The organism is Pseudomonas sp. FSL R10-2964 (assembly GCF_009600035.1).
Lineage (GTDB): Bacteria > Pseudomonadota > Gammaproteobacteria > Pseudomonadales > Pseudomonadaceae > Aquipseudomonas > Aquipseudomonas bubulae.
Genome location: NZ_WIWH01000041.1, coordinates 1 through 50,952, shown reverse-complemented (window position 1 = coordinate 50,952; position 50,952 = coordinate 1). Strand labels below are relative to the sequence as shown.

The 50,952-nt window shown below is 58.9% G+C and carries 49 protein-coding genes; 25 read left to right on the top strand and 24 right to left on the bottom strand.

Annotated elements, in window-relative coordinates; genetic code table 11:
* Positions 1-725: 725 nt before the first annotated feature.
* The gene (locus GHN92_RS20180) at positions 726-1,019 is read right to left on the bottom strand and encodes a hypothetical protein (RefSeq protein WP_095001099.1); all 294 of its coding nucleotides are present in this window, start codon (positions 1,017-1,019) and stop codon (positions 726-728) included.
* 91 nt (positions 1,020-1,110) lie between these two features.
* Here GHN92_RS20180 and pbpC point away from each other — a divergent pair, with 91 nt between their 5' ends.
* From pbpC to GHN92_RS20165, 4 genes are all read left to right on the top strand, one after another.
* Complete coding sequence (gene pbpC / locus GHN92_RS20175; RefSeq protein ID WP_372239757.1) at positions 1,111-3,447, top strand: peptidoglycan glycosyltransferase PbpC; 2,337 nt, start codon at positions 1,111-1,113, stop codon at positions 3,445-3,447.
* A 434-nt stretch (positions 3,448-3,881) separates the two neighbouring features.
* Positions 3,882-4,283: a hypothetical protein gene (locus GHN92_RS24260; RefSeq protein WP_178102655.1), complete on the top strand. Its 402-nt coding sequence runs from the start codon at positions 3,882-3,884 to the stop codon at positions 4,281-4,283.
* On the top strand, positions 4,247-5,248 hold the full coding sequence (locus tag GHN92_RS20170) for a collagen-like triple helix repeat-containing protein (RefSeq protein WP_178102654.1): 1,002 nt from the start codon (positions 4,247-4,249) through the stop codon (positions 5,246-5,248). The genes GHN92_RS24260 and GHN92_RS20170 overlap by 37 nt, the downstream gene beginning before the upstream one ends.
* Before the next feature lie 193 nt (positions 5,249-5,441).
* Positions 5,442-7,124: a ShlB/FhaC/HecB family hemolysin secretion/activation protein gene (locus GHN92_RS20165; protein ID WP_133144714.1), complete on the top strand. Its 1,683-nt coding sequence runs from the start codon at positions 5,442-5,444 to the stop codon at positions 7,122-7,124.
* Positions 7,125-7,184: 60 nt separating this feature from the next.
* Here GHN92_RS20165 and GHN92_RS20160 read toward each other — a convergent pair whose 3' ends face one another.
* On the bottom strand, positions 7,185-7,598 hold the full coding sequence (locus GHN92_RS20160) for a response regulator (RefSeq protein WP_095001042.1): 414 nt from the start codon (positions 7,596-7,598) through the stop codon (positions 7,185-7,187).
* Positions 7,599-7,628: 30 nt separating this feature from the next.
* Positions 7,629-7,847: a Flp family type IVb pilin gene (locus tag GHN92_RS20155; RefSeq protein ID WP_095001043.1), complete on the bottom strand. Its 219-nt coding sequence runs from the start codon at positions 7,845-7,847 to the stop codon at positions 7,629-7,631.
* A 333-nt stretch (positions 7,848-8,180) separates the two neighbouring features.
* Here GHN92_RS20155 and cpaB point away from each other — a divergent pair, with 333 nt between their 5' ends.
* From cpaB to GHN92_RS20115, 8 genes are read left to right on the top strand one after another with little or no spacing between them, the layout of a single operon-like run.
* Positions 8,181-9,110 (top strand): Flp pilus assembly protein CpaB, encoded by a 930-nt coding sequence (cpaB, locus tag GHN92_RS20150; RefSeq protein ID WP_133144713.1) that lies wholly within the window; start codon positions 8,181-8,183, stop codon positions 9,108-9,110.
* A gap of 36 nt (positions 9,111-9,146) precedes the next feature.
* The gene (locus GHN92_RS20145) at positions 9,147-10,373 is read left to right on the top strand and encodes a type II and III secretion system protein family protein (protein ID WP_095001045.1); all 1,227 of its coding nucleotides are present in this window, start codon (positions 9,147-9,149) and stop codon (positions 10,371-10,373) included.
* A complete protein-coding gene (locus tag GHN92_RS20140; RefSeq protein ID WP_095020822.1) occupies positions 10,370-11,575 on the top strand; it encodes a pilus assembly protein in 1,206 nt (401 codons plus the stop codon). The genes GHN92_RS20145 and GHN92_RS20140 overlap by 4 nt, the downstream gene beginning before the upstream one ends.
* Positions 11,572-12,846, top strand: coding sequence for a CpaF family protein (locus GHN92_RS20135; protein ID WP_153380923.1), 1,275 nt, complete (start codon positions 11,572-11,574; stop codon positions 12,844-12,846). Before GHN92_RS20140 ends, GHN92_RS20135 begins: the two co-directional genes overlap by 4 nt.
* A 10-nt stretch (positions 12,847-12,856) precedes the next feature.
* Positions 12,857-13,741: a type II secretion system F family protein gene (locus GHN92_RS20130; RefSeq protein WP_095001048.1), complete on the top strand. Its 885-nt coding sequence runs from the start codon at positions 12,857-12,859 to the stop codon at positions 13,739-13,741.
* A 1-nt stretch (position 13,742) separates the two neighbouring features.
* The gene (locus tag GHN92_RS20125; RefSeq protein ID WP_095020823.1) at positions 13,743-14,627 is read left to right on the top strand and encodes a type II secretion system F family protein; all 885 of its coding nucleotides are present in this window, start codon (positions 13,743-13,745) and stop codon (positions 14,625-14,627) included.
* A gap of 14 nt (positions 14,628-14,641) precedes the next feature.
* Entirely contained in the window at positions 14,642-15,331 is a 690-nt protein-coding gene (locus GHN92_RS20120) for a lipopolysaccharide assembly protein LapB (protein WP_095001050.1), read from the top strand.
* A gap of 17 nt (positions 15,332-15,348) precedes the next feature.
* Complete coding sequence (locus tag GHN92_RS20115) at positions 15,349-15,615, top strand: DUF3613 domain-containing protein (RefSeq protein ID WP_095001051.1); 267 nt, start codon at positions 15,349-15,351, stop codon at positions 15,613-15,615.
* 155 nt (positions 15,616-15,770) lie between these two features.
* Here GHN92_RS20115 and GHN92_RS20110 read toward each other — a convergent pair whose 3' ends face one another.
* Both GHN92_RS20110 and GHN92_RS20105 read right to left on the bottom strand, forming a co-directional pair.
* Positions 15,771-16,553: a response regulator transcription factor gene (locus tag GHN92_RS20110; RefSeq protein ID WP_095001052.1), complete on the bottom strand. Its 783-nt coding sequence runs from the start codon at positions 16,551-16,553 to the stop codon at positions 15,771-15,773.
* A 117-nt stretch (positions 16,554-16,670) separates the two neighbouring features.
* Positions 16,671-17,144 (bottom strand): prepilin peptidase, encoded by a 474-nt coding sequence (locus GHN92_RS20105; RefSeq protein WP_095001053.1) that lies wholly within the window; start codon positions 17,142-17,144, stop codon positions 16,671-16,673.
* A gap of 71 nt (positions 17,145-17,215) precedes the next feature.
* On the opposite strand from GHN92_RS20105, the gene GHN92_RS20100 reads away from it, so the two are divergent.
* On the top strand, positions 17,216-17,659 hold the full coding sequence (locus GHN92_RS20100; protein ID WP_133145178.1) for a TadE/TadG family type IV pilus assembly protein: 444 nt from the start codon (positions 17,216-17,218) through the stop codon (positions 17,657-17,659).
* Entirely contained in the window at positions 17,649-20,393 is a 2,745-nt protein-coding gene (locus GHN92_RS20095; protein WP_153380921.1) for a PAS domain-containing sensor histidine kinase, read from the top strand. Before GHN92_RS20100 ends, GHN92_RS20095 begins: the two co-directional genes overlap by 11 nt.
* A gap of 128 nt (positions 20,394-20,521) precedes the next feature.
* Here the strand turns inward: GHN92_RS20095 and GHN92_RS20090 are convergent, their stop codons facing one another.
* The 7 genes from GHN92_RS20090 to GHN92_RS20060 all read right to left on the bottom strand — a co-directional run bounded on the left by GHN92_RS20090 (position 20,522) and on the right by GHN92_RS20060 (position 27,481).
* Positions 20,522-22,528, bottom strand: a complete 2,007-nt coding sequence (locus tag GHN92_RS20090) for a pilus assembly protein TadG-related protein (protein WP_153380919.1) — start codon at positions 22,526-22,528, stop codon at positions 20,522-20,524.
* Between the two features lie 234 nt (positions 22,529-22,762).
* A complete protein-coding gene (locus tag GHN92_RS20085) occupies positions 22,763-23,350 on the bottom strand; it encodes a DUF4136 domain-containing protein (protein WP_133144708.1) in 588 nt (195 codons plus the stop codon).
* Between the two features lie 28 nt (positions 23,351-23,378).
* On the bottom strand, positions 23,379-23,993 hold the full coding sequence (locus GHN92_RS20080) for a DUF4136 domain-containing protein (RefSeq protein ID WP_095019795.1): 615 nt from the start codon (positions 23,991-23,993) through the stop codon (positions 23,379-23,381).
* A 23-nt stretch (positions 23,994-24,016) separates the two neighbouring features.
* Positions 24,017-24,766 (bottom strand): methyltransferase domain-containing protein, encoded by a 750-nt coding sequence (locus GHN92_RS20075; protein ID WP_130872250.1) that lies wholly within the window; start codon positions 24,764-24,766, stop codon positions 24,017-24,019.
* Positions 24,763-25,068 (bottom strand): nucleotide pyrophosphohydrolase, encoded by a 306-nt coding sequence (locus tag GHN92_RS20070; protein WP_153380917.1) that lies wholly within the window; start codon positions 25,066-25,068, stop codon positions 24,763-24,765. The genes GHN92_RS20075 and GHN92_RS20070 overlap by 4 nt, the downstream gene beginning before the upstream one ends.
* 202 nt (positions 25,069-25,270) lie before the next feature.
* A complete protein-coding gene (locus GHN92_RS20065; protein WP_095001061.1) occupies positions 25,271-26,125 on the bottom strand; it encodes a MaoC/PaaZ C-terminal domain-containing protein in 855 nt (284 codons plus the stop codon).
* Positions 26,126-26,128: 3 nt separating this feature from the next.
* Positions 26,129-27,481, bottom strand: coding sequence for a 3-oxoacyl-ACP reductase (locus tag GHN92_RS20060; RefSeq protein WP_133144707.1), 1,353 nt, complete (start codon positions 27,479-27,481; stop codon positions 26,129-26,131).
* Between the two features lie 122 nt (positions 27,482-27,603).
* Between GHN92_RS20060 and GHN92_RS20055 the strand changes: the two genes are divergently transcribed.
* Entirely contained in the window at positions 27,604-28,878 is a 1,275-nt protein-coding gene (locus tag GHN92_RS20055) for an acetyl-CoA C-acetyltransferase (RefSeq protein WP_133144706.1), read from the top strand.
* Positions 28,879-28,928: 50 nt separating this feature from the next.
* On the opposite strand, the gene GHN92_RS20050 is transcribed toward GHN92_RS20055, so the two are convergent.
* The gene (locus GHN92_RS20050) at positions 28,929-29,981 is read right to left on the bottom strand and encodes a bile acid:sodium symporter family protein (protein ID WP_095001064.1); all 1,053 of its coding nucleotides are present in this window, start codon (positions 29,979-29,981) and stop codon (positions 28,929-28,931) included.
* An 82-nt stretch (positions 29,982-30,063) separates the two neighbouring features.
* Between GHN92_RS20050 and GHN92_RS20045 the strand changes: the two genes are divergently transcribed.
* Together GHN92_RS20045 and GHN92_RS20040 are read left to right on the top strand one after the other, a co-directional pair.
* The gene (locus tag GHN92_RS20045; RefSeq protein WP_095020828.1) at positions 30,064-30,858 is read left to right on the top strand and encodes a helix-turn-helix domain-containing protein; all 795 of its coding nucleotides are present in this window, start codon (positions 30,064-30,066) and stop codon (positions 30,856-30,858) included.
* Between the two features lie 126 nt (positions 30,859-30,984).
* Positions 30,985-31,878, top strand: coding sequence for a PA4780 family RIO1-like protein kinase (locus tag GHN92_RS20040; RefSeq protein ID WP_016783575.1), 894 nt, complete (start codon positions 30,985-30,987; stop codon positions 31,876-31,878).
* Positions 31,879-32,086: 208 nt separating this feature from the next.
* Here the strand turns inward: GHN92_RS20040 and GHN92_RS20035 are convergent, their stop codons facing one another.
* On the bottom strand, positions 32,087-32,950 hold the full coding sequence (locus tag GHN92_RS20035; protein WP_133144705.1) for an MBL fold metallo-hydrolase: 864 nt from the start codon (positions 32,948-32,950) through the stop codon (positions 32,087-32,089).
* Between the two features lie 92 nt (positions 32,951-33,042).
* Between GHN92_RS20035 and GHN92_RS20030 the strand changes: the two genes are divergently transcribed.
* From GHN92_RS20030 to GHN92_RS20020, 3 genes are read left to right on the top strand one after another with little or no spacing between them, the layout of a single operon-like run.
* Positions 33,043-33,372 carry a metalloregulator ArsR/SmtB family transcription factor gene (locus GHN92_RS20030; protein ID WP_095001067.1) on the top strand — a complete coding sequence of 110 codons (330 nt, stop codon included), beginning with the start codon at positions 33,043-33,045 and terminating at the stop codon, positions 33,370-33,372.
* 43 nt (positions 33,373-33,415) lie between these two features.
* Complete coding sequence (locus GHN92_RS20025) at positions 33,416-34,981, top strand: bifunctional protein tyrosine phosphatase family protein/NAD(P)/FAD-dependent oxidoreductase (RefSeq protein ID WP_153380915.1); 1,566 nt, start codon at positions 33,416-33,418, stop codon at positions 34,979-34,981.
* Between the two features lie 8 nt (positions 34,982-34,989).
* Positions 34,990-35,796: a sulfite exporter TauE/SafE family protein gene (locus GHN92_RS20020; RefSeq protein ID WP_095001069.1), complete on the top strand. Its 807-nt coding sequence runs from the start codon at positions 34,990-34,992 to the stop codon at positions 35,794-35,796.
* Positions 35,797-35,920: 124 nt separating this feature from the next.
* Here the strand turns inward: GHN92_RS20020 and cueR are convergent, their stop codons facing one another.
* From cueR to GHN92_RS20005, 3 genes are all read right to left on the bottom strand, one after another.
* On the bottom strand, positions 35,921-36,331 hold the full coding sequence (gene cueR, locus GHN92_RS20015) for a Cu(I)-responsive transcriptional regulator (RefSeq protein WP_133144703.1): 411 nt from the start codon (positions 36,329-36,331) through the stop codon (positions 35,921-35,923).
* A 9-nt stretch (positions 36,332-36,340) separates the two neighbouring features.
* Positions 36,341-38,728, bottom strand: coding sequence for a heavy metal translocating P-type ATPase (locus tag GHN92_RS20010; protein WP_153380913.1), 2,388 nt, complete (start codon positions 38,726-38,728; stop codon positions 36,341-36,343).
* 84 nt (positions 38,729-38,812) lie between these two features.
* Positions 38,813-39,193: a hypothetical protein gene (locus GHN92_RS20005; RefSeq protein WP_016783583.1), complete on the bottom strand. Its 381-nt coding sequence runs from the start codon at positions 39,191-39,193 to the stop codon at positions 38,813-38,815.
* Between the two features lie 147 nt (positions 39,194-39,340).
* Here GHN92_RS20005 and GHN92_RS20000 point away from each other — a divergent pair, with 147 nt between their 5' ends.
* Positions 39,341-39,541 carry a heavy-metal-associated domain-containing protein gene (locus tag GHN92_RS20000; RefSeq protein ID WP_016783584.1) on the top strand — a complete coding sequence of 67 codons (201 nt, stop codon included), beginning with the start codon at positions 39,341-39,343 and terminating at the stop codon, positions 39,539-39,541.
* A 276-nt stretch (positions 39,542-39,817) separates the two neighbouring features.
* Positions 39,818-41,014, top strand: coding sequence for a multidrug effflux MFS transporter (locus GHN92_RS19995; protein WP_095019805.1), 1,197 nt, complete (start codon positions 39,818-39,820; stop codon positions 41,012-41,014).
* 1 nt (position 41,015) lies between these two features.
* On the opposite strand, the gene GHN92_RS23900 is transcribed toward GHN92_RS19995, so the two are convergent.
* Both GHN92_RS23900 and GHN92_RS19990 read right to left on the bottom strand, forming a co-directional pair.
* Positions 41,016-41,186 (bottom strand): sensor domain-containing protein, encoded by a 171-nt coding sequence (locus GHN92_RS23900; protein WP_130872246.1) that lies wholly within the window; start codon positions 41,184-41,186, stop codon positions 41,016-41,018.
* A gap of 124 nt (positions 41,187-41,310) precedes the next feature.
* Entirely contained in the window at positions 41,311-42,324 is a 1,014-nt protein-coding gene (locus GHN92_RS19990) for a zinc-binding alcohol dehydrogenase family protein (protein ID WP_133144701.1), read from the bottom strand.
* A gap of 124 nt (positions 42,325-42,448) precedes the next feature.
* Between GHN92_RS19990 and GHN92_RS19985 the strand changes: the two genes are divergently transcribed.
* Positions 42,449-43,366 (top strand): LysR family transcriptional regulator, encoded by a 918-nt coding sequence (locus tag GHN92_RS19985; protein ID WP_153380910.1) that lies wholly within the window; start codon positions 42,449-42,451, stop codon positions 43,364-43,366.
* Positions 43,367-43,506: 140 nt separating this feature from the next.
* Here the strand turns inward: GHN92_RS19985 and GHN92_RS19980 are convergent, their stop codons facing one another.
* The 5 genes from GHN92_RS19980 to GHN92_RS19960 all read right to left on the bottom strand — a co-directional run bounded on the left by GHN92_RS19980 (position 43,507) and on the right by GHN92_RS19960 (position 47,622).
* On the bottom strand, positions 43,507-44,460 hold the full coding sequence (locus GHN92_RS19980; RefSeq protein ID WP_016783589.1) for an adenosine deaminase: 954 nt from the start codon (positions 44,458-44,460) through the stop codon (positions 43,507-43,509).
* Positions 44,461-44,548: 88 nt separating this feature from the next.
* Entirely contained in the window at positions 44,549-45,235 is a 687-nt protein-coding gene (locus tag GHN92_RS19975) for an SDR family oxidoreductase (RefSeq protein WP_095039463.1), read from the bottom strand.
* 157 nt (positions 45,236-45,392) lie between these two features.
* Positions 45,393-45,995 carry a YigZ family protein gene (locus tag GHN92_RS19970; RefSeq protein WP_095027236.1) on the bottom strand — a complete coding sequence of 201 codons (603 nt, stop codon included), beginning with the start codon at positions 45,993-45,995 and terminating at the stop codon, positions 45,393-45,395.
* Between the two features lie 13 nt (positions 45,996-46,008).
* Entirely contained in the window at positions 46,009-46,659 is a 651-nt protein-coding gene (locus tag GHN92_RS19965) for a TetR/AcrR family transcriptional regulator (RefSeq protein WP_095019808.1), read from the bottom strand.
* Positions 46,660-46,701: 42 nt separating this feature from the next.
* Positions 46,702-47,622: a LysR family transcriptional regulator gene (locus GHN92_RS19960; RefSeq protein WP_095001078.1), complete on the bottom strand. Its 921-nt coding sequence runs from the start codon at positions 47,620-47,622 to the stop codon at positions 46,702-46,704.
* Positions 47,623-47,746: 124 nt separating this feature from the next.
* Here GHN92_RS19960 and GHN92_RS19955 point away from each other — a divergent pair, with 124 nt between their 5' ends.
* Together GHN92_RS19955 and GHN92_RS19950 are read left to right on the top strand one after the other, a co-directional pair.
* Positions 47,747-49,096, top strand: coding sequence for an aspartate aminotransferase family protein (locus GHN92_RS19955; protein WP_095001079.1), 1,350 nt, complete (start codon positions 47,747-47,749; stop codon positions 49,094-49,096).
* Positions 49,097-49,177: 81 nt separating this feature from the next.
* Complete coding sequence (locus GHN92_RS19950; RefSeq protein ID WP_095001080.1) at positions 49,178-50,671, top strand: CoA-acylating methylmalonate-semialdehyde dehydrogenase; 1,494 nt, start codon at positions 49,178-49,180, stop codon at positions 50,669-50,671.
* The last annotated feature ends 281 nt before the right edge of the window (positions 50,672-50,952 follow it).

Sequence of the window (50,952 nt, the reverse complement as noted above, 5' to 3'; positions counted from 1 at the left end):
CCTGGCGTACGGCCTTCGCTGCGCTCAGGTTCCCTCGCTCCGGTCCCGCTCCGTGGGCACGCCGCCACGGGCCATCCTTGGCCCATCGCGGCTCTCCCGGCATCCATGCCGGGAGGCCCACTGCGCAGAACCTCCTCTCGGCCTCCCGATGGGGCGGGCAGATCAACAGCCGTCGAGGCGGCCTACCGGCCGGCCTGTTTGAATACAGGATCTGCGACCGACATATTTCCCTGTGGGAGCCGGGCTTGCCCGCGATGCAGGCACCTCGTTCTATCTGGAGGAACAAAGTGCTGGCATCGCGGGCAGGCCCGCTCCCACAAGAGTTGGTGTTGGTTAAATTTTTTGCTTTTGCTTTTGCTTTTGCTTTTGTTGTGGCCACTCGATTGTGCAGGCGACGCGAATGCCCCTCACAGAAGGCCGAACGTAGGTGCTGTTATGGGGGTGGCGCGGCAGGACGCCGCGCCAGCCGCGATGGGCCATGGATGGCCCGTCGCGGCGTGCCCCCATAACAGTGCCGGAGAGAGGGAACCGGGGAGCCTTGGCGAGTCGGCCGTATGGTAGGGCGAGGACTTTTTGGTTCCTTTTTGGTCCTTCAAAAAGGGACTCGCCGTAAGGGCGAAACCGATACTTCAGTTAACCGCAGATGCCGGATATGTACCCGGTGTACCTGTTAAAACGCTAAAGCGGCAACATATATGGCGCATCGCTCCCACAGGAGTAAGAGCTCAACTGATGATCCAGCTCAAGAGCCACAGCCCCAGCACCAGCCAGATCACACCGCCGATGATCGAGGCGCGGATAAAGGCGCGCACGGCGTTGTACAAAAACAACAGGCCGATGATCAACACCGCAATGCTGATGATCGAGGTGTCCATGCCCAACGCCCGGGCCATGCCGTCGACAAAGTTGCTGCCTGCCTCAGTGATGGTGCCGAACAGGCCGTTCAGGGTCTCGACGATAAAACGCACCAGCGTGCCCAGCCACAGGCCAAGATTTCCAATAAAACTTTCGACGTGCATGGTCAGGTTCCGATGAGTAAGGTGGCCACTGTGCCAGATATACACATTAGGCATCCATTCATGGTGCAAGTTGCGTAGCGAGTGAGTTTGAGTGGGGCCAGGGATCAAAAAATTACTGGGTTGGGCGGCTGGCGGCCTGCTGGCGCTGTGTACGTTGCTGTGGCTGGCTGACAGGATCTGGCCGCTGCCGTTGCCCAAGGATGACCAGGCCCGCGTTGTCCTGGCCGAAGACGGCACGCCACTGTGGCGCTTTGCCGATGCCAACGGTGTGTGGCGCTACCCGGTGCATGTCGAAGACGTGTCGCCGCTGTACCTGGATGCCTTGCTGACCTACGAGGACCGCTGGTTCTTTCAACACCCCGGGGTCAACCCGCTGGCGCTGGGCCGTGCGGCCTGGCAAAACCTTAGCGGCGGGCGGGTGTTATCAGGCGGTAGCACGTTGTCGATGCAGGTTGCACGCCTGCTCGATCCCCATGAGCGGACGTTGCCTGGCAAATTGCGTCAGCTATGGCGCACCGCTCAGCTGGAATGGCATCTGAGCAAGCCGCAGATTCTTGAGCTGTACCTCAATCGCGCGCCATTTGGCGGTACCCTGCAGGGTGTTGCTGCGGCCAGTTGGGCTTATCTGGGCAAGTCGCCGCAGCAGCTCACCCGTTCCGAGGCAGCCCTGCTCGCCGTGTTGCCACAAGCGCCGAGCCGCTTGCGCCCCGACCGTCACCCGCAACGCGCACAAGTGGCGCGCGACAAGGTGCTGCGTCGCCTGGCCGAGTACCGGGTGTGGCCACAGCCGGCGGTGGATGAAACTCTGGAGGAGCCGCTGCTGCTGGCACCGCGCCTTGAACCGAGCCTGGCACCCTTGCTGGCGCGACGCCTTAACCGCCCCGGCAGCCCGCCACTGATCCGTACCATGATCGATGCCAGTTTGCAGCGTCGCCTCGAAGACTTGCTGCTGGGCTGGCGCGCCCGTTTGCCCGATCACACCTCGGCGGCCATTGTGGTGGTCGAAACCGAAAACATGGCCGTACGCGCCTATCTGGGGTCGGTGGACATCAACGATGCCCGTCGCTTTGGCCATGTCGACATGATCACCGCCATGCGCTCGCCGGGCTCGACCCTCAAGCCGTTTTTGTACGGCATGGCCATGGATGCTGGGCTGATTCACTCTGAATCGCTGCTGCAGGATGTGCCGCGGCGTTATGGCGACTATCGTCCGGGCAACTTCTCCATGGGTTTCAGCGGGCCGGTATCGGCCAGTGCCGCGCTGGTCACTTCGCTCAACTTGCCCGCCGTACAACTGCTTGAAGCCTATGGGCCCAAGCGTTTTGCCGCCGATATGCGCAACGGTGGCGTGCCCTTGAGTTTGCCAGCACTGGCCGAGCCCAATCTGGCGCTGATTCTGGGCGGCGCCGGCAGCCGTCTGGAAGATCTGGTCAGCGGTTACAGCGCCCTGGCACGTGAAGGGCGCAGCGCCAACCTGCGGCTGCAACCCGACGACGAACTGCGCGAGCGGCGCATGCTGTCGCCGGGGGCGGCATGGGTGATACGGCGCATCCTCAGCGGGCAGGCGCGCCCTGACCGCGACCCCCATGCCGACCTGGTGCTGCGCCCGCAACTGGCCTGGAAGACCGGTACCAGTTATGGCTTTCGCGATGCGCTGGCGGTCGGTGTTGGGCCGCGTTACCTGATCGGTGTGTGGATCGGTCGCCCGGATGGAACCCCCGTGCCGGGGCAGTTCGGCCTGGCGTCGGCGGCTCCCTTGATGCTGCAAGTCCACGACGTATTGAGCAACCGCGACAACCAGCGTGGCATTGTCGCGCCAGTACAGGCGGTGCCGGACAGTGTTGGGGTGGCAGCGATTTGCTGGCCATTGGGGCAGCCCATGAACAAGAGCGATGCCAATTGTCGTCGCCAGCGGTTTGCCTGGACCCTGGATCACACCACGCCGCCGACCTTGCTGGCGGCGGATCAACCTCTGGGTGTGGGCCTGCGCGAAATCATCCGGGTCAATCCGCAAGGCTTGCGTGTTGGCCCGCAATGCGCCGACGGGCAACAACACGAGGTGGCATTGTGGCCAGCCCCCCTTGAGCCCTGGCTACCCCGGGTAGAGCGACGTGAAGCGCGGTTGCCTGAGGCTTCCACACAATGCCCGCCACCGGCCTTGAGTGCGCTGACCCCGCTGTCGATTGTCGGTGTACGTGACGGCGACCGACTGCGCCGTCCTGCTGCCAGCCAGGCGATATTGCGCCTGGCGCTATCGGCCTTGGGCGGTGAAGGTCGGCGCTGGTGGTTTATCAATGGCGCGCCACTGGGCGACAGTGCACAACCAGAGGTATTCAACACCAGCCTGGAACTACCAGGGCGTTATGAGCTGAGCGTGCTCGATGAAAGCGGGCAGACTGCCCGTGTCGAGTTCAGTGTGGTGGAGTAACAGCCCCTCTTTGTGCCTGTTTTACGCACTGAATATCAACTTGAAACCCGTCAATTATGCTTATACCTAAAGTAGAGTCGCTGCTGGCAGTGTTTTTTCGGGGAAGTAATGGCGTTGATATATATGGTTTTTTTACTGGCGTTTAAAACCAAAGTATTAATCATCAAGAAGGGGGCGAGGTGTTTTATATAAGGGGTTAATACCAAGTTGTGAATTGTTTGATAAGGCCCGCGGCGTTGTTATGTACCCAACGGACGAACGTATCCCCGACACAGAGCAGGGAACTTCGAACTCAGGCATAACAGGTGCAAGGGACTTAATCATGAATACTCAACTTTTTCTGAAAACCAGCACAGCGCTCCTCTTGGTCATGACTGTCAGCCTGGCTGGCTGCAGCGGCGGCGGTGGCGGCCACAAGAGCTATGTAGCCAGCAGTGATACCGGTACTGACGCAGGTACTGGCGGTGGCACTGACGGCGGGACTGACGGTGGTACAGGCGGTGGCACAGACGGCGGCACTGGCGGCGGTACCGGTGGTGGTACAGACGGCGGTACTGGCGGTGGAACTGGTGGTGGTACAGACGGCGGTACTGGCGGTGGAACTGGTGGTGGTACAGGCGGCGGTACTGGTGGTGGTACAGGCGGTGGTACTGGTGGTGGTACTGGTGGTGGTACTGGTGGTGGAACTGGCGGTGGAACCGGTGGCGGCACTGGCGGCACCGGCGGTACAGGCGGTACAGGCACAACTCCTCTGGTTACAGGTCAGGTCGCAGGTCAGGTCGGCAGCGCCCTTGGCGGCGTGGGCACCACGGTCAGCGGGGTTGGTGGCACCCTGAGCACCGTGCCTGTGGTCGGTACCGTGGCTGGCGGCCTGGTGACCAATACCGGCAATGCCGTGACCTCCGTAACAGATGGCATTACTGGTGGCCTGGGCTCGCTGGGTACCGACAAGAACTCCCTCGGCCTGACTGTCGGTGGTGTTACCAACGCGGTTGGTGATGTAGGCAAAGGCGTTTCGTCAGTGGGTACCGGTCTGAGCACCGTGCTGGACAACACCCCGATCAGCCAGATTCCGCTGGTGGGTGGCGTGGTTGGCAAGGTGACTGATACCACGGGCGGGCTGGTCAACAAAGTGGGCACCACGGTGACCATGATCGGCAATACCCTGACCACCGATGTGAGCAGTGGCAAGCTGGGCGCCTTGACCGGCGGCGTAAATGACAAGGTGCTGGTGCCGGTGATTTCCCTGGTCGAGAACGTCACGGGCAAAGTGGGTACCACCACAGGGCTGGGGGCACCGGTAGACGGTCTGCTGAACAAAGTAGGCGGCACCGTGAGCGGCCTCGGCGACAAGGTGACAGCTACCGGCGGCGACAACCCGGTGACTTCTCTGGTGGGTGGTGTGCTGACCGGTGTAGGCGGTGCGGTTGACAAGGCTGGCGGCTACGTGAATCCGGCAGCGGGCTCCACAGGCAGCGGTACTGGTACCGGGACAGGGCTGGGTGGTCTGCTGGGCGGTCTGGGTGTGGGGGCAAGCACTGGCGGCAGTGTCGGAGCTGGTGCTGACACTACAGGTGCAAGTGCAAGTGCAAGTGCAAGTGCAGGTGCAGGTGCAGTCGGTGGTGTTGGCGGTGTCGTCGGTGGGGTAGTTGGTGGTCTTGGCGGCTTGCTGGGTGTCAAAGTGGACTCAGTCAACAACACTGCCGATACAACAGCAGGAGCCGCGGGCGCTGGTACAGGCGGTCTGGGCGGGGTACTTGGGGGCGTGGTTGGCGGGCTGGGCAACCTGGGCAAGAAATAACTGAAGAATATTGCACCTGGCCGGTTCGACGGCCTTACCTACAGCGCCTACGCTTGGTTGGGACGAGAGATTCAGATGAGTCTCTCGTCTTTTTTCATGTGCAGATTGTAGGACTGATGCTCGGGCCGCTTTGCAAAGCATTCTAAAAATAAAGCCCCTCGTTATGTCGCCGTAGTTGAACATGGAGTGTCCTATGCGTAATTGCGTTCCCTTTTTGTTGTTGGCTCTGGCCCCGTATGCGGGTGCCGAGACCCTTCCGCGTTTTCTCAACAGCAATGACAGCATGCAAACCCTGCCCACGCCCAACCTGCCGGTGGATGCCTATCGCCCTGCGGCGCCTGCGCTGGAACTACCCAAGCCGGCGGCTGCACAACCCCGGCCACTGGAAATGGGTACCCGCCTGACCATTCGCAAGTTGCAGATCGAAGGTGGCACGATCTATCCGTTGCCAGAGCTGGGGGCGGTGTACAAACCGCTTCTGGGCCATGAAATCACTCTGGCCGAACTGATCGAGGCCACACGCAAGATCACCAAGCGTTACCAGGACGATGGCTATTTATTGTCCTATGCGTTTTTGCCTCAGCAGAACTTCGACCAGGGCCTGGTGCGTGTGGTGCTGGTTGAAGGCTATATCAGCGAGTACAAGGTTGACGGCGATATCGGGCGGGTCAAAGGGTTTGTGGATGAGCTGGTCGATAAGCTCAAGGGCGAACGCCCGCTGACCCGCAAGACGTTCAACCGCTACAGCACGCTGTTGAGCCGCATCCCCGGCGTCACTCTGGAGGCGCAAGTGCCACCACCCGGCACCACCGATGGCGCATCGACGCTGAGTATCAGTGCCAGCCGCAAGCCCTTCACCACCAGCATGAGCCTGGTCGAAGGCAATCGCAGCAGCACCCAGGCGCTGCTGGCGGCCAGCAGCAATTCGCAAACGGCCATGGCCGAACAATTGACCCTGAGCGGGTTGTTTCCCCCGGGCAATGACAAGGAGCACTACTACCGCCTTGATTACAGCCAGTACCTCAACGCGGAAGGCACGCAGTTGAACCTGTTTGGTTCCAGTTATCGCAGTGATCCAAGTACCAGTATCGTCACCAGCGACGGTTTTGAACTCAAGCCCCATCGCGAGAATGACCGCTTTTCGATCGGTATCAGCCATCCATTGATCGCTGCTCCGGATCAATGGCTCAGCGCCGCCGCGCGTTTCTACGGGGTCAATGACAAGACTGACTACGAGATCGTCGGCTACGGGCAAACCATCAGTGACAAGACCAACGTGCGGGCACTGGCGTTTGAGGGCGACTGGCGCAAGTCCGATGCCAAACAACTGCGCATCGTCAGTGCCGGCTTGTACCAGGGCATAGATGGCATGGGTGCCAAGAGCGAGACCAACCTGACCGGCACGCAGTACGATCTGGACTTCTTCCGTTTGCGTCTGTCGGGCGTGCAGAGTAACGGCTACTTCGACAATTGGCAGGGGGTGATATCGGGCGCTCTTTACTGGAGTGACGACACCCTGCCAGACAGCGAAAGGGCGGTATTTGGCGGGCAGAACTTCGGTCGCGGCTACCCGGACGATCAGGCATCCGGCGACAAGGGCTGGGGGGCGGCATACGAACTTAACTACAGCTTCAATCGCGAGGGTGAATGGGTCAAGTTGCTGCAACCCTATGCCGTCGTGGACAGGGCCAAAGTCTGGTACAACGAGTTGCCGTTAAAAGGTTCGAATATGTCTTCGGCAGCACTGGGCTTGCGTTTTGGTGACAAGCGCTATTACAACGTTGCCCTGGAAGTTGCCAAGCCCATGTCGGATATAGCGCTGGACAGTTTTAATCGCCGGCCGCGATATACATTGAGTTTTAGTTATCAGTTGTAGTGTGTGACCGTAAAAGCCCGCCTCCCCAAGTCAGGGTGGCGGGCTTTTATAGTATGGGGGTCAAGTTCTTGCCAGGTGTAAGTGTGTGGGCTGTGGAAAGAGGTTTTCGAGGGTGTCGAGCAGGCGCACGTGGTAGATGGGTTTGCGAAACAGGTCCAGCACCTGCAGGCGCAGAAGGTCGCTAACATCGTCCATATCGGCGTGCCCGGAAATGACAATCACCGGCAAATGCTGGCGCGATGTGTGCTCGCGCAGGCGCTTGATCAGCGCAATACCGCTCTCTTCCGGCATGCGCAGGTCGGTGATGACCAGCGCAATATCCGGATGTTGGGTCAACTGCGAAAGGGCGAGTTTGACTGAAGTTGCCGTATAGCAACAAAAGCCCTCGCCCTCCAGCAGCTCAGCCAACTCCAGCAGTGCGTCCTCTTCGTCATCCACCAGGAGAAGCTGTTGGCGTGATGGGGAGAGAGGCATATTAATTACTCTTTGTAATTAATGATTTATTTAAGCAACTGCCAAGCCTGTTTTAATTTCTTCAAATACAGCTTTTACTGCATCCTGTACATCGCCTGAAAGCCCGGCAATCACCACCGCCACCATCGCTGCAATAATTGCATATTCAATACCCGAAGCGCCTTCGGTCCGTTTTGCAAACAACTTGGCTTGGCGCGCTACAAATACCTGGGCAGGTACATACACTTTCAGAACAGTATTTAATATCATCTGACTTCTCCTTAGTGCGCCGGGGCGGGCACTGCGTAACTTGGGTGCAGGGTGATTCCCACCTGCAGTCACAGCATTGGCAATAAATGACTTTCCCACAACTGTATCATTGGACTAATCACAAAGTATTAATCCAAATAACTATTTAAAAAATGCGTGTCAAATCAAACTATTCACAATTGATTAGAGATTTTTTAGTTCGCTAATGGCATTTTGCTTTACCTGAGCTATTTTTAAATAGCGATTGGTTTCAAACGCATTAAAGGTTCGTAGCTGCCTGATTGTGAATGGGTTTTTTAGTCTGCAGTGCGCAGTGATAAAGGGAGTTTGTGCATGAACAATCGACGCAGTCTGATATTGGCCGCCATTTTGTTTGTCGGGGCAATTGCCGCCGGTTACTGGGGGCTGGTATTGAGTCGACAGCAGCCGGTCGCCGAAGTTCCGGTGGCTCAGTCTGTAGAACAAGGTGTAGCGGCCGTTGAAGACAAAACCCGCCAGGCGGTGGTGGTACTGGTTCGCGATGTCCCCCCGAATGTGGCCTTGACGGCCGATGACCTGACCCTGGAAAAACTCCGTACCGCCCCCGCTGGCAGCCTGACTTCCATCGATCAGGCGGTGGGCCGCACCCCGTGGCGCAGCCTGAGTGCAGGCACCTGGCTCAGTGATCAAAGCTTTGACGTGGGCGGGCCGCTGGCTCGCATGATTCGCCCGGATGAGCGCGCACTGGGGGTCATGATTGACGAGGTGTCCGCTGCGGGTGGGCAGCTTAGCCCCGGTGATTACGTCGATATCCTGTTGTTTTTGCGTCAGGACAGTGGCAACCCTCAGCAGTCGGCCCAGGTGGTATTGCCGGCAGTGCGGGTGCTGAGCGTGGGGGGTGAACTGGGCTTGACCAGCGATGGCAAGTTGGCCAGCCAGCCGAAAAATGCCGAGGAAGCGCTCAAGCAAGAACAAAGCCGCATCAATGCGCGATCCGCAGTCCTGGCGGTTCCCGAGCAGCTTCTCAATCAACTGATGCTGGCGACCCAGGCAGGCACCCTGCGCCTGGCCGTGCGCAGTGCCGACGAGCAACGTTTGAGCAAATATTGGGCGGGCGAGCAGGAATCTGCGACTAATCTTGATAATGCCAAGCGCAGTCTTTATCAATTTAACCAGTTAGCCATGGCCAGTCCGGCAAGAGTGCCAGTCAGCAGCAATCCCGCTGTCGCCCCTCGGGTACGCGGTATTGAAGTGATCCGCGGCAATCAAACGGCTCAGCAGTAGGCCCAATAAAAATCCTTATCTGAAAGGAAAACCAACATGAGCCACCGTTGCCCTCCACTTTATAAACGCGCTTTCTGGACGCTGCTGCTGAGCAGCTTGCCCCTGGAGATGGCCTTGGCCGCAGGCGAAAACTGCGCGGCATTCAACGCATTGCCTTCGGTATTGGAAGTGGCCCAGGGGGCCCAGAAGGCCATGGGCTTTCCGGTGAATATCTCGCGCATTGCCGTGGGCGACCCCACCATTGCCGATATTCGCTCCAATGGGCCAAACGCTTTTTTGCTCACTGGTATTGCCTCGGGCACCACCAGCCTGATGGTCTGGAGTGCCTGCTCGAAAGAGCCGCACCAAACCATGCTTTTCGTCAAGGGCAAGGCCGCCTCGGGGCTGACCGGTACGACGTTGCCGCCCTCCGAAGACCCGACCTTGCCGGTGCAGGTGCAAACTGATATCCGCTTTGTCGAAGTCAGCCGCACCAAACTGCAGGAAGCCAGTACCTCGATCTTCGGTATGGGCAGCAACTTCCTGTTCGGCTCGCCGGGCTCATTCCTCAGCACCGCTGAAGGGATCATCACCGGTGGTCCGGTGGCCAACGCCAAGTATTTCAACATCGGCTTTGGCGGCGGCAAGGTCAGGGCCATGATCAATGCCCTGGAAGGCAGCGGCTTTGCCTACACCCTGGCGCGTCCCAGCCTCGTGGCCATGAGCGGGCAGAGTGCAACCTTTCTGGCCGGTGGTGAAGTGCCAATCCCGGTGCCCAGCAGCGGCAGCGATAACGTGTCGATCGAGTACAAGGAGTTCGGTATCCGCCTCACGCTGACCCCGACCGTGGTGGGGCGTGATCGCATCATGCTCAAGGTGGCCCCCGAAGTCAGTGAGCTGGACTACACCAATGCGGTGAATATCGCCGGCACCCTGGTACCGGGCCTGACGGTTCGACGCACCGATACCAGCATCTCACTGGCCGACGGCGAAAGCTTTGTGATCAGTGGCTTGATCAGTTCGCGCAACAGCTCCCAGGTCAACAAATTCCCGGGGCTGGGCGACATTCCGATTCTTGGCGCTTTTTTCCGCGACTCCAATATCAGTCGTGAAGAGAAAGAACTGCTGATGATCGTCACCCCGCATCTGGTTCAGCCACTGGCTGCCAATGCGGCACTGCCGACGATGCCCGGGGAGCAATTGCGCAATTACGACCCTAACTGGTATCGCCTGTATTTCCTGGAGAACGGCAAATTCAATAGCCGTAGCGGGTTATCTCAATGAGCCAAAGCCTAAGCCAGACATTTCTCGCGCTGACGCGCAACAACACCGATCTTGAGTGGCTGCAGGGAGCATTAGCGCCGTTGGGTCAAGTGGTGGGTGCAGGCACAAGTAGCCTGGATGAACTGCTGGCCCTGGTTGATGTGACGTTTGCCGGCCTGATATTTGTGGGCCTGGATCGGGACAAGGTAGTCAGCCAGTGCGCGCTGATTGAAGGTGCTCTGGAAGCCAAGCCCATGTTGGCCATCGTTGCCCTGGGCGACGGTATGGATAACCAACTGGTACTCAATGCCATGCGCGCCGGGGCGAGGGACTTTGTGGCCTACGGTTCGCGCTCCAGTGAAGTGGCGGGGCTGGTACGGCGCCTGAGCAAGCGCCTGCCACCTGTAGCACCGAATGCCCAGTTGGGTGGTCTGAGCGTGTTGTTCAGTGCGCAATGCAATGCCGATGGTGCATTGCTGGCCAGCCACTTGGGGCTGGTGGTGCAAAAGCACGATCAAAAAACCCTGTTTCTGGACCTGGGCGTGCCCCGTGGTGATGGCCTGGCCGTGCTGGGCCTGGAAAGCTCGTTCTTTTTCGGTGATGCCCTGCGTCATTTGCGGCGCCTGGACAGCACCTTGATTGACAGTGCCTTTACCAAGACTGCCAGTGGCTTGCGGGTGTTGGCCCACAGTGACAGTGACGAACCGCTGGAGCAAACCAGTGCCGCCGAACTGTATATGTTGCTCAGTGCCTTGCGTCAGCACTTCCAGCATATTGTGGTCAACCTCACCGGTCAGCCTGACAGTGAAGCGCTGCGTACCTTTGCCACCCATTGCGACAGCCTGCTGTGGTACACCGACCAAAGCGTGCTCGATTGCCGCCGCAATCTCGACGTACTCAGCCGCTGGCGGGCCAAGGGCATGAAGTTCGAGCATACGGGCTTGTTGATCGACCGCTATATGAGTGGCGTTGCTCCCAATGCCGATGCCCTGGGTAAAAGCTTTGGCCTGCCGGTGCTGACAACACTCCCACCCAGCCCGGAGCTGCGCATCAATGCCAAGAATCAGGCCACCACCCTGTTTGACCTGGCCCCGCGCGAAGCCCTGAGCCAGGCTTTGAAAAAACTCGGTGAACGGTTGGTCTTGCGTTCACAGGTGCCTGAGCAAGCGACTTCCAAATCGGGTACCTGGCTGAACCTGAACCGCCTGTGGGGGGCCAAATGAGCAATGAACAGCTGTTTGGCTCAGGCCTGTACAAGGATGGTCGTGCGGACCATGACGGCCTGAAACTGGTGCTGCACCGCTATATCATCGATGCCATTGAAGAGACCGGAAAAAACCTGCTGGAAGGTTCCCGGGTGTCTTTGGCCCAGTTTGTTACCGAGCGGGTAGCCGAGTATGTGTCGCGCCTGCATCTGGCTATTTCCCGTTATGAGATGGAGCGTCTGGCCGAGGAGATCGTCGACGAACTGACCGGATTCGGCCCCCTCGAAGTGCTGCTGCGCGACCCGGCCGTGACTGAAATTCTGGTCAACGGCCCCCATCGGGTGTTTGTCGAACGCGAGGGTCGACTTAGCCAGAGCGATCTGCGCTTTATCGATGACCATCATGTGGAACGGGTGATGCAGCGCATTCTGGCGCCCCTGGGGCGGCGTCTGGATGAGTCCTCGCCGATGGTCGATGCGCGCCTGCCCGATGGCAGCCGGGTCAACGCCATCATTCCGCCCATTGCCCTGGATGGCCCGTGCCTGTCGATCCGGAAATTTCGCAAGGACATGCTGCAAAGCAGCGACCTGGTGGCCATGCAGACCATCGACCAGGCAATCTTTGAATTCTTCCAGGAGGCGGTGGGCAAGCGCTGCAACATCCTGATCAGCGGCGGTACCGGTACCGGTAAAACCACGCTGCTCAACATCCTCAGCCAGTTGATCAACCCCCATGAGCGCCTGGTCACCATCGAGGACGTGGCTGAATTGCAGTTGGGCCACCCTCATGTGGTGCGCCTTGAAACCCGCCCGCCCAATGCCGAAGGGCATGGTGAGGTGAAATCCAGCGACCTGATCCGCAACGCCCTGCGGATGCGTCCGGACCGCATCATTCTCGGCGAGATCCTCGGTGTGGAAGTGCTCGATGTATTGACCGCGATGAACACCGGTCACGATGGTTCCATGAGCACCGTCCACGCCAACACCGCACAGGATGCCCTGCTGCGACTGGAAACCCTGGTGGGTTTGACCGGGCGTACGGTGGCGGAGAAAACCTTGCGCCAGATGATCTGCGCCGCACTGGACGTGATTATCCAGCTGACGCGCATGCCCGATGGCCGCCGTTGCGTCAGTGAAGTGCTGGAGGTGGTGGGGGTGCGTGACGATGTGTATGTGACCAACACCCTGTTCCGTCTCGACAAGCGCACCGGCTTTGGTTTTATGCGCGAGGCCTTGAACCCGGCAAGCGACAAGTTGCGTCGTGACCCCGTCCTGAACGCCCACGGCTGAGGCACTGCATATGAACCCGGCCTTACTGCTTTTTACCATCAGTTTCCTGATGTTCGCGCTATCGCTGAATCTGGTGTATCGCGCCCTGACCGACCCGACCACGGGCCGTGTGCTGGAGCGTCTGGGTGAAGGCCAGCCGCAGTTGCTGGAGAAAGCCCAGGGCGTGGCCTGGCTGGACCGGGCTTTTTTGCAGGCAGGCCTGGGGCGCCCTTCAGAGCGTCTGGGTTTGTGGCTGTCGCTATGGGCCGCTGCGGTGATTGTGGCGGGCCTGATCGGTGGCTGGGTGTTCTTGCTCGCGTTGCTGGTGTTGCCGCCGGTGCTGCTCAAACTCTTTGTCAGCTGGCGTTACCACCGCCGGGTTCGGCGCATGGTTGAGCAACTGCCATTGCTGCTCGATCACTGCGTGCGCAGCCTCAAGGCCGGACGCACCTTGGCCGATGCGGTGTTGACCGCGATCGAGGCATCCAGCGACCCGCTCAAAAGCAGTATCAGCCGGGTATCGCGCAACGTGCAGATGGGGGTGAGCCTGCCCGAGGCAGTGAACGACTTTGCCGAGCTTTATGAACGTGATGAATTTCGCATGTTTGCCCTGGGGCTTAAGGTCAACCATCGCTACGGTGGTAACGCCAGTGAGTTGCTGGAGAACCTGATCGTGCTGATTCGCGAGCGTGAGCAGGGGGCGCGCAAGTTGCGCGCCATGACCGGTGAAACCCGGATGACGGCGCTGGTATTGGGCTCGTTGCCGGTGTTTGTGGTGGGTTTCTTTATGGTGACCAACCCCAGCTACATGCTCAAGATGTGGCAGGACGGCGGAGGGCAGCAGATGCTCCTGACCGCAATGGCCATGCAGATAATCGGCAGTGTGGCGCTGTGGCGCATGGTACGGAGCGTATGACATGGCCTTTTTGATTTGTGTGGTGTTGCTGCTGGGCGCCATGGCGCTGTTGATCAATAACGTGGTTCAGGATCGCATGAGCCAGCAACGGGTCATGCAGCGCCTGGATGGTGACAAGACCGGCCCCGGCAAGCTCAGCCTGTGGATGCGGGCGGTGGGCAACAGCAAGTTTGGCCAGCGTTCGGTGTCGATGGACAGCGAAACCCAGACCCTGCTCAACCGCATCGGCTGGCGCACCGCCAGTCAGCGCTCGCTGTTTGCCGCTTTTCAGGTTGGCACCCCGATAGCTTTTGCCGGGCTGGTGTTCTTGGGCTATGAGCTGTTTTTTCCGCGTTCGGGCAATCTGCTGGTGGTGATGCTGTTCTCCCTGGCTTTGGGCTATCTGATCCCCAAGCGATTGTTGGCCTATGCTGCAAAAAGGCGCCAGCAGGAAGTGGCGATCGAAGTTTCAACCTTTATTCCGTTGCTGCGCATTCTGTTTGAGTCGGGCATGGCAGTCGAACAGGCGCTGCGGGTGTTGAGCCAGGAAGCGCGGCACCTGCTGCCGGTACTGACCGGTGAGTTGCGGGTGATTCTGGCCCGGGTCGACTCGGGGCTGGAGTTGAATCAGGAACTGAGCAAAACCGCGAGTCTGCTGGATGTAGACGAGTTCAATGACACCTGCGTGATTCTGCAGCAATTGATTCAGCAGGGTGGTGGCGCGATGAAGTCATTGCAGGCACTCAAGGAGCTGCTGGATGACCGTCGTTTGACCCGCATGGAGGAATATATCTCCAAGATGTCCGCCAAAATGTCGGTAGTGATGATGGTGTTTCTGTTCCCCGCTTTGATGATCGTCTTGGCCGGGCCGAGTTTTGTCGCTATCTCGCGAGCCTTTCTCTCTTGACCAGGGGTATGAACATGAAAGCTGTCATCGTCGTGTGCGGGCTGCTGATGCTGGGCGGCTGTGCCACAGGAGGTCAGAGTAATCCGCCGTGGATGGCCATGGGCGGCAGTTGCACCAAGTTGAGTGGAGACCAGGAGCTGTCACTGAACCTGGCCGATGACATGGCCAAGGAAGGCAAGCTGCACGCCAGCCTGGCCAACCTGCAAAACCTGCCACAGGGTTCGGCGCAGGTACAACTGCGCAAGGCACGGATTTATCGCCAGTTGGGCCGCGATGAGGCCGGGCCGCTGTATCAAGGGTTGCTGGGGTCGTGCCTGGCAGCCGAAGGGGAGCATGGCCTGGGCCAACTGGCAGCCGGGCACGGTGACAACGCCCTGGCGATCACCCATCTGGAGCGTGCGGCACAAATGGCGCCGACCGATGCCAAGATCCGCAATGACCTGGGTGTGGTTTATCTCAATCAACGGCGGGTTGATGAAGCGCGGTTCGAGTTTTTGACCGCTCTGGAGCTCAAGCAGGATGAATCTCCGGCGGCATTGAACCTGGTGACCTTGCTGATTTATCAGGACCAGTGGAAGCAGGCCGCAGAACTGGTAACCCGCGCGGGCCTGACCCCCGAACAGGTAAGTGATGCCCAGTACCGGGCACAAGCTTTGAAAGCTCAAGCCAGGACCGCCAGCAACCAGGTGGCTGTCGTCAAATAACGCGTTGGAGGTTTGCCATGACTTTATCTATTCGTGTGGGGGTGCTGCTGGCCCTGATGCCGCTGGGTGCGCTGGCTATCGAGCCTGGCCCCACCCCCAGAACCCAGCAGCAAACCGAGAACTGGCTGCAATTGCAAGTGAGCGGCAGCGTCCAGTCGCCCATCCACCAAACGGCTACGCCGGCGGAGCGTGAGCTCAGCCTGCAGCGCTGGCTGGACAGTTATAAACATGAAATCCCCGAGTACTACGGGCAGAAAGAGGGTGGCAAGGCCAGCCAGGAATAAGTTCTTTCCTGCAATAGCGGGCCCCCACAGGCAGTAGGCGGCGCAAAACCTGTGGGAGCGGGCTTGCCCGCGATGGCAGCGGTGCGGCATCACTCACCCGCCGCGCCAGTTGTATCGCGGGCAACTCGCACCGCTACAGTGAAGTGATCAGGTAGCTAGTGCGCAGTTTGCCGATGGGCGCCGGCGTTTGGCGACAGGGCCAGGGCCAGTTGGGTGCGGTTGTTCATATGGGTCAGGCGCAGCACTTGCGACACATAGAGCTTGACCGTGTTTTCGGTGATGCCCAGGTCACAGGCGATCTGGTAGTTGGTCTGGCCCTTGCTGACCAGCTTGGCGACGTCCAGCTGGCGTGGTGACAGCTGTTTGAAGATCGTCGGGATCTGTTGCCAGGGGCCTTCACCTGGTTCCTGGCTGTTCAAGGGGTGAGTGGCAGCTTGCGGAGGGCGCCGGGCGGACTCCATGTCCTGATACAGGTCATCGATGGATTCGGCCAGGAATTGCAATTTCTGGTTCAGGTGGCCCAGCTGATCGCTCTTGTGGCGTTCACGCAAAATAGCTTCCTGGCGCTGGATGCCCTCGAGCAGCTCATTGAGGTCGACCGGCTTTTGATAGTAGTCGGCGATGCCGATACGCAGGGCCTTGATCACATCCTGTTTATCGGCGCGACCGGTCAACAGGATGCTTTCAAAGGCGCGGTGTTTGCCGGCCAGTTTTTGCAACTGCTGGGTCAGTTCGATGCCGTTCATGTCGGGCATGTGAAGGTCGCAGAGCACCAGGCCGATTTGCGGGTCGGCCACAAACGCATCAATGGCTTCACGGGTTGTATTGCAAGGCACGCAACGGTAACCGCTGCTTTCCAGAAACTCGCACAGTTCTTCGACAATCAACGACTGATCGTCGACTACGAGCACTTTTATTAGGGGGTTGGGCGTGTTCACGTGGTTCTCCTTCCTGGTAAACCAATCAGGGACATCTTGGTCCACATACTTGCGGTGATTGAATTAAACGTAGACCTACTTTACGACTATGTACAAGGTATTAATCCCTCGTAATGACTAGTGAAGCAGAGCCATTGTCAGGGTAAAACCACCGAACAGGAAGGGTGCAAAGGGAAGCTTTTTTGACACTGTGGCGCCTTTTGCAAGCGAGAGCGTCTTAACTTGTTGATTTATTGACGGCAGTATTTTTGACGCACAAAACCACCAGATGCCACTACAGATGCCAGCACCGATAACGGTGCCAAGAATTGTCGGACGATCGGTTGTCAGCGCCAGGGCGATCAACAGCTTTACGTCTCCGGCACCCAGCTTGTTCAAGGCATAACCGGGCAGTGTCAGTACCAGCGCGATCAGCAGCGCCCAGCCTCCTTCGGTTGCGCTTGCTCCCAGCCAGGTGTGACCGGTCCACAGCAGATACAGCAGCGCCAGCGCTGCGCCACCCAACGTCAGGAAGTTGGAAATATGGCGTTGGAGCAGGTCTTGAATGGAACAGGCCACAAACCACAGCAACACAACAGCTAACTGGATCACGTAAAGAGCCTCCGTTTTTTACCAATGATTCTATGATGATATTACTGTCGACAGTCAGGGTAGACGCAGTCATGAAAACAAGACTTGGCAAAAAGCAGCAGGGCGCGGCGGCGATTGAGTTCGCGCTGGTGTTTGTGATTTTTTTTGCGGTGCTTTATGGCGTGCTCAGCTACAGCTTGCCCCTGCTGTTGGTGCAGTCATTCAACAATGCGACGGCCGAGGCGGTGCGGCGCAGCATGGCGGTGGATCCGACGGCGGCCAACTATGGCGGGCTGGTGGAAGACTTGGCCAAGAGCGTGCTGAACGAGAAACTGACCTGGGTGCCTAAGGCGGTTAAAGACAGTCTGGTTCCGGCCGCGATCTATAACCCGACAACCAAAGTGCTGACTGCCAGTGTGACCCTGCCTGCTACGGCGTTGACCACCATCATGCCGGTGCTCAAATTGGGAACGATCACAGTGCCTAGCCTGCCAACAAATTTGAAAGCCGAATCGAGTGCTCAACTTGTCCCCTAGCGAAGGGCTGTTCGGGCGCTTGTTGGGACGGACCGACGAGCGCTTGCCTGAATCCACCGATCCGCAATCACGCACCCATGCGGGTATCCAGCTGATGCTTGATCCGCTGGGGCACGTCATTGAAATCCACGGCCTGCAGCGCTACGGCCTGGCGCGGGGCAGCGACGATGGTTCACCGCGCCTGCTCCTGAGCTATCTGGTGCCGGGGAGCACGCTGGCGCTTGAAGGCGTACCGGCAGACTGGGTTGGTCACAGTCTTGATCTCGACTTCCAGTGTGCGGGGCTGCGTGTGGTGCATACCCGGGGCTGGGTGCAACCCCAGGGGGGCAGCTGGCTTTTGCAGTTGCTGGATATCAGCGACCTGCGCCTTGGCAGTGAGCAGGCCCGCAGCCGCGAGCGCTGCACGCAACTGATCCTGGGGCTGGCCGGGCAGTTGCGCCAGTGCAGCGCGTCGCGTCTGTCCGAGGTGATGCACGAAGCACTGCGCAGCGTCGCCCAGCATGGGCGTGTGCCGTGCATGGCGCTGGCGTTGCGCGAAGACCCGCAGGCTTCCTGGTATATGCACAGCACGTATCACGCCTTTGATGCGCCGCAACTGTGGCTGCCCGAACAAAACCTTGGCAGCCTGCTCGACCCGCTTGGCGGAACGTCACCCCAGCGTGTCGAGCGCGACGGTAACCCGCGATTAAACGATTTGTTTGGCAATGCCGATGGTGTGCTGGTGCCTTACAGCGACCAGCAAGGCTTGTGTGCCTGGTTGATGCTGGGGTTTTACCCGGCGTCCCTGCACGGCCCGCAAATGAGTGAAAGCGACTGGATGCAGGTGTGCGCTGCCCTGGCCGCACCACTGCTGGACCGTTTACGTGAGCAGCAGCACCTGCAGCAAAGCGAGCGCATGGAAGCCCTGCAAGGCCTGCTGGGCACCGGCTGGTGGGAATGGTCGAGTACCAGCGAACTGCTGGAACTGGCTCCACAACTGGCCATCAGCCTGGACGCTGTGGCCGAGCCGCAGGCCATGACCCGCCAGGCATGGCTGGCGTTGTTTCACCCGGCTGACCGGGATGAACTTAGCGGTCGCTTCAATGAACTGCTGGAACATGGCAAAGAATTATTACTGTTTGCCCGGGTACATGAGCCACAGGCCACAGAGCCTGCCCGCTGGTACCGGATTCAGGGCCAGGTGCTGGGCAGCGGCACCCGGCGGCGCATCGTAGGTTTTATGCTGGATGTCAGCGATATCAAAAACCAGCAGCAACAAGTCGCCGCCGCCCATGCGCGGCTGGACAACCTGATCGCCAGTTCCCCGGCGGTGATTTATGTACAGCGTTATGTTGAAGGCGCGCTGGTACCGGCATTTTTCAGTGACAGCCTCAAGCCTTTACTGGGCTGGACGCTGGAGGAATGTACCAGTGAAACCTTGATCGAGTGGGTCCATCCCGATGACCTCGAACAGTTTTTTGGCCGTACCCGGCAGTTGCTGCGCGAAGGCAGCGCCCGCAACCGTTATCGCCTGCGCGATCGGCGCGGCGATTATCATTGGTTGCTGGATGAGGCCAAGCTGTTGCGTAACGACCTTGGTTTGCCGGTAGAAGTGGTCGGCTTGTGGCTGGATATCACCGAAGCCACCGAAGCGGCCGAGCGGGTCAAAAACAGCGAGGAGCGTTATCGGATACTGGTTGAGGACTCACCGGCGATGATCTGCCGTTACCTGCCCGATCTGACCCTGACCTTCGGCAATCAGCCGCTGGCCAGCTACCTGGAATGCACCACTGCGCAACTGCCGGGCATCAACCTGAGCAGTTGGCTATCCACTGAGCAGCGCGAGGCCTTTGTGCAGCGTATTGCCGGCTTGACTCCGCAGGCACCGGTCAGCACGGCGGAAATCAGCCTGCAACTGCCGGGGCGTGAATATGCCTGGTGGGTGTGGTCGGACCGGGGCATTTTCGACGAGCAGGGTAACTTGCTTGAAGTGCAGGCCGTGGGCCGCGACAACACCGAAGTGCGTCGCTCGCAACAGCAACTGACCCACAGCGCGAAAATGGCCACCCTGGGCGAAATGGCCACGGGGCTGGCGCACGAAATCAACCAGCCGCTGAACGTGATGCGCATGGCCGTGGTCAACGTGCTCAAACGCCTGGGTAATGGCGATGCGCAGATCGATTATTTGCAAGACAAACTCACCCGTATTGACGGTCAGATCCAGCGTGCGGCGCGGGTGGTAGACCACTTGCGGGTGTTTGGCCGTCGTTCCGAAATCGAACAGCAAGTGTTCAACCCGGCGCAGGCCATGGAAGGCTCTGTAGCCTTGCTGGGTGAGGGCTTGAGGGGCAAGGGTGTGCAATTGCGCAGTGAGGGCCAGGCTTGCGCTGTGCAGGTGCGCGGCCATGTGGATCAGTTGGAGCAAGTGCTGATCAACCTGATGGTCAATGCCCGTGATGCGCTGATGAGCAAGCGTGAAACCGACCAGGAGTTTGTGCCCTGGATTGCCCTGAGTGTTGAGTCCGATGCGCAGAGTGTGCGCCTGCGGGTGGACGACAATGCGGGTGGGATTGATCCGCGGCTTTTGGAACGGATCTTCGAACCGTTTTTCACCACCAAGCCCATCGGCCTGGGCATCGGCCTGGGGTTGTCCGTGAGTTACGGCATTATCGACAATATGGGCGGGCGGCTGAGTGTAAGCAATACCGAGCATGGCGCGCGGTTTTGTGTGGAGTTGCCGGTGGTAGCAGCCTGAATTCAGCGTTCCACCCTTCATGTGGGAGCGGGCTTGCTCGCGATTGCATCACCTCGGTATATCAGATGTACCGAGGTGCCTGAATCGCGAGCAAGCCCGCTCCCACAAGGTATTGCACTCCCTTTAGGTCAAAGCACCAGCTGGGCGCGGCCACCCTGGTTGCAGGAGAGGTTGGCGCCCACTTCAACTTGATTTAAGTCGATACCTAAACTCAATAGCAGAGTGTCAATTATTCTGTCGAGTACAGGACCCAGTACGGTGTTTATAGTACTAATCAGTATTGGGGTAAGGGTTGTAAGAAGACTGTCTAAGCTTGCCATTAGCACACCAAGGATATTGTTTTGTATTGGCTGGTAGATGTGTACTTTTATTCCATTTAGTGTGTTGCCTAAGCTCGTAACTATTCCGTTAGTGCTGTAAGTATGAGGTAGCGGGGTTTGTCCTACCGGTAATAAGTTTGCAGGGCCATAAGTGTAAGGTTGTTTCAAGTTTGCTCCGACACTGGTGTCGAGGCTAATTCCAACGCCCCCGCCTATTGACGGTATCCTAGGGTCGCAGGTTCTTGGCGAAAAAAGAGGAAGCAAAGGCGTTCCGCAGGAAATGGTCCCAATGTCAATCACCGGAAGTGGAACGACAGTCAATGGTTGGGGGTTAGTTGTGCTGCCAGGGAATGCTTGCGTTTTGTCTATGATGCCGAGTTTTATGTTTATTAGAGATGTGTTGGTAGTTGCAGTTAAGGTTTTGGTAGTTTCGCTGGCGCAGCTATAAGCACTTACATAGCTCTCGGCGCTAGGAGCATCAATATAAATATCGATAGTGTTGCTGAGTAGTTGGAGTGAAGGAGATGTGCACTTGGCACCCAGTGCGCAGCTAAGGGACTCCAGTGTGCCCACTATATTCAAATTCAGAAGGTTTCTTAGCGTGCCTACAAGGGCAGAGCTTAAGCTAGATACTGCATCTAGTATTTTCTGTACAGTTGATAAAGCAGGAAGTTCTACAGAAACCACCGTGCGTATTTGTGCTGTTTTAACATAAATACTATGGGGGCCGGTTTTTGTCTCCAAAACGGCCAATGCGGGGTTACCTATAGCTGAAAGCTGCGGAGGCTCAAGAACCTGGATGCGGGCAGTGATTTTTGTAATGCCTAAGTCGATAGGGAACGCTGCTGTCAATCCATTGGTTTTGTTAGCGAGTTGTACATATCCGCTAATGAGGTCGAATAGATTCATATCGATGTTTAGTGCGGAATTTGATGTGCCGCTTTGGATGTTCAAAATTTTGCCAAGGACCACGGTTGTTGTGCCAGCAGCTAATTTTAATGCTCTAAGACTTGCTATCGTTGTAGTCGTGCTTAACGTGTTGTTTGGGTCGAGTAAGTTGATGGTGGATTGTATTAATTTTCCGACTTCAATGTTGGACTTTAGAACCTCGTCGTACCCTCCTGTGCTAAGATTTAAATCGGTTTTCAATTGGTTCATGTAAGAAAGCAAATTTACCTTGGTGTTTATCAGGCCGTTCCAACCTGCTGCATCAATAGACACGTTTCCACCAAGCAGACCACCAAAAAGTGAACTCAGTATTTTCGACTTACTGCTATCGACGGTGAGTGTTGTATTTCGAATAGTCAACTGCGCCAACGGCGCCCCACCATTGCTCCCCACCGCACTCGCCGTCAAATTGGTATTCAGATTAAACCCGTTTTTGGAAAACATACTCCACAAGCCCCCGGCCACGCTGGTCGGTACAGTGGTGGTGGCGATTACGCGAATGGCATCGGATTTGGTTGCGTCGGCAGTGAATACCCGCAACTGGCTACTGTTGGTGCTCAGGGTGCCGCAAGTGGTGTTTACTTTTTGCACGCTGCCGGGGGTGAAGCTGTTGCGAGTGGCACTCTGGTTGGCGAAACCGGCAGCAGTACTGGCGCCAGCACAGTTACCGCCCCGACTCACCGCCTCCAGCACCGCCATATCCGCCACGCGCTGCAACTTGCGCTGCTCCAGGTACAGGCGCCCGCTGTCGACCACCAGCAGCATAAACAGCAGCACCATGCCCAGCGTCACGGCAGCCATGAGGCCGATTGCGCCATGCTGCTGCCGGGGACCATAAAAACCCATACCGCGTAGTTGGGGAGACATCGAGCACTCCTGATGCTGGAACAGTGCCCAGCGCTAACTCTCCAAAGTTTCAGCGAGTGTAGACAAGAAGTGATCGGTGCGCTGGCCAGTTGCCAGTTTTATAAGCGCGATGTGAGCGGTTAATCAAAAGACAACGACAAGTGGTCATAAAAACAGTGTAAAAACCAACTTGCTCACGAAAGTATTAATACCAACTTACTTATATACATCGTGAGCAAGTTAATGCTGCGTAACTTACTTAGGCGGATACGTACTCAGGATCTTGGTGACTGCTTGCTGGATTGCAGCGCTGCGTTCAGCCGGGGTCGGGCTGCTGTCGACGACTTTCTCTGCACTGCCTCGCCACACCAGCTTGCCGTCTTTGGCATCGATCAGATCGATCTGCAGCGTACCAACCTGGTAGACCACGTTGCGGGTTTCGTTATACATCGGTGCGCCCCAGTAACCTTCCCACGGGCCGCCCCAGTAACCCCCCCACGGCCCACCCCAAGGGCCACCGTAGCCGTAGTTGGTCACCACTTGCTCCTGGCGGTTGGCCACGATCAGCCAGGTTTGCACCAGCAAGTCCGGCTTGCTGCCTGCCGCTACCGGGCGCAGGCCGCGCTGGTCCAGCTGGCTGCTGACGGCCTGGACAATGCGTTGCTCGGTCAGGTCGCTTCTAAGCATCGGGTTGTTGGGGTGGTATTGCACGGCAGGGTCTTTCCAGGCCCAGGTACGGAACTGGGCGAAATCGACAGCAGGGTTGTAATCATGGCTGACCTGCATGGTTTCGCAGGCACTGAGCAGCAGGGCCAGGCCCAGTAATGCAATGCGACGAAGCATGATGATTTCTCCACTTCACTATTGAGACTCAATGGGGAGGGTAAGCCTGTACTGCCTTGTTCAGTGATTCGCGCAGGGCGTCACTGCGTTCGCTCAGGCTGCCTTTACTGCTGGTTTCTGCACTGGAACTCCACACCGGCTGGCCGGTTTTACCGTCATACAGGTTGAGTCGAACCACCATGACCTCAACCTCATAAGTACGTATGACGGGGACAGAGTTGTACATGCCGTATTGGCTGCCGTAGCGGCCGTAACCGCTGCCGTAGCCGGCCCCGTAACCATAGTCGTCCTGTACCTGGCGCAAGCGTTTTTCGGTGTGCAAATCAGCACTGACCCAAAGATCCGCCGGACGGTTGGGTTGTGCCGGGCGCAAGCCGCGCTGGTCCAGGGCATTGTTAACCGCTTCGGCGATTTGCGCCGAGTCGGCCCATGCCGTGCCAACCGGCAGCCGACCATTGAGCCAGGCCCAGCTCTGGTAGCGCCCGTAATCCCGTGGCGGGGCCGGGTAGGCACTCAAGTCCAGGGTATTGGCTGCCTGTGCCGGAGCCGGAGGCATGGGCATTGAGGTGGCGGTGTACGGGTTGGGGCTTTGGCAAGCGCCCAGCCCCAGGCTCAAAACGATCAAGGCAACGCGGCGATACATCATGCTCTCCCCCGCAGGGCGATTTAAACCGGGCGACACACCCAATGAAGATAACGTCCCAGCCCGGCAAACGCAGGGTGGCGACGGTGGGCCAGCTCCATTTCAACCAGGGCTTCAAGCTCGGCGCGGGCCTGGAACTCCACTGGCATGTAATCGTGAAACACCCGCACGCCGCTTTGGGTTTCGACCTGCCACAGCCCTTCGAGTGCTATGGCCAGCTCCCGTGGGTCGAGTGGCTGCTGCGGGGTGAGGCTCTGTTTTTCGCCGGCCATGTCGTTCTTGCGCATCTTGCGAAAGTGCCCCTTGAGCAAGTTGCGATAGATCAGCGCGTCGCGGTTGTAAAACGCCAGCGACAACCAGCCATCCTTGGCGGTCAATTGATGCAGCACCGGCAGGATCGCGTGGGGCTCGGCCAGCCACTCCAGCACGGCGTGGCACAACACCAGATCGTAGGGCTCGGTCAGTTGGCCCAGCAGCTCCTGCCACGGAGCTTGAATAAAGGTGCCAGTCTGGCCAGCTTCGGCAAACCGCTGGCGGGCGCCTTCCAGCATCGGCGCGGCCGGTTCGGCCAGGGTCACATCGTGACCTTGCTGGGCCAGCCACAAGGACATATGGCCCAGCCCTGCGCCGATATCCAGCACCCGCAACGGGCGTTTGGGCAGGGTTTCCTGCAGGTCGGCCTGGAGCACGGCCAGACGAATCGCACCCTTGGCGCCACCGTAGATTTTCTCGGCGAAGCGGGTGGCCAGTTGATCGAAGTGACGGTCACTCATTTGTTGAAACGCCTTTCATTGTCGGCCAGTTTATTACGTACCACTTCATTCATGTCCAGGCCCAGTTCGGCACAAAGCAATACCAGGTACAGCACGATATCGCCCACTTCCTGGCCGGCGTGGGTGAGCTTGTTGGCAGGGAGCTGGCGTGACTGGTCTTCGCTCAGCCACTGAAAGATCTCCACCAGCTCGGCCATTTCGACACTGGCGGCCATGGCCAGGTTTTTCGGGCTGTGGAACTGCTTCCAGTCGTTGTTATCGCGGATGCGATGCATGCGTCGGGTTATTTCGTCGAGGTTCATTGCGGGTGTGCTCTCCAGAAGGCGCAAAGCTTGCGACCGAACGGGGATTGGTGCAAGTGAAAGGCACGGGCAGCCCGGCGGGATTTTCGGCTCGCATGCCATCCTCTGTGGGAACGGGCTTGCTCGCGATGCAGGCGCCGCGGTTTAACAGGTAAAACGCGCGGATGCCATCGCGAGCAAGCCCGTTCCCACAGGGGGGTGGTCAGCTAACCGGTCGCCAGTTGCCGATCAAGTGCACCAGGCCGTCATGGCCATTGAGCTGGAAGTCGCCACTGGAACCCGCCTCACTGCTGAGCAAAATCACTTCGCCGGGCAAGCGCACCGGTTTTTTGAAGGCAACAAAAACCTCAACATTGGCCGCCGGCAGGTGCGAATTGAGTGCCGCCAGCGTTCGGGCTTTTATCCACAGGCCGTGGGCAATTGCACTGGGCAGGCCAAACAGCTTGGCGCTGGCGGCACTGAGGTGGATGGGGTTGTAGTCGCCCGAGACTTTGGCATAACGCCGGCCAATATCGGCGGGGGCATACCAGCGGGTCAGTTCGCTCAGGGCCACCGGCGCAGGATCGTTGATTTGGGGCAGGTCGCCCGGCAGTTCCACGCCTTTGCACAGCAGGGTGCTTTCGGCCTCCCATATTGGCCCCAGCAGATCGTCAACCTGGGTGACCACCTCGAAGGTCGCGCCCTTGGGGTGTTTTTGCAGGTTGTGTACATATACCCCGATGCGCAGCTGCGTCACGCTGCCCATCGGGCGCAGCAGACGGATCCGATTGGTCAGATGAATCAGCCCCAGCAGCGGGAAGGGGAAGTCCTTGGCAGTCAGCAACTGCATTTGCAGACCGAAGGCCAGGATGTGTGGATAAGTGGGCGGCAGCAATGGGCTTGGCACCAGGTCGCAAACATCGCGAAACGCCGCCAGGGCCTTGGGCTCCACCTCGACCCAGCAGCGCAGACCTTGCTCCGGCAAGGGGCTGGAGGTGATCTTGCGCCGGGCCGCGGCATGGGCGTACAGCGCGGGCAAGTGCGGTGGGCCGCTGAGGTCGAGCCATTTCACGGTCATGGCTTATGCTCCCAGAATACTTTGGCCACACACCCGCAGTGCCTGGCCGCTGAGCGCGCCCGAACCCGGCTGGCCGAGCCAGGCCACAGCCTCGGCGACGTCCTGGGGCTGGCCACCCTGGCCCAGCGAACTCATGCGTCGTCCCGCTTCGCGCAGGGCAAAGGGAATATGCGCGGTCATTTGGGTTTCGATAAAACCCGGGGCCACGGCATTGATACTGATACCACGCTCGCCCAGCGACGCTGCCCAAGCCTGAGCAAGGCCGATCAGCCCGGCCTTGCTGGCGGCGTAGTTGGTCTGGCCGCGATTGCCGGCGATACCGCTGATGGATGCGAGCAGGATTACCCGGCCGTTATCGCGCAGGGTGCCGCTATCAAGCAGGGCCTTGGTCAGCACTTGCGGGGCGTTGAGGTTAACGGCGAGTACCGAGTCCCAGAATTCCGGGGTCATATTGGCCAGGGTTTTATCACGGGTGATACCGGCGTTGTGCACCAGGATATCGATACCATCGGCCAGTTGCCCGGTCAGTTGTTCTGCGGCATCGGCGGCACAGATGTCGAGCGCGATGCTGTGCCCGCCCAAGCGCGCGGCCAGCGCATCGAGATCGCTCTTGGCGGCCGGCACGTCGAGCAGGATCAGTTCGGCGCCATCCCGGGCCAGGGTTTCGGCAATCGCGGCGCCAATGCCACGGGCCGCACCGGTAACCAGTGCCTTGCGCCCGGCCAGGGGGCGGGTCCAGTCCTGCACCTGGTTGGCGCAGGCCTTGAGGCGCAGCACCTGGCCGCTGATAAAGGCACTTTTTGGCGAGAGAAAAAAGCGCAGTGCGCCTTCAAGCTGATCTTCGGCCCCCTCGCCGATATACAGCAGTTGCAAGGTACTGCCGTTACGCAACTCCTTGGCCAACGAGCGAATGAAACCTTCGAGCGCACGTTGCACGCTGGCGGCAAAAGGGTCGCTTAATGTTTCAGGGGCACGGCCCAGGATCACCATATGGGTACAGTGCTCGAGATTGCGCAGCAGCGGCTGGAAAAATTCGCGCAGTTGCTTGAGCTGCCCGGTGTGCAACAGCTCGCTGGCGTCAAACACCACGGCCTTGAGCTTTGGTCCCTGGCCTGGAATCCACGGTGTGGCATGCAAGGGTTCAGGGCCATAGCTGAACACCGCATCGGTGAGTTTGCCGCCAAAGCGGGCCACCTGTGCGGCAAGCGCACCGCCGCCAATCAGCAGAGGGCCTTCGACGGGGCGCAGGCGCCCGGCCTGCCAGCGCTCCAGTCGTCCCGGTGACGGCAGCCCCAACGCGCCGACCAGCCGCTGGCCGAGGGATGAGTTGACGAAGTCGATATAACGGTCTGACATGGAACACTCTCCGACAGGTGGGGTTCAAAGGGTTGACCACAAACAGACCGTGGTCGTTCGTTATCGGCAATAAGGCCTACGCTGGTAACGATTAATGGATTTAAGAGAATAGGGTGAATCGTATGAGTCTGCGTCGTGTAGCAATTATTGGTGGTAATCGAATCCCGTTTTCTCGCGCCAACGGGCCTTATGCGACTGCCAGTAATCAGGACATGCTGACGGCGGCGCTGGAAGGGCTGATCGAGCGATACAACCTTCACGGGTTGCGCATGGGCGAAGTAGTGGCCGGGGCGGTGCTCAAGGATTCGCGGGATTTCAGCCTGACCCGCGAATGTGTGCTGGGCTCGCGGCTGTCGCCGCAAACTCCGGCCTATGACTTGCAGCAGGCCTGCGGTACAGGGCTTGAGGCGGCATTGCTGGTGGCCAACAAGATTGCCCTGGGGCAGATCGAGTGCGGGATTGCCGGTGGCGTGGACTCTGCCTCCAATGTTCCGATCGGCATCAATGACGGGCTGCGCAAATGGCTGCTGCAGTTCAACCGCCTCAAGGCACCTGTGGACAAGCTCAAGGCGTTGCTGCAATTGCGTCCGGGCTTTTTGAAGCCCGAATTTCCACGCAACGGCGAGCCTCGCACCGGGCTGTCGATGGGCCAGCACTGCGAGTTGATGGCGCAAACCTGGAACATCCCCCGGGTTGAGCAGGACGAGCTGGCGCTGCACAGCCATCAGGCACTGACGGCGGCTTACCACGCCGGCTGGGAAGATGATCTGCTTACGCCATTTATGGGCCTGAGCCGTGATAACAACCTGCGTGCCGACCTGACCTTGGAGAAACTGGCCGCCCTCAAGCCCGTATTCGAGCGCAGCGCCAAGGGCACGTTGACGGCGGGCAACTCCACGCCACTGACCGATGGTGCGTCGACGGTCTTGTTGGGCAGTGAAGAATGGGCCAGGGAGCGCGGCTTGCCGGTTTTGGCGTATTTGCGCGATGGTGAAACAGCTGCTGTAGATTTCGTACACGGTGCAGAAGGGTTATTGATGGCACCGGTATACGCCGTCCCACGGCTGCTGGCGCGTAATGGCCTGACCTTGCAGGACTTTGACTACTACGAGATTCACGAGGCATTTGCCGCGCAGGTGCTGTGCACCTTGAAGGCCTGGGAGGATGGGCCTTACTGCAAAAGCCGGTTGGGGCTTGATGCAGCGCTGGGGGCGATTGATCGCAGCAAACTCAACGTCAAGGGCAGTTCCCTGGCGGTGGGTCATCCGTTTGCGGCGACGGGCGGGCGTATCGTGACCAATATGTCCAAGCTGCTGGCCACCGCCGGGCAGAGTCGAGGTTTGATCTCGATCTGCGCGGCGGGCGGGCAGGGTGTTACTGCAATAATTGAGCGATAGCCGTCTGTGGGAGCGGGCTTGCTCGCGATGGGCGCAATGCGGTGTGCCTGTTACGCCGTGGCGTCGGCATCGCGAGCAAGCCCGCTCCCACCCGAGATGTTGTTGTGTTTGGCTTCTGCGCGACTGCGCGTGGCATAACTCTCGGCCATCACCGAACACACAATCAACTGCAGTGGGTGGTAGATCATGATCGGCAATAAAATCAGGCCCAGCCCCGGGTTGGCCCCGAAAATCAGGGCCGCCATCGGCGCACCCGCCGCGAGGGATTTCTTGCTGGCGCAGAACACTGCAGCGATTTCATCTGCGGTGCTGAATTTCAGGGCGCGGGCGGTGCGGGTGGTCATCCACAGGATAATCGCCAGCAGGACCGCACTGCCGACCAATGCACTGACAATCACCGAACTGCCCTGCTGTTGCCACATGCCCGAGACCATCGAGTTGCAGAACGCGGCGTAAACCAGCAGCAGAATCACCACCTTGTCGCAGATATTGGTGTAGCGCTTGTGCCGGGCAAAAAAGCGTCCGCACAGCGGGCGAACCAACTGGCCCAGCACCAGCGGCAGCAACAGCATGGCGCACAGGTCGAGCAGGGTTGAACCCAGGTCGATGCCCCCTGCGCCGCTGCCCACCACGAAGCTGACCAGCAAGGGTGTCAGGAAAATCCCCAGCACGCTGGACAGGCTGGCGTTAAGAATCGCTGCCGGCACATTGCCTCCAGCACTGCCGGTCAGTGCCACCGACGAGGAGATGGTCGAGGGCAGGGCACACAGGTAGAAAAATCCCAACATCAGCAGCGGCGGGATATGGGCGCCCAACAGCTTGTTGGCGACCACCCAGATCAGCGGGAAGACGATAAAGGTAAAGCCCTGCACCATAACGTGCAGGCGAATGTTTTTCAGACCGTGACTGATCTGCTCACTGGACAGGTTCACCCCGTGCAGGAAAAACACCAGAAACACTCCGATATTGATCACCCATTCCGCGTGCATTGCACCGCCAGTGCTACCGAAATGCGGAAACACATAGGCCAGGAAAGTCGCCAGCAGCATGCCGCACAGAAACCAGTCGGTGAACATTCGTTTGAGATGTTTGAGTACAGGCATTGTTGGCACCGCAACATTGTAAGAATTGATGACTTAGCCTAACGTCGCAGCAATCTGTCGTCTTGCGATATAAGGCCAATCAATGCCGCCAAACGGACAACGTGGGCTGCCGCGTGCCATTCCGGTACTCGATGCCCTGCCACGACCCCTGTATGCCCGGGCCGAAAGCCTGGGCGCGGGCTCGTGGACGCCGCGCCATCGACACGATTGGGTGCAGTTTTCGTACGCCATTAGTGGTGTGCTGGGCGTACATACCGACGAGGGCAGTTTTTTTGCGCCCCCGCAGTGGGGTATCTGGATTCCGGCCGGGCTGGAGCATGAAGTGATCACCTCGATGCGCGCTGAAATGCGCAGCCTCTATGTGCGCCGTGAGGACTGCCAATGGGCGCCGGGGCAGTGCCGGGTACTGGAGGTCACGCCGCTGGCCCGGGAGCTGATCAAAAGCTTTTGTGCGCTGCCCGTCGACTACCCCGAGGACGGGAGCTGCGAGCAACGCTTGGTGGCGGTGCTGCTGGACCAGTTGGCAAGCCTGCCCGAGGTCGGTTTTTCACTGCCGTTGCCCCGTCATGAACGTTTGCTGGTGCTGTGCAATGAGCTGGTCGAAACCCCTGATGCCGAGGCGAACCTGGGCCTGTGGTCGGATCGGCTGGGGATGTCCGAAAAAACCCTGATGCGTTTGTTTCAACGTGAAACAGGCTTGAGTTTCCGCAGTTGGCGGCAGCGGGTGCGTCTTCTGTCATCGTTACGGGTGCTGGAGGAGGGCGGTCATGTCACGCGGGCGGCGCTGTCTTGCGGGTATGAATCAACGTCGGCGTTTATTGCGGCGTTTAAAAAGATGTTCGGCTTTACCCCGGGTGACTTGTTTCGACAGGGTTAAGTCGGTGCTCAAAACGTGTTGCTCGTCTATCATTCAAATCGTTTGCCCTCTCCCCGTGGTGAGTGGATTGCCGTATAACGAATGACATTCGCGTGTTTGGTAATAAAGGACCCACAATAAAAGCTGATGAAGACTCCAAAACGCTTAGAACCCCTGATCGAAGACGGTCTGATCGACGAGGTGCTGCGCCCACTCATGAGTGGCAAGGAAGCAGCTGTATACGTAGTCCGCTGCGGCAATGAGCTGCGATGCGCCAAGGTTTACAAGGAGGCCAACAAACGAAGTTTCCGCCAGGCCGCCGAATATCAGGAGGGTCGCAAGGTTCGCAACAGCCGTCAGGCCCGAGCGATGGCCAAGGGCTCGAAGTTCGGTCGTAAAGAAACCGAAGATGCCTGGCAAAACGCCGAGGTAGCGGCACTGTTTCGCCTGGCCGGTGCGGGTGTGCGGGTTCCTAAACCGTTCGACTTCCTCGAAGGCGTGCTGTTGATGGAACTGGTGGCGGACGAGTACGGCGATGCGGCTCCGCGTCTCAATGACGTGGTGCTGGAGCCGGATCAGGCCCGCGAGTACCACGAGTTCCTGATTCAGCAAATCGTGCTGATGCTGTGTACGGGGCTGGTTCACGGCGACTTGTCCGAGTTCAACGTTTTGCTGACGCCAACCGGCCCGGTCATCATCGACTTGCCCCAGGCGGTCGATGCGGCGGGTAACAACCACGCCTTCAACATGCTGGAGCGTGACGTGGGCAACATGGCTTCCTATTTCGGGCGTTTTGCGCCGGAACTGAAGAAGACCAAGTACGCCAAGGAAATGTGGGCACTTTACGAAGCTGCCACCCTGCACCCTGGCAGTGTGTTGACGGGCGAGTTTGACGAGCCGGACGAGCTGGCAGATGTCGGCGGGGTGATGCGCGAAATCGAAGCTGCACGTCTGGACGAAGCTTTCCGCCAGGCAGTGCGTGCTGCCGATGATGCGCCACCGAGCAAGGCTGAAGAGCCACCACCCCCGTGGATGCAGTAATTGGCTAACTAAAAAATCCGGCTCAGGCCGGATTTTTTATGCGCCTGGGGCTGCCCGGGTTCTTGTGGGAGCGGGCTTGCTCGCGATGGAATCACCGTGTTTTACCTGTCAGAGCGCGGTGTTTGCATCGCAGGCAAGCCAGCTCCCACGGGTAATGCGCCGCTCATCAAAACCGCTGCTGCCCTGTTCCTGGCAAGTGTTTGGGCGCTCAAAACCGGTTCAGCGGAATCTTCAGGCTGCACAGGCCGCTGTCATCCGCAGGCGGCAGGTTGCCTGCACGAATATTGACCTGAATCGCCGGAATCAGCAGCGCCGGAACCCCGAGGGTGGCATCGCGGGCCGTACGCATGCCGACAAAACCTGCCAGGTCGATGCTGTCATTGACGTGGATGTTTTTTACCCGCTGTTCACCCACCGTGGTCGACCAGCAGGCTTCGCGCCCGGCTGGCGGGTAGTCATGGCACATAAACAGGCGGGTCGACTCAGGTAATGCCAGCAGGCGCTTGATCGATTGATACAACTGCCGCGCATCGCCACCCGGGAAGTCGCAACGGGCGGTGCCCACATCAGGCATAAACAGGGTATCGCCCACAAACAGGCTGTGGTGTTCTACCTGATAGGCCATATCGGCCGGGGTATGGCCGGGCACATGCAGCGCCCGCACCTCTAGTCGCCCGATATGAAACAGCTCGTCGGGCTCGAACAGGCGATCGAACTGCGAGCCATCAAGCTTGAATTCCGGCTCAAGGTTATAGATATCGCGGAACACCCCCTGGACCTGGGTGATGGCAGCCCCGATGCCGATCTGACCGCCCAGCTTGCGCTTGAGGTAAGCGCTGGCCGACAGGTGGTCGGCATGGGCGTGGGTCTCCAGCAGCCATTGCACCTTCAGGCCTTCAGCCTGCACGAAAGCGGCGATGGCGTCGGCACTGACGGTGCTGATACGCCCGGCGGCGGCATTGTAGTCCAGCACCGGGTCGATGATTGCGCACTCCACGCTGCCAGCAGCATGGACCACGTAGCTCACGGTCGACGTCGCCGGGTCGAAGAAACCTTGAATTTCGGGATGCATGAGGGGCCTCGTGGCGGTCGTTGAATGATCAATATATTGAAAGATATATTATCGAGTCGTAGACTGTCGACCATCACGCACCGGAGCTTTTCATGACTGCTCAGCTAACCAGCGAAGAAATCGGGCTTCTGCGCGACTCTGCTTCCAAAGCCTGCACCCTTCTCAAAGCGTTGGCCAATGAAGATCGCCTGCTGCTGCTCTGCCAGTTGACTCAAGGTGAGCGCAATGTCGGCGAACTTGAAGCGCTGACCGGCATCAGACAACCCACACTGTCGCAACAACTCGGTGTGTTGCGCGATGAGGGCATGGTCAATACCCGAAGGCTGGGGAAATACATTTTCTACTCACTCGCCAGCTTTGAAGTGGTTTCTGTGATGCAGACCCTGTCGGGGCTGTATTGCGGGCAAGCGCTCAAAAAGTAACGCCCTCCCAATCCATTCATTTTAGTTGTGCCTGGAGTGCTCAATGGAGCAAAGCATCAAGCGAATCGACGCGTCATTTTCCGTGACCGGTCAGATCGAGCAGTCTGATCTCCAATCCTTGGCTGCGCTGGGTTTTGCCAGCGTGATGTGCAACCGCCCCGACCATGAAGGCGGGCCTGAGCAACCCGAACACACCGCGATGCAACAGGCCGCGCGGGCCCTGGGGCTGAGCTTTGCCTATCTGCCAGTAGCGACCAGCGGCGCAACACCCGGGCAGGTGCAGCAATTGCGTGAACTGCTCGACGAGTTGCCCAAACCGGTGCTGGCGTACTGCCGCACGGGCAATCGCTCTGCCAAGCTTTTTGAAGCGGCCACCCAGGGCACGCGTGAGGCCAGGCAGTACGATGTGGTCGTGGTGGGCGGTGGCTCGGCCGGTATTTCGGTGTCGGCCAGCCTGTTGAAGCGTAACGGGGCCTTGCGTATCGCCGTGATCGAGCCCAGCACCGAACACTATTACCAGCCCGCCTGGACGCTGGTCGGGGGAGGGGCCTACGATATCAAAAACACGGTTCGCCCCACCGTTGCGGTCATGCCCAAAGGTGCTGTGTGGGTCAAGGCGTCGCAGTGTGCCTTTGCTCCGCAGCGCAAGGTTGTGCTGCTCAGCGATGGCAGCGAGCTGGGTTACCAGCAACTGATCGTTTGCCCGGGGCTGGAACTGGCCTGGGAAAATATCGAGGGCCTTGAAGAAACTCTGGGCAAGAATGGCGTGACCTCCAACTATCGTCACGATCTGGCGCCCTATACCTGGGAACTGGTGCGCAGCCTGAAGGGCGGCAAGGCACTGTTTACCCAGCCGGGCATGCCGATCAAGTGTGCGGGTGCGCCGCAAAAAGCCATGTATCTGGCCTGCGATCATTGGCGCAAACGCGGTGCTCTGGACGCTATCAAGGTGGAGTTCAACCTGGCGGGGGCGGTGTTGTTTGGCGTGCCGGCTTTTGTCCCGCCGCTGATGAAGTACGTTGAAGCCTACAAGGCTCAATTGGCCTTCCAGTCCACTCTGGTCAAGGTTGACGGTCCCGCCAGAACGGCCTGGTTTGATGTGACTGATGCCAAGGGCGGTGTGACTTGTGTTGCTAAAACCTTCGACCTGCTGCATGTGGTGCCACCGCAGCAGGCGCCCGATGTGATCCGCCGCAGTGAACTGGCGGACAAGGCGGGCTGGTTCGAGACCGATCCGGCGACCCTGCAACATCCACGCTACCCCGAAATCTTCGCCCTGGGCGATGTGTGCAATACACCCAATGCCAAGACCGCGGCGGCAACCCGCAAGCAAGTGGTCGTGGTGGCCGAAAATCTGCTCGCACTGCGCAAGGGCGTGACCTTGCCCAAGCGCTATGACGGCTATGGCTCCTGCCCGCTGACCGTGGAAAACGGCAAGGTGATCCTGGCTGAATTCGGCTATGGCGGCAAACTGCTACCCACCTTTCCCCTGGACCCGACCGTACCCCGCAAATCGACGTGGCTGCTCAAGGCCACATTGCTGCCGTGGTTTTACTGGCAAGGCATGCTCAAAGGCCGCGAGTGGTTCACTGACTGCAAGCCGGATTGACCCTGACCATGTTGATTATTTTATTTGGCATGCTGGTGGGGTTGGTGCTTGGGCTGACCGGTGCCGGTGGCGGCATCCTGGCCATCCCGGCGCTGACTCTGGGGCTGGGCTGGACCCTGGCGCAAGCGACACCGGTGGCGTTGCTGGCCGTAGGCACGGCAGCGGCACTGGGGGCGCTGGATGGCCTGCGCAAGGGGCTGGTGCGCTACAAGGCAGCGGCGTTGATGGCGCTGGTCGGCTCGACCACCTCGCCCATCGGGCTGCACCTTGCCCGGTTGATGCCGGCCAAGGTGCTGGTGTTGATGTTCAGCGCGGTGATGATGTTTGTTTCAGTGCGTATGTTCCTGCAGGCCCGGGCGGATGCCCGCGATGACGGCAGCCTGGGGGTACTGGAAAAAAACTGCATGCTCAACCCTGCAACCGGGCGACTGACCTGGAATGCCCGCTGCAGCATGACCCTGGTATCCATTGGTGCTACCTCGGGGTTGCTGACGGGGTTATTGAGTGTGGGCGGCGGGTTCTTGATCGTGCCGGCATTTCGCAAGTTCAGTGACGTGCGTATCCACGCCGTGGTGTCCACGTCCTTGATGGTGGTGGCGCTGGTATCGCTGGGCACCTTGGGCAATCTGATGAGCCAGGGCGTGAGCCTGTCGAATGAAGGCGTGATATTTATTGGCGCGACCCTGGCCGGAATGATTGCCGGGCGGGTGATTGCCCCGCACGTCTCGGCCCAGTGGCTACAGCAGGGATTCGCGGGGCTGTGTGCGGTGATTGGCGTGCTGATGCTGGCTAAAGTGCTGCTGACAGCTTTCTGATTAACGTTCCTGTGGGAGCGGGGCTTGCCCGCGATGGCATCACCTTGGTCAGCCAGATACACCTTGGCGCCTGAATCGCGAGCAAGCCCGCTCCCACAGGTTTATCAGCAGATCATGCAGATGATCATGTCTTTACGGTGCAGCATGAGCCTGACTCCAGGTCCTTGAGGATCGGGCAGTCAGGGCGGTGGTCGCCCTGACAGCTTTCGACCAGATCCTGCAAGGTGTCGCGCAGGCTGCTCAGCTCGGCGATCTTCTGGTTCAACTCATCAATATGCTGGCGCGCCAGTGCCTTCACATCGCCGCTGGCGCGCTGGCGATCCTGCCACAGGGTCAGCAGCTTGCCGACCTCTTCCAGCGAAAACCCCAGGTCCCGCGAGCGTTTGATAAACGCAAGGGTATGCAGGTCGTCATCGCTGTAAAGGCGGTAGCCGCTGTCACTGCGTTGCGCGGGTTTGAGCAGACCGATGGATTCGTAATAACGAATCATCTTGGCGCTCAAGCCGCTGTGTCTGGCGGCCTGGCCGATATTCATGACGCCTCCTTATTCAAGATCCCTGGGCTTCCAGAATTTGAGCAGCAACGCATTGCTGACCACGCTGACACTGGAAAAAGCCATGGCCGCGCCTGCCAGCACAGGGTTCAAAAAGCCGAAAGCAGCCAGCGGAATGCCGATCACATTGTAGATAAATGCCCAAAACAGGTTTTGCCGGATTTTGGCGTAGGTCTTGCGGCTGATCTCCAGTGCTGCCGGTACCAACCGCGGGTCGCCGCGCATCAGGGTGATGCCCGCTGCGTGCATGGCCACATCTGTGCCACCGCCCATGGCGATACCGATATCGGCCGCGGCCAGTGCCGGCGCGTCGTTGATACCGTCGCCGACCATAGCCACTACACCGGTTTTTTTCAGTTCGGCCACGGTCGCGGCCTTGTCGGCGGGCAACACTTCGGCGTGAACATCGCTGATTCCCAGGGCCTCGGCCACTACTTTGGCACTGCCGCGGTTGTCGCCGGTCAACAGGTGACTGCTGATATGACGGGCATTGAGCTGGGCGATGGCCGACTGGGCACCGGGCTTGAGTGTGTCACCAAAGGCGAACAGGCCCAGCACTTGGGGCTGCGGGCTTTGTTCGATCAGCCAGGACAGCGTGCGACCTTCGGTTTCCCAGGCGCTGGCCGATGCGGCGAGCGAGCCCGGATTGAGACCGGTTTCTTCCAGCAGGCGGCGGTTGCCCAGGGCCAGGCGACGGCCTTCCAGGGTGCCGGCAATACCGCGGCCGGTCAGCGACTGGCTGTCGGTAACGTCCGGCACTTTTAAATCACGCGCCGCGCAAGCATCCAGTACGGCCTTGGCCAGCGGGTGTTCGCTGCCCCGCTGCAGGGCACCGGCGGCTTGCAGCAAGTGCGCTTCATCGCCATCGAGTGCGCTGAAGTGAGCAATTTGCGGCGTGCCTGAAGTCAGGGTGCCGGTTTTGTCGAAAACCACGGCACTGACTTCGTGGGCGCGTTCGAGGGCTTCGGCGTCCTTGATCAGAATCCCGTGGCGGGCTGCAACGCCGGTGCCGGCCATGATTGCAGTGGGGGTCGCCAGGCCCAGGGCACAAGGGCAGGCAATTACCAGTACCGCGACAGCGTTGATCAGAGCGGTTTCAATCGGCGCGCCGTAGAGCCACCAGCCGAGCAGGGTGGCCAGGGCGATCAGCAGCACCACCGGGACAAATACCTGGCTGACCTTGTCCACCAGTTTCTGGATCGGCGCCTTGGCGGACTGCGCGTCCTCTACCAGGCGGATAATGCGCGCCAGTACGGTCTCCGTCCCCAGGGCCATGGTCTTGATAATCAAGCGACCTTCGCCATTGATGGCGCCGCCGGTGACTTTATCCCCAGGCTGTTTCGGCACCGGCAGGCTTTCGCCACTGATCAGGGCCTCGTCGGCATGGCTTTGGCCTTCGACGACTTCGCCATCCACCGGGAACCGCTCGCCGGGTTTGACCAGCACCAGATCATTGAGACGCAAATCACTGATGGCGACATCCTGTTCCTGGCCGTCGACCATGCGCAAGGCGCGTTCGGGGCGAAGGGCTTCAAGGGCGCGGATGGCGCTGGCGGTCTGGCGCTTGGCACGGCTTTCGAGATATTTGCCCAGCAGCACCAGGGCGATCACAACCGCCGAGGCCTCGAAATACAGATGGGGCATGCTGCCGGGTTCGGCGATGGCCCATTCATACAGGCTCAGGCCATAACCGGCGCTGGTGCCCAGGGCGACCAGCAGGTCCATATTGCCCGCGCCGGCCTTGACGGCTTTCCACGCGGCGACATAAAAACGTGCGCCCAGAACAAACTGTACCGGGGTCGCCAATACAAACTGGGCCCATGCGGGCAGCATCCAATGGATGCCAAAAGGCGCAAGCAGCATCGGCAGCACCAGCGGCAGCGCCAGTACGATAGCCAGGGTCAGCGCCCAGCGTTCACGGTGCAGGCGTTTTTGCTGGTCGTCTTCTGTGGTTTTTTCGCTCTGGTGCAGGCTGGCACCATAACCGGCCTGGGTGACCGCGTTCAGCAGTAAACCCGGATCAACCTGGCCGAGCAATTCGACATGGGCCCGCTCGGTGGCGAGGTTGACGCTGACGCTCTTGACCCCGGGCACCTTGGCCAGGGCTTTTTCTACGCGCCCTGCGCACGAGGCGCAGGTCATGCCGCTGATATCCAGTTCCAGGCTGTGGGCGGGCACGCTATAGCCTGCCTGTTGCACAGCTTCGACCAGTGCCGGCAGGCTCTCGGCAGGCGCTTCGATACGGGCCTGTTCAGTGGCCAGGTTGACGCTGACCGAACGTACACCGGGCACTTTGGCCAGGGATTTTTCCACACGCCCTGCACAACTGGCACAGGTCATGCCATCAATCGGCAGATCGAATTGGGTGGGCACGAGCAGTCCTCCTCAAGAAGTTATCTATCCATAGAATCGACCTTGACCCCATGGCAAGGTCAAGGCTTCTTGCTGTTCGTTGTTTGCCGCTCAATATTCCAGTTTGGCGGGCTTGAGGTACATACCCTGTTTACCCAGGGCGATGCGGTATTTGCGCACATCCCCGGCCTTCAGGGTGAACTGCTGCGCGGGCGGCACCAGCATGCCGGGCAGGCAGCCGGGGGCTTGCCCGGGGAGCAGCTTGAGGCGGATATCGACGCTGGCGGGCGGCAGGTTAAAGGCCAGGGCCTGCTCCTGAAACAATCGCCCGGCCAGTTGATCGTCGATGTACACACCCACTTCGCAGTTGGTCGGCACCTCAAGGCGTTCGCGGGAAATGATCAGCACTCCGTAGTCCTGATCGGCATTTGCCCACAGCGGCACACTGGCAAGACCCAAAAGGCTGACTAGGCTCAAAGCGGTCCAGCGCATGGCTAAGTATCCTGTTATCAAATCGCAAGGCTTGCAGCTTGGCCGAGCACGGGATGGATTGCCAGTCAGCGCGTGAAACAACGGGCTTGACCTTGCCACGATGGCAAGGTCGAAGCTGTAGGCATATCTCAAACAGGAGGCGTAATCATGCAAACGTTCAAGGTAGACGGTATGACCTGTGGTGGCTGTGTGGGCGCGGTGACCCGTGCGGTGCAGACGGTGGATAAAGACGCGAAGGTTGAAGTGGACCTGGCGAGCAAAACCGTCAAGGTGGACAGCAACGTATCACCGTTGCAAATTATCGACGTGATCACCAATGCCGGGTTTGAGGCGCGCACGGCGCACTAAACCTGTATGTAGCAGCTGCCGAGGAACGAGGCTGCGTCCGGCGACGTAGTCGTCGTGAATGCTAAGAGCAAGTTCTGACTGGCGCACCGCAATGTCAGACTTACGACGGCTGCGCCGTCGAACGCAGCCTCGTTCCTCGGCAGTTGCTACGGCGGTGTTGTTTCAGGACGGGTTCAAGGTGATTTATTAGCTAGCTCGCTAACTTAATGTTCAGGGTCGATAACCACAGCTAAACTGTCAGCTTGCGCTAACCGCAGCCTGATCCCTGGATACCTGATGAACCTTCGAACAATCTTGATTCTTGGCGCCCTGAGTGCCTTCGGTCCTTTGGCGATCGACTTTTACCTGCCCGGCTTCCCGGCGATGGCACAAGCCTTTGCAACCGACGAAACCCAGATACAACTGACGCTGGCCGTGTACTTTCTGGGCCTGTCCATCGGTCAGCTGGCCTATGGCCCGGTAGCGGACCGCTTCGGCCGGCGCGTGCCGCTGCTGGTGGGCGTCGGGCTATTCACTGTCGCGTCACTGGCATGCGCCTTTGCGCCGACCCTGGAGTGGCTGATTGGTGCCCGGTTTGTCCAGGCCCTTGGCGGCTGTGCGGGCATGGTCCTTTCGCGGGCAATTGTCAGTGACAAATGCGACGCGGTGCAGTCGGCCAAAGTGTTTTCACAATTGATGCTGGTTATGGGCCTGGCGCCAATCCTGGCGCCGATGTTGGGTGGGTTGCTGGTCAACCTGTATGGCTGGCAATCGATTTTCCTGGTGTTGACGGTGTTCAGCGCATTGGCGGCAACGGCCGTAGCGCTTGGCTTGCCTGAAAGCCTGCCGGCCAACGTGCCACGTCAGCCGCTGTCGGGGGCATTGCGCCAGTACGGGCGGTTGCTCAAGGATCGCGAGTTCCTTGGCCATGCCCTGACGGGGGGGATCGCAATGGCCGGGATGTTTGCCTACATCGCGGGTTCACCTTTCGTATTTATCAAACTCTATGGCGTGCCTGCCGAGCATTACGGCTGGTTGTTCGGCACCAACGCGGCCGGCTTTATCCTGGTGGCGCAGTTGAACGCCCGCCTGCTGGCCAAGCGTGGCCCGGCCTTTTTGCTGTCGCGCATGGTGTGGGTGTATCTGGCGGCGGGTCTGGCCTTGCTGGGCGTCAGCAGTTTGCATACCGAACAACTGTGGCCGCTGCTGGTGCCGCTGTTTATCTGCATTGCCAGCCTGGGCTGCATCATTCCCAATGCCTCGGCCTGCGCCATGAGCGGGCAGGGCGCGCGCGCCGGCAGTGCTTCGGCGATGCTGGGTTGTTTGCAGTTCAGCGTGGCGGCGGGGGCGGCATCACTGGTGGGGGTATTGCACGACGGCAGCGCAATGCCAATGGCGATGGTCATCACCCTGTGCGGGCTTGTGGCAGTGGGCCTGGCAGTGGCGACCCGGCGCCTGTACACCGCACGGATCGCCGCTCAGCAGCCGGTCTGATTCAGCCAGCCAAACGTTCGGGCAGGCGGTGCGGGGCATGCAGGCGCGATTGCAGCTTGTCGACAAAGGCCCGGGCCTCGGCCTCGCTGCGAAAGTTGACGGCTTGCTGGTCGATTTGCACCTGCCATTTGCAGTCGCGGGATCTTGCTAGCGCTTTTATCAGGATTTTCATGACTGGCCTCCTTCGGTTCGCAAAGGAGGCCAGTGTATGCCGAAAAACTTTGATTAAAATGCCCGGAATCAAGTCTCTGACTGACGGTTAAAAAATGACCACATGGGTCCCGTCAGACGTCCTCTCAGAAGCCTTCGAGCACAATCTTGCCCTTGGCCATGCCGCTTTCCAGCAGTGCATGGGCGCGGCGCAGGTTGGTGGCATTGATGCTGCCAAAGTGCTCGCCGACCGTGGTACGCAGGGTGCCCGCATCGATCAGCCCGGCGACACGATTGAGCAGGAGATGTTGCTCGATCATGTCCGGGGTCTGGAACAGCGAGCGGGTGTACATGAACTCCCAGTGCAGTGACAGGCTCTTGCGTTTGAGTTTGGTGATATCCAGCGCCTTGGGATCATCAATCAGCGCCAGTTTGCCCTGTGGTGCCAGTGCTTCTACCAACTGATCAAGATGCTGGTCAGTCTGGGTCAGGCTGGCAACATGGGTGACGGCGTCGATGCCGTGACGCTTGAGTTCTTCGCTCAGCGGCTGGCTGTGGTCGATAACCAGATCGGCGCCCAGCTCACGGACCCAGGTCTGGGTTTCAGGGCGAGATGCGCTACCAATCACCTTGAGCGCAGTCAGTTGGCTGGCCAGTTGCGTCAGGATTGAACCCACACCACCCGCCGCGCCGACGATCAGCAGGCTTTGTTGCTCGTCGGTCTTGCCCTCGTTGATGCCAAGGCGCTCAAACAACAACTCCCAGGCAGTGATGGCGGTCAACGGCAACGCTGCGGCCTGTGCGAAATCGAGGCTTTTGGGCATATGCCCGACGATGCGTTCATCCACTACATGACGTTCACTGTTGGCCCCGGCACGGGCAATGGAGCCTGCGTAAAAGACCTTGTCGCCGACCTTGAACAAGCTGACTTCACTGCCGACGGCCTTGACCACACCGGCCACATCCCAGCCCAGTACCTTGGCAGTGTCGGCCTCGGGCTGCACGTTCTGGCGCACTTTGGTGTCCACCGGGTTTACGGAAATGGCTTTGACCTCGACCAGCAAATCCCGGGGGCCGGCCACCGGCTCTGGCAACTCGATATCTTGCAGGGCCAGCGGGTCTTGAATCGGTAACGAGTGGTAGTAGGCGACAGCTTTCATGGGACATGTCCTGAAGATGATTAAGAAACTGGCAGTGATAATTGGCTATTTCACCGCGCGATAAAACCGGCTAAAACAGCAGTCTCTTTCAATTTTTTATTGATAATGGTCGGGTGGATTGTGAATGCTGCGTTTCGATGATCTGCAATTGTTCGTTCACGCGGCTGACTTGGGCAGTTTGTCTGCGGCGGCCCGGGTGATGGATATGTCCCCGGCGGTGGCCAGCGCTGCTCTCAAACGGATAGAAGCTCAACTGGGCGCGCGCCTGCTGGCGCGTTCAACCCGAAGTTTGCGTCTGACGGCCGAAGGCGAAGGCTTTCTTGAATATGCGCGTACGGCACTCGCTAGCCTCGATGAGGGGCGACGCTTGTTGGTGCGTGGGCAAGATCAGGTTAGCGGAGTGTTGCAACTGTCGGCACCTTCAGACTTCGGCCGTAATCTGTTGCTGCCCTGGCTGGATGAGTTCCAGCGTGAGCATCCGCAACTCACCGTGCGCCTGTTATTGGGTGACCGGATTGCCGACCTGTTCCGCCAGCCTGTGGATATCGCCTTGCGTTACGGCGAGCCGGAAGACTCCAGCCTGGTGGCGCTGCCGGTGGCCCCGGATAACCGCCGGGTGCTGTGTGCGTCCCCCGACTACCTGGCGCGCAAGGGCGAGCCGCGTCAGCTTGAGCAGTTGCTGCAACACAATTGCCTGTTGTACATGCTCGGCACGCGGGTTCACGACCATTGGCAATTCAATGACGGCAAGCGCGAACTGGGGCTGACGGTAAGCGGCAATCGTTTCAGCGATGATGCCGACGTGGTGCGCTTGTGGGCGGTTGCCGGGCAGGGCATTGCCTACAAGTCGTGGCTGGATGTGGCGGGAGATGTGCAGAGCGGGCGGCTCAAGGTGTTACTGCCGGGGCTGATGTGCGAGCGGGCGCCGCTGAATCTGCTGTGTGGTCACCGGGCGCAATTGAGTAAACCGGTGCGGCTCTTGCGCGACATGCTCAGTGAGCGCTGTGCGATGTTGAGCAAGTTGTACCCGGGGAAACAGTAAAACTGCTGTGGTAGTGACGGTGTTGCAGTTTCAAATGTCTGTGGGAGCGGGCTTGCGCGCGATGCTGACAATCAGGTGTGTCTGCCTGATCGAGTTGATGCCATCGTGGGCAAGCCCGTTCCCACAGGGGAGACCGCGTGTTACGGCTTGACCAACCGCGCATCCAGACCGTTTTGCGCCAGGCGTTTGGCCTGGTCCTGGGTCATGCCCAGATCGGTGTATAGCGCGTGGAAGTTCTCAGTCATATAACCGCCAAAGTAGGCCGGGTCATCAGAGTTGACGGTCACTTTTACGCCACGCTCAAGCATGTCGAGAATGTTGTGTTGCGACATGTGATCAAACACACAGAGTTTGGTGTTGGACAACGGGCATACGGTCAACGGGATCTGCTCGTCGATGATGCGTTGCATCAGACGTTCGTCTTCAATGGCGCGCACGCCATGGTCGATACGCTGGATCTTGAGCAAGTCCAGGGCTTGCCAGATGTACTCCGGCGGGCCTTCTTCACCCGCGTGGGCAACGGTCAGGAAGCCTTCATCACGGGCGCGGTCGAATACGCGCACAAACTTGCTCGGTGGGTGGCCCATTTCTGAACTGTCGAGGCCAACGGCGACAAAGGCATCGCGAAATGGCAGGGCCATATCGAGGGTCTTTTCTGCTTCTTCTTCGCTCAAATGGCGCAGGAAGCTGAGGATCAGGCCGCTGGTGATACCCAGTTGCTGCTCGCCATCTTTAAGTGCGCTGGCAATGCCATTGAGCACGACTTCAAACGGCACGCCACGATCGGTGTGGGTTTGCGGGTCGAAGAAGGGTTCTGTGTGAATGACGTTCTGTTCTTTACAGCGCAACAGGTAGGCCCAGGTCAGGTCGTAGAAGTCCTGGGAGGTACGCAGTACGTCGGCGCCTTTGTAATAAAGATCGAGGAATTCTTGCAGGTTGTTGAAGGCATACGCCTTGCGCAGGGTTTCAACGTCGTTCCAGGGCAGGGCGATCTTGTTGCGCTCGGCCAGCGAAAACAGCAACTCGGGTTCCAGGGAACCCTCCAGATGCATGTGCAGTTCAGCTTTTGGCAGGGCGTTCAGCCAGTCATACATAAAAGGTTTTCTCATCAAATCGGGTACAGATGGCGACATTCTACAGGTCGGAGGGGGCACAATTCCCCCGCCATTTGTCGCAGGCTGCCTACCAGGGAATCGTCTGGCCCTTGTAGTCGATAAAGTGATGGCCGCCTTTTCCGGCAAATGCCTTGACCTGTGCCACCAGGCCACGGGTGCTGGTTTCGACATCAATGTCGGCGCCTTCGCCGCCCATATCGGTTTTTACCCAGCCCGGGTGCATGGACAGCACAGTCGGGTTATTGTCGCCCAGTTCATACAGTACAAAGGTATTGGTCATCGAGTTGAGAGCCGCTTTGCTGGCCTTGTAGAGGGCCATTTCGGGGGCATCAGGTTGAGTGACACTGCCGAGTACTGAGCTCATAAATGCCAGTACGCCACTGTCCTTACGGATCCGGCTGACAAACTCCCGGGCCACATTGATCGGTGCCACGCTGTTGGTGAAAAACAGCTGCCCCACCTCGGCCAGCGTTGCATTGCCCGACAGCTGGTCGTCCGGGCCTTTGACCCCGGCATTGATAAACAGCAGATCGAAGACTTCATTGTGCAAGGTATTGCCCAATGCCTTGATCGCCTGTTGATTGTTCATGTCCAGTTGTTCGATGCGCACCGGCCCCAATGCCTTCAGGGCCTCGGCTTTTTGTGGGTGGCGCACAGTGGCGGTTACGTCCCAGCCATCGGCAAGCAACTCCTTGACCAGACCCAGGCCCAGGCCACGTGAAGCTCCGATGATCAGTGCTTTTTTTGCGGTCATGAGTAGCGTCCTCTACAAAGTTGATATGAGTTGGTTAAAAATCGTACAAGTGCTTCAAGCCCCCAGCACACAAGGGCTGTGGCCGCATGTGCTCAGGTTATCCACAGGTGGGTGCACAGTGACTGTGGGCAACTATGGATGTCGGAAAATAGCATTTTTATGGGGCTGGCTCGACAGCGTCACGATGCAGCAGGATCCTGCCGCGGCTAAGGTCCGCTAAAAGCTGTCGCGCGGGAGCAATCTGTTCTTCGACCAGCGCCAGTTGCAGGTCAACGCCATTGGCAGTGAAGGCTTCGCCGGTGATCAGGCCGTTGAGTTCAACCAGGCGCAGTTTGACCAATGCCAGCTCGCTGAAACTGCAAGAGCAACTGAGTGCGATACGGCTGACCAACGGCAGTTTTTCGGCGTTTTGCAGGCATTTGTTAGCGCCACCGCCATAGGCCCGAGCCAGGCCGCCGGTGCCCAGCTGAATGCCGCCATACCAGCGGATAACCAGCACCGCGACCTGATCGCAGTCCTGCGCTTCAATGGCCGAGAGTATCGGGCGGCCCGCGGTGCCGCCAGGTTCGCCATCATCACTGCTGCGGTACTGCCCACCAAGTTTCCACGCCCAGCAATTGTGCGAGGCATTCAGGTCGCTGTGTTGCTCGATAAATTCGAGGGCCTGCTGGGCGCTGGTGATGGGGGCAGCAAAAGTAATAAAGCGGCTTTTACGGATTTCTTCGCGGTACTCGCAAAGCCCCGTGAGGGTCGAAGGCATGTCGGTTCCAGGCTTAGACTGCGGGCGTCAGGCCGCAGCCTTTGAGAATGATACGGATCAGGTTGTCGCAGGCCGCATGCATATCCTGTTTGGTCAGGTGCTTGCGCCCCGTTACGCGGCAAATCTGTGTCGAAAAGTCGGCGTAATGCTGGGTGCTGCCCCATAGCAGGAAAATCAGATGGACCGGGTCGACCGGGTCCATCTTGCCTGCATCTATCCAGGCCTGGAACACAGCTGCACGACCTTGAAACCAAGCTCTGTAGTCTTGTGAGAAATACTCGGTCAGGCAGGCCCCGCCACTGATGATTTCCATCGCAAACACTCGCGAAGCCTGGGGCTGTCGCCGGGAAAACTCCATTTTTGCGCGGATATACTGAGTCAGGGCCTGGGCCGGGTCATCGTCAGCGGTCAAAACGTTGAAGGTACGGTCCCATAGCTCGATGATATTGCTCAGTACTGCGATATACAGGCTTAGCTTGTTGGTGAAGTAATAATGCAGATTGGCCTTTGGCAGCCCGGCACTCAGGGCGATGGCGTTCATGCTGGTGCCTCTGAAGCCGTGACGGGCAAACTCATCTTCGGCGGCCTTGAGAATGGCTTCTTCGTTTTTCTGCCGGATACGGCTGGGAGGCTTGCCGTCATGGGCAGGAACTTCAAGGGTCATGGGCGCTCCGGGCAACCTGTTTGTGTAGCGAAGTTTTTCACGTTAACGCGTCGCTTCCAGGCTCTCAAGGAAACTTTCCAGGACCAGATGCGGGCGCCGGCCTTTACGTGTCACCGATGCCAGGCTCAAATCGTAGAAACGTGTTTTTGCCTTCAGTGCCCGCAAGCGGCCCTGCTGAACCCACAGGCTGGCGTAATGGTCGGGCAGGTAACCGATATAGCGCCCGGTCAAAATCAAAAAGGCCATGCCTTCGCGATCCGACGCGCTGGCGGTGCAATTGAGCGCCTGGTAGTGGGCCTGGATATCCGAGGGCAGGCGAAAGGTGGGGGCAATGGCATCCTGCGCATTCAACCGTGCATCTTCCAATTGCCTGTCGTCGACATAAAACAGCGGATGGCCTACGGCGCAATACAACAGTGAACGCTCACTGTAGAGCGGCTGGTACTCAAGCCCGGACAATGTGCTGGCCTGGGGCACCACACCCACATGCAGGCGGCCGTCGAGCACACCCTGTTCAACTTCATGGGGCGAGATCATGCGGATATGAATCTGTACATCAGGCCCACGCTCCTTGAGTTGGGCCAGTGCATGGGTGATACGCATATGGGGCAGGGTGACCAGGTTATCGGTCAGGCCAATGGTCAGTTCGCCGCGCAAATGCTGGTGAAGGCCGTTGACCTCGGTACGAAAGCTCTCAAGTGCGCCGAGTAATTGCAGCGCAGAGTGGTAGACCTCACGACCTTCCTCTGTCAGTGAAAAACCCGCTCGCCCACGTTGGCACAGGCGTAAACCCAGGCGCTGTTCAAGATCGCTCATCTGCTGGCTGATGGCAGAACGGCCAATGCCCAGTACCGTCTCTGCTGCCGAAAAGCCGCCGCACTCCACGACGCTGCGAAAAATACGCAGCAGTCGAATATCAAAGTCGCTGACCTGGGCCAGTGCATCGGGGCGACGGCTGCTCATAGTTTAGTGTATGCCTGACTAAAGGTTAGAAGAGTTGGATTTCATGGACTTTATAGCCGTGGCAATTTAGGCGCAACAACGCTTTCAACATCCCACGCCGCTTTTGCCTTGCGAGGTTTTGCTGATGAACATGCCCGAAAATGCCGAATTGAACCTGACCAGCCAGCTCAAGCTGGATGCTCACTGGATGCCTTACACTGCCAACCGTAACTTCCATCGCGATCCGCGCTTTATCGTCGCGGCCAAGGGCAGTTATCTGACGGATGATAAGGGTCGGCAGATTTACGATTCGCTGTCAGGTCTTTGGACCTGCGGCGCAGGGCATACCCGTACTGAAATCCAGGAAGCCGTGGCCAGACAATTGGGCACCCTCGATTACTCGCCGGCGTTCCAGTACGGCCATCCGCTGTCTTTCAAGCTGGCAGAAAAAATCACCGAGTTGACGCCGGGCAACCTCAATCACGTGTTCTTCACCGACTCGGGGTCGGAGTGTGCCGACACGGCGGTGAAGATGGTGCGTGCCTACTGGCGTCTAAAAGGCCAGTCGAGCAAAACCAAAATGATTGGCCGTGCCCGCGGCTACCATGGAGTGAACATTGCAGGCACCAGCCTGGGTGGGGTGAACGGCAACCGCAAACTGTTTGGCCAGGCAATGATGGATGTGGATCATCTGCCCCACACCCTGTTGGCAAGCAACGCATTTTCTCGCGGCATGCCCGAGCAGGGCGGGATTGCCCTGGCCGATGAACTGCTCAAGCTGATCGAATTGCACGATGCGTCGAACATTGCTGCCGTTTTTGTAGAACCGATGGCAGGCTCGGCGGGGGTATTGGTTCCGCCTCAGGGTTATCTGAAACGTCTGCGGGAAATCTGCGACCAGCACAATATCCTGTTGGTGTTCGATGAAGTGATCACTGGCTTTGGTCGTACAGGCTCAATGTTTGGTGCTGACAGCTTCGGCGTGACACCTGACTTGATGTGTATTGCCAAGCAAGTCACCAACGGCGCGATTCCGATGGGGGCTGTTATCGCTACCAGCGAGATTTATCACACGTTCATGAATCAGCCGACGCCTGAGTACGCGGTTGAATTCCCTCATGGCTATACCTATTCGGCTCACCCCGTAGCCTGTGCTGCGGGTATTGCTGCGCTTGATCTATTGCAAAAAGAGAACCTGGTACAGAGCGTGGCTGAAGTTGCACCGCATTTTGAGAATGCATTGCACGGTTTGAAGGGCGTGAAGAACATCATCGACATTCGCAACTATGGCCTGGCGGGTGCAATCCAGATTGCGCCGCGTGATGGCGATGCAATTGTGCGCCCGTTCGATGCAGCGATGAAACTGTGGAAAGCCGGTTTCTACGTGCGCTACGGCGGCGACACCCTGCAGTTCGGGCCAACGTTCAACAGCAAGCCGCAAGACCTGGATCGCTTGTTCGATGCGGTCGGCGAAGCGCTGAATCAGATCGACTGATCCTTCTATATAGAAGCGACACTTAATGCATTCACCCAGGCGCGCAGCGTTCGCGCCTGTGGACAACTTTCTGGAGCATCCATGAGCACTATTCAACACCTGATCAATGGCGAGTTGCTGAACGATTCCGGGCGCACCGCAGATGTGTATAACCCGTCCACCGGTAAAGTGATCCACCAGGTTCCCCTGGCCAGCCGTGAAACAATCCAGCAGGCGATCGATGCAGCCAAGGCCGCCTTCCCGGCATGGCGTAATACCCCGCCTGCCAAGCGCGCCCAAGTGATGTTCCGTTTCAAGCAATTGCTTGAGCAGAACGAAGCGCGGATCTCGCAGTTGATCAGCGAAGAGCATGGCAAGACTCTGGAGGATGCTGCGGGTGAACTGAAGCGCGGGATCGAGAACGTCGAATACGCTTGCTCGGCTCCGGAAATCTTGAAGGGCGAATACAGTCGTAACGTAGGCCCGAATATTGATGCTTGGTCGGACTTCCAGCCACTGGGTGTAGTTGCAGGGATTACACCGTTCAACTTCCCGGCCATGGTTCCGTTGTGGATGTACCCGTTGGCGATCGTGTGCGGCAACTGTTTCATTCTTAAGCCCTCGGAGCGTGATCCAAGCTCGACACTGTTGATTGCTCAACTGCTGCAAGAAGCTGGTTTGCCCAAGGGGGTTATGAACGTGGTGCACGGCGACAAGTCAGCTGTTGATGCACTGATCGAGGCGCCGGAAGTGAAAGCGCTGAGTTTTGTTGGCTCGACCCCGATCGCCGAGTACATCTACGCCGAAGGCACCAAACGCGGTAAGCGCGTGCAGGCACTGGGTGGGGCGAAAAACCACGCAGTGTTGATGCCGGATGCGGATCTCGATAACGCAGTCAGTGCACTGATGGGCGCAGCGTATGGTTCGTGCGGCGAGCGTTGCATGGCCATCTCGGTTGCAGTGTGCGTCGGTGATCAGGTGGCAGATGCCCTGGTGGCCAAACTGGTTCCTCAAATCAAAGCGCTGAAAATTGGTGCGGGGACTTCGTGCGGTCTGGACATGGGCCCCCTGGTTACCGGTCAGGCGCGGGACAAGGTCAGTGGCTATGTCGATGATGGCGTAGCAGCAGGTGCGCAGTTGGTGGTCGATGGTCGCGGGTTGAGTATCAAGGGGCATGAAGAAGGCTTCTTCCTGGGGGGCTGCCTGTTTGATCGCGTGACACCTGAGATGCGTATCTATAAAGAAGAGATCTTCGGGCCGGTATTGTGCATCGTGCGGGTCAAGAGCCTGGAAGAGGCCATGCAACTGATCAATGATCACGAGTACGGTAACGGTACCTGCATTTTCACCCGTGATGGAGAGGCGGCCCGTTTGTTCTGCGACGAGATTGAAGTGGGTATGGTGGGGGTTAACGTACCGTTGCCAGTACCTGTTGCCTACCACAGCTTCGGCGGCTGGAAACGTTCGCTGTTTGGTGACCTGCATGCCTATGGCCCGGATGGCGTGCGCTTTTACACGCGTCGCAAGGCGATCACACAACGTTGGCCGCAACGTGCCAGCCATGAAGCCTCTCAGTTTGCCTTTCCGAGTCTGTAAGGCAGGCGATAGCAGCCTATAGAAGAAAAGAGGCCAGCCGTCAGGCTGGCCTCTGCTTTTAGGCCCCTTTCAAGGCTATATGACAGAAGTGTGAAACTAGTGCTTGACCCGAGGTTCAAACGGCCTATAATTCGCACCTCTTCCGGCGCAGTCGAAACGGAAAACTCCTTGAGTTTCAAAGAGTTGGATGGTTTTTGGCAGTGCCAGCTTCAAGTCATCGAAGCAGGAAATGAGGTGTTGACAGCAGCGTGTAACGCTGTAGAATTCGCCTCCCGCTAACG

What these genes read in the sequence shown, in the direction of transcription:
- GHN92_RS20180 (WP_095001099.1), bottom strand. Translation starts at nt 1,019, where the DNA reads ATGCACGTCGAAAGTTTTATTGGAAATCTTGGCCTGTGGCTGGGCACG.
- GHN92_RS20165 (WP_133144714.1), top strand. Translation starts at nt 5,442, where the DNA reads ATGCGTAATTGCGTTCCCTTTTTGTTGTTGGCTCTGGCCCCGTATGCG.
- GHN92_RS20160 (WP_095001042.1), bottom strand. Translation starts at nt 7,598, where the DNA reads ATGCCTCTCTCCCCATCACGCCAACAGCTTCTCCTGGTGGATGACGAA.
- GHN92_RS20155 (WP_095001043.1), bottom strand. Translation starts at nt 7,847, where the DNA reads ATGATATTAAATACTGTTCTGAAAGTGTATGTACCTGCCCAGGTATTT.
- cpaB (WP_133144713.1), top strand. Translation starts at nt 8,181, where the DNA reads ATGAACAATCGACGCAGTCTGATATTGGCCGCCATTTTGTTTGTCGGG.
- GHN92_RS20145 (WP_095001045.1), top strand. Translation starts at nt 9,147, where the DNA reads ATGAGCCACCGTTGCCCTCCACTTTATAAACGCGCTTTCTGGACGCTG.
- GHN92_RS20140 (WP_095020822.1), top strand. Translation starts at nt 10,370, where the DNA reads ATGAGCCAAAGCCTAAGCCAGACATTTCTCGCGCTGACGCGCAACAAC.
- GHN92_RS20135 (WP_153380923.1), top strand. Translation starts at nt 11,572, where the DNA reads ATGAGCAATGAACAGCTGTTTGGCTCAGGCCTGTACAAGGATGGTCGT.
- GHN92_RS20130 (WP_095001048.1), top strand. Translation starts at nt 12,857, where the DNA reads ATGAACCCGGCCTTACTGCTTTTTACCATCAGTTTCCTGATGTTCGCG.
- GHN92_RS20125 (WP_095020823.1), top strand. Translation starts at nt 13,743, where the DNA reads ATGGCCTTTTTGATTTGTGTGGTGTTGCTGCTGGGCGCCATGGCGCTG.
- GHN92_RS20120 (WP_095001050.1), top strand. Translation starts at nt 14,642, where the DNA reads ATGAAAGCTGTCATCGTCGTGTGCGGGCTGCTGATGCTGGGCGGCTGT.
- GHN92_RS20115 (WP_095001051.1), top strand. Translation starts at nt 15,349, where the DNA reads ATGACTTTATCTATTCGTGTGGGGGTGCTGCTGGCCCTGATGCCGCTG.
- GHN92_RS20100 (WP_133145178.1), top strand. Translation starts at nt 17,216, where the DNA reads ATGAAAACAAGACTTGGCAAAAAGCAGCAGGGCGCGGCGGCGATTGAG.
- GHN92_RS20090 (WP_153380919.1), bottom strand. Translation starts at nt 22,528, where the DNA reads ATGTCTCCCCAACTACGCGGTATGGGTTTTTATGGTCCCCGGCAGCAG.
- GHN92_RS20085 (WP_133144708.1), bottom strand. Translation starts at nt 23,350, where the DNA reads ATGCTTCGTCGCATTGCATTACTGGGCCTGGCCCTGCTGCTCAGTGCC.
- GHN92_RS20080 (WP_095019795.1), bottom strand. Translation starts at nt 23,993, where the DNA reads ATGTATCGCCGCGTTGCCTTGATCGTTTTGAGCCTGGGGCTGGGCGCT.
- GHN92_RS20075 (WP_130872250.1), bottom strand. Translation starts at nt 24,766, where the DNA reads ATGAGTGACCGTCACTTCGATCAACTGGCCACCCGCTTCGCCGAGAAA.
- GHN92_RS20070 (WP_153380917.1), bottom strand. Translation starts at nt 25,068, where the DNA reads ATGAACCTCGACGAAATAACCCGACGCATGCATCGCATCCGCGATAAC.
- GHN92_RS20065 (WP_095001061.1), bottom strand. Translation starts at nt 26,125, where the DNA reads ATGACCGTGAAATGGCTCGACCTCAGCGGCCCACCGCACTTGCCCGCG.
- GHN92_RS20060 (WP_133144707.1), bottom strand. Translation starts at nt 27,481, where the DNA reads ATGTCAGACCGTTATATCGACTTCGTCAACTCATCCCTCGGCCAGCGG.
- GHN92_RS20055 (WP_133144706.1), top strand. Translation starts at nt 27,604, where the DNA reads ATGAGTCTGCGTCGTGTAGCAATTATTGGTGGTAATCGAATCCCGTTT.
- GHN92_RS20050 (WP_095001064.1), bottom strand. Translation starts at nt 29,981, where the DNA reads ATGCCTGTACTCAAACATCTCAAACGAATGTTCACCGACTGGTTTCTG.
- GHN92_RS20045 (WP_095020828.1), top strand. Translation starts at nt 30,064, where the DNA reads ATGCCGCCAAACGGACAACGTGGGCTGCCGCGTGCCATTCCGGTACTC.
- GHN92_RS20040 (WP_016783575.1), top strand. Translation starts at nt 30,985, where the DNA reads ATGAAGACTCCAAAACGCTTAGAACCCCTGATCGAAGACGGTCTGATC.
- GHN92_RS20035 (WP_133144705.1), bottom strand. Translation starts at nt 32,950, where the DNA reads ATGCATCCCGAAATTCAAGGTTTCTTCGACCCGGCGACGTCGACCGTG.
- GHN92_RS20030 (WP_095001067.1), top strand. Translation starts at nt 33,043, where the DNA reads ATGACTGCTCAGCTAACCAGCGAAGAAATCGGGCTTCTGCGCGACTCT.
- GHN92_RS20025 (WP_153380915.1), top strand. Translation starts at nt 33,416, where the DNA reads ATGGAGCAAAGCATCAAGCGAATCGACGCGTCATTTTCCGTGACCGGT.
- GHN92_RS20020 (WP_095001069.1), top strand. Translation starts at nt 34,990, where the DNA reads ATGTTGATTATTTTATTTGGCATGCTGGTGGGGTTGGTGCTTGGGCTG.
- cueR (WP_133144703.1), bottom strand. Translation starts at nt 36,331, where the DNA reads ATGAATATCGGCCAGGCCGCCAGACACAGCGGCTTGAGCGCCAAGATG.
- GHN92_RS20005 (WP_016783583.1), bottom strand. Translation starts at nt 39,193, where the DNA reads ATGCGCTGGACCGCTTTGAGCCTAGTCAGCCTTTTGGGTCTTGCCAGT.
- GHN92_RS20000 (WP_016783584.1), top strand. Translation starts at nt 39,341, where the DNA reads ATGCAAACGTTCAAGGTAGACGGTATGACCTGTGGTGGCTGTGTGGGC.
- GHN92_RS19995 (WP_095019805.1), top strand. Translation starts at nt 39,818, where the DNA reads ATGAACCTTCGAACAATCTTGATTCTTGGCGCCCTGAGTGCCTTCGGT.
- GHN92_RS23900 (WP_130872246.1), bottom strand. Translation starts at nt 41,186, where the DNA reads ATGAAAATCCTGATAAAAGCGCTAGCAAGATCCCGCGACTGCAAATGG.
- GHN92_RS19990 (WP_133144701.1), bottom strand. Translation starts at nt 42,324, where the DNA reads ATGAAAGCTGTCGCCTACTACCACTCGTTACCGATTCAAGACCCGCTG.
- GHN92_RS19985 (WP_153380910.1), top strand. Translation starts at nt 42,449, where the DNA reads ATGCTGCGTTTCGATGATCTGCAATTGTTCGTTCACGCGGCTGACTTG.
- GHN92_RS19980 (WP_016783589.1), bottom strand. Translation starts at nt 44,460, where the DNA reads ATGTATGACTGGCTGAACGCCCTGCCAAAAGCTGAACTGCACATGCAT.
- GHN92_RS19975 (WP_095039463.1), bottom strand. Translation starts at nt 45,235, where the DNA reads ATGACCGCAAAAAAAGCACTGATCATCGGAGCTTCACGTGGCCTGGGC.
- GHN92_RS19970 (WP_095027236.1), bottom strand. Translation starts at nt 45,995, where the DNA reads ATGCCTTCGACCCTCACGGGGCTTTGCGAGTACCGCGAAGAAATCCGT.
- GHN92_RS19965 (WP_095019808.1), bottom strand. Translation starts at nt 46,659, where the DNA reads ATGACCCTTGAAGTTCCTGCCCATGACGGCAAGCCTCCCAGCCGTATC.
- GHN92_RS19960 (WP_095001078.1), bottom strand. Translation starts at nt 47,622, where the DNA reads ATGAGCAGCCGTCGCCCCGATGCACTGGCCCAGGTCAGCGACTTTGAT.
- GHN92_RS19955 (WP_095001079.1), top strand. Translation starts at nt 47,747, where the DNA reads ATGAACATGCCCGAAAATGCCGAATTGAACCTGACCAGCCAGCTCAAG.
- GHN92_RS19950 (WP_095001080.1), top strand. Translation starts at nt 49,178, where the DNA reads ATGAGCACTATTCAACACCTGATCAATGGCGAGTTGCTGAACGATTCC.